The organism is Collinsella aerofaciens, assembly GCF_028206795.1.
GTDB classification, from domain to species: Bacteria; Actinomycetota; Coriobacteriia; order Coriobacteriales; family Coriobacteriaceae; genus Collinsella; species Collinsella aerofaciens_AX.
Genome location: NZ_JAQLFJ010000013.1, coordinates 449 through 48,673 on the forward strand (window position 1 = coordinate 449; position 48,225 = coordinate 48,673).

Sequence of the window (48,225 nt, forward strand, 5' to 3'; positions counted from 1 at the left end):
AAATGGAGCGGACAACGGGGCTCGAACCCGCGACCCCAACCTTGGCAAGGTTGTGCTCTACCAACTGAGCCATGTCCGCTTACGAGGATTAATCTTACGTGATACCCGCATCCTATGCAAGAACTTTTTTTGAAAAGTTTTGCGACGCCCTCTCGAACCTCGCGAAGACATCAGCCACCATGGAAAGCGCGGGCAAACGCAAACTCGCCGCAAGAGGCCCCCTACAACTCAGCGAGCATGATCCAGGCAGAGCTGTCCTGCGCAAGCCTGCCGTCTGCAAGCGGTGATGAGGTGAGCAGGACCTTGCCCGCCGGCAGCTCCACGGGTGCTGCACCGAAGTTCGTCACACACGCCCAGCCGTTGTCGCGGCGATAGGCGATGACGCCGCCCTCAGCGCCCTCGGCACCATCCGCAAGGCCGGTGCGCCCGTCAAGATCGAGCCACGCAAGATCGTTAGCGCACCCGCGCAGCTTGCGCCGCAGCCAGAGGGCGTCACGATAGAGCGCAAGCATCGATGTCGGGTCCGCCTCTTCCCTATCGGCAGCGTAATCGGAAAACCATGCAGGCTGCGGCAGATGGGGCGCCGCATCGGCGTCCATCGGCGAAAATCCAAACGATCCGCCCTGCGCGGGATCGTCCGTCGCCACCCACGGCAGGGGCACACGACAGCCGTCGCGCCCCTTCTCGCGCTTCGATCCGTGCGTATTGGTCGCAGTGGGATCTTCGAGTGCAGCCCACGGGATATCGGCCACCTCAAAAAGGCCGAGCTCCTCACCCTGATACACGTATGCCGAGCCCGGAAGCGCCAGCTCAAGCAAAAGGGCCGCCCGCGCGCGGCGCTCGCCGAGTTCACGGTCCTCGTCATAAGACGACCCGTCGCGTAAGAGCCAGTCGAGCGCAATCTGGTGGTAGCGCGTCGCCTTGATCTGCGGCAGGGCGAAGCGCGTCGCCACACGAGGCACGTCGTGGTTGGAAAGTACCCAGGTCGAGGCGGAATCGGATTCGATGGCCGCCTTCAAGCCCTCCTCGATTGCAGCGTGCATGTCATCATAGGTCCAAGTGGCCTTGGCGAACTCAAAGTTAAATGTCTGGCCAAGCTCGCTGGGGCGCGCGTAGAGATACTGGCGCTCGGGCAGCACCCACGCCTCGGCAACAGCGCTGCGCGGCGGATTATAGCGGTCGAACACGCGGCGCCACTCGCGATAGATCTCGTGAACCTCGTTGCGATCCCACAGCGGATGGGTGCCGTCGTCAACCATGTCATCGCCCTCGGCGAGATGCCACTGGTCGAGATCATCGCGGTCGAGATCCTTGGCGAGACCGTGTGCCACATCAATGCGAAAGCCATCAACGCCTCGATCGCTCCAATACGCCAGGACGTCGCAAAAGAACGCGCGAACCTCGGGGCATGACCAGTCAAAGTCCGGCTGCTCGGGCGTAAACATGTGCAGATACCACTGACCGTCCGCAACACGCGTCCAGGCACGGCCGCCAAAGTTGGCATTCCAATTGGTGGGAGGCAGCTCGCCATGCTCGCCGCGACCATCGCGGAAGATATAGCGGGCGCGCTCGGGCGATCCGGGGCCGGCAGCAAGAGCGGCTTTGAACCAGGGGTGCTGGTTGGACGAATGGTTGGGTACGATGTCGACGATGACCTTGATGCCGCGCGCGTGAGCCGCGGCGATCATGTCATCGAAGTCGTCAAGCGAGCCGAGACGTTGGTCGACATCGCAGTAGTCCGCCACATCATAGCCGCCATCGACAAGAGGCGATGGGTAAAACGGACTCAGCCAGATGGCCTCGATACCCAGCCGCTCAAGATAGTCCATCTGCTGGGTAATGCCCGCGATATCGCCCAAACCCGAACCAGTCGAGTCCTTAAACGAGCGCGGGTAAATCTGATAGATCGCGGCATCGGACATCCATGAGCGCGAGGAGGACTTTTCTGTAGCCATGGGGTGTGTCTCCCTTGCAACGAGGTTTTGTGAGATGCCCACGATGATACGCCCAAAGCTGACATTCACGGCAATCAACGCCGCAGCCACGCCCCAAACGCTCGCCCCCTCTCGGGCTCGAGCCTCCTGGGACAAATCGATCGATTAGTGAAAAGAACGGAAGACTTACTCCCCCGGCCACGACAGCGAGCGGGCTCCGGGTGCCCCAGGTTGCCGCGAAAGAGGAGGGAAGCGTACTTTATGTACGCGACCGACGATTGAGGGGCAAGATGGGGTGCCCGGGGCCCGCGCAGCGTCAACAAAAAACGCGGTTCGTTAGAACCGCGTAAGATAGTTGGAGCGGACAACGGGGCTCGAACCCGCGACCCCAACCTTGGCAAGGTTGTGCTCTACCAACTGAGCCATGTCCGCATATGTAAAACAAAACGGGCGCCGGAGCGCCCGGATGTTGCCTGGAGGCGAAGCCCGGATTCGAACCGGGGGTAAAGGCTTTGCAGGCCTCTGCCTTACCACTTGGCCACTTCGCCGAAAAAGGACCGCTTGAGACGGTCCGGAAATGCAATGGAGCGGACAACGGGGCTCGAACCCGCGACCCCAACCTTGGCAAGGTTGTGCTCTACCAACTGAGCCATGTCCGCTTGTGGGTTATTAATTTACGCGAGTTACCCAAAAGACGCAAGTACTTTTTTCAAAAAAGTTGTTGACCACATGCTCTTGGCAGATAAACATGCCAAAACGATTTACTAGGCGCATGATTCCAACATTCCGCTAAACAGCTTTACCATCCGAACGCGCGTACCGGCACCATCAGTACGACGGGCAACCTCCACGTTGTCGACCAACATGCGCATGAGCTTGATTCCACGCCCGCGTTCCTCAGTCGTAACCGGTTCACTCGACCCGTCGATCGAATAGCCCGCCCCACGGTCGACAACCTCAATCACGACACGATCGCCATAGGCCTGAACCGTCAGGATGCATCCGATACCACCCGCATGGTCATACGCGTTGCCCAGCGCCTCGCCCGATGCCAATGCGACGTCATAGCGCTCATCACGCCTCAGGGGAAGCGATTCGAGTAGCTCGGCAATACGATGACGATAGTATGGAAGGTTCTCGATACCCTGGCGCACCTCGACACTCTTGCTCCAGCGAGGCAATTCCCCCACCGGAATGGCAGGAATCGACTCCCGAGCGAAGCCCGCAACATGGAGGATGTCGACAAGTCGGGCAATCTCCAAAAAGCGAATGACCTCATCGGAGGCGTTAACGAGCGAAAGCAGGCCCTCTCGCCTCATGAGCTCTCTGGCGCGTGTAAGCAAAAACGCCAAACCCGTCGAGTCGATAAAGCCCACGGCCTGGCAATTGATGACAACGCGGCGCACGCCCCGGTCGATCAAATTATCCAACCGTCGGCGCAGCGCGGGCACCGAGGCGATGTCGACATCACCCGGTGGCGTCAAAACCGCTATGTCATTCCACTCATTCATACGACCATGGTTCCCCAAAAGAGCTCGCTCGATGCACACATATCTACAACCGCGTAGGTTTCGCCCCTCAAGCGTCGCAGCCTACGATCGGCCCCGTAAAAACTCAAGGGACACCAACGCGATATCATCGTCCAGCGCCGACTCGGTAAAGCGGTCAAGCTCGCTCAAGACCTTACCGCAGATTCCCGATACGCCCTCACCCGAAACAGAGAGCAAAAGATCGCGAAGGCGTTGCTCGCCAAAGAAAGCACCAGAGCGATCGCGCGCTTCGATCGTTCCGTCGGTATACATAAAGAGCATGTCACCAGGAGCGAACGTAAAGACGCCCGTCTCGTACACCATGCTCTCAAAGGCACCGATTACCCCCGATTGGCATCCAAGCAGCTCGACCTCTCCCCCACGAGCCTCGTCGCCACCCAGCGGCATCGACTCTGGCCTGATGACCATGGTCGGAGGATGGCCCGCCGAACAATACGTTGCGCGTCCGGCTTTAAGGTCAATCTTGGCGATAAAGGCCGTCACGAACGTCTCGACCCTCGAAAAGCCCATGAGCATGCTGTTAAGGGAGCGTGCCATGCGGGCCGGTCCAGCGCCCTCCCAGGCATATGCCGTCAGGGCCGTCTTGACGAGCGCGGACATCGATGCAGCCTCAATGCCTTTGCCAGACACATCGCCCAGAATCATGACGGCGCAATCGTCGGGAAGACGGATGAGCGTATAGAAATCGCCGCCGACCAACGCCGAGTTCGTGGCCGACAGGTACACCGAATCGGCGGCGATTCCCGGAACATCCCCCAGTGAATTTCTCATGCCAATCTGGAGGGTCTGAGCGATATGGCGCTCCTCACGCTTTTGAGATTCGCCTTCATAGATCAGTTCAAAGTCATGAGCCAAGTGCACCAAGTAATCATATTCAAGGTCATCAATCGGCTCTTGGCTACCATCACGAAGCAGCAGCGCGCGCGTCGTCGGGCCCTTCGCAACAGAAGCAGGAACGATCGCGTCGTTACTGTGCTTGCCATCGCCCTCAGAGCGCGGGCGCCCCGCCTCGATGCCGGCGTCGACGTAGAGACCCTGGCAAGGCAGGCCATGCGCTCTAAGCCAGCCTCCCATAGGCATCGATTCGTCAACGCGAGTTATACGGACGTGTTTAAGGTCCTCGGCACTCGTGCCGCCCAAAACAGATGCCTCAAAGCCATCAGGGGCAGCCCCCAAACGTGCCGTTGGCGCCGTCGTGGAAAAGAAAAGCTTCTCGGGATCGTCCGGCAAAGCAACGCGACTGCCGCCTTCAAAATCTATGACGTAGGAATCCAGACTGGCGTCATACTCAATAGGGCAAAAATGGCAGTTGAGCATATTGCAGATCTCGGACGATACCGCCTGGGTAGCCGCGGCGGAATCGTCTAGAAAGGTAAACAACTCATCCCGCAAGACATTGAGCGAGCGGCCAAGCTCGGCCGTGCGACGGGAGCGAAGGCTCGATGCCATGCCGACCAGCTGGATAGACAGGTAATCGCAAATGACCTCGAGCACATTAACGTCATAGGCGAGCGGTGCCTGGGGGCGTTTCCAACCAACTTCCAGCACGCCAAGGATCTGCGTACCGTAAAAAACGGGAAGACAGATTTCACTGCGGTACGGAGGCATATCCTGCATGCGCAACAGGTGCTTAGAACGATTATCCAGGTCCATGAACATACCGGAGGCGGCCTTATCGCCCTCAAGGTCCTGTTGAATCGACAAGCGACAAGCACGCGACTCGCGAAGAACATACGTCGGAATGCCAGCGCCATACGGCAAAAACTCGGGCAGGTAGCTGTCGAGCAGCTCCTTGGAAACACCGCGAAGCTTAAAGCCGCCGCTCTCAGAAAAATAGATAGCGGCACCCGAAGCATCGAGCGTTCCTACAAGCTGGTTCAAAACGGTATCAAGCAGGCTGGGTAACTCATCGGAGCCCACAGTGCTCATAATGACCGAGAGCGTGCCAGAGAGACGCTTGTTCGCCACTCTAAGCTCCGATAACGCACGCTTGAGTTGCCGGTCGTGAGAATACTGTTCCTCGATACTGTGAAGCGCCACCAGGACACGTGGTGCGCGGCGCCCAAAGATGCGTGGAGGCGTTACGGAGCCCGCACGAACCAAGACGGGAATAAAAGAGCCGTCACTCAGTTTGAGCATCAGTTCGTTCTCGGAGCCATCAGTTTCAAATGGCAGACGATGTTCCGTCGCACGTTCAAAAGAGGACGAGTACAGGACGTCTTTAACATCTCCACCGATGACGTCGGCGCGTTCCTCGCACATCAAACCAAGTAAGCGATTATTCACATGCAGAATGGTTCCGTCGAGCTCGCAGATGATGACAGCATCGCTCGTGATCTCGACTAGTTGGGCAACGTCTGCCCACTCGTTGCGTTCAAGCGTTTCCATCGTGGACCCCACCGTCTATCGGTAACAAAAAAGCCTCCGAAGAGGCTTCTCAAATGCGATGGTGTCGGAGGCGGGACTTGAACCCGCATGACCAAAAAGCGGTCACTAGCACCTCAAGCTAGCGCGTCTGCCAATTCCGCCACTCCGACATGCTATGTTGTTGATTCGCGCTTCGTTTTGTTGGACCCGCGCGTTCAACGAGGAAGATAATAACCTATGATTCGAGAACTGTGCAAGCACTTTTTTCAAAAAAGTTTACGAATTTGTAATTGCGCAGGTAGATCCGCATGTCCGGCCCCGAATCGGTGCTGCCTCCCGGCGCGTCCTCGGGCATGAGCGATATTTTGCTGCGCACTTCGTGCTGCAAAATATCGCTCCCCCTGCGGAATGCGCCGGGAGGCAGCAACGATTCGGGGCCTACCAACACATACTCCAAGCACAGTTCTCAAACATGTTCTGGGGCTGATGCAAATTTGGTGGCTCGGCAAAGCCGAGCCCTTATATGGGGAGGCCGGAGCTAAAGCTCCGGCCTCGCTCAATTTCCTATTAGATTAAGTGAGCGATCAAGGAATCTCACCCCTCTACAGTGGTAACACAGGGCCCGTGCTGGACTTAGTTTTCAGAACATTCCGCAGACCAGGAAACCCCCTTATCCGCAGCTCCGAAGGAGCAGGATAAGGGGGTTTCCATGGTCGAGGACGTTCTAAAAACTAAGTCCAGCACGGGCCCGGACGATAACAACCGGCTACAGGTCGATGTGCGATTCCTTGATCGGGAACGGCTCCGCGAAGTGACAGGCGCAGCAGTGGCCCGGGGCAACTTCCTTAAACTCAGGAAGCTTCTCGGAGCAGATGCCCTGCGCGATCGGGCAGCGCGTGTGGAAACGGCAGCCGGTCGGCGGATCCAGCGGCGACGGCGGGTCGCCAGCGAGGATGATGCGTTTGCGGGTCTTCTGGATATCCGGATCGGGCACCGGCACGGCAGACAGCAGCGACTGCGTGTACGGATGGTGAGGCTCGCTATAGAGCGTCTTCCAATCCGAAACCTCGACCATCTTACCCAGATACATAACGGCAACGCGATCGGAGATGTGCTGCACGACGGACAGGTCGTGGGCGATAAAGAGATACGCCGTACCAAACTTGTCCTGCAGTTCCTTAAGCAGGTTCAGAACCTGGGCCTGAATGGAAACATCCAGAGCGGATACCGGCTCGTCACAGATAATCAGCTTGGGCTTCAGCGCAAAAGCGCGGGCGATGCCGACACGCTGACGCTGGCCGCCCGAGAACTCATGCGGATAGCGGTTGATGTGCTCGGGGTTCAGACCGACGACATCCAGCAGCTCACGGACGCGCTCGATACGCTCTTCCTTGGTGCCCACACCATGAATGGTCATGGGCTCGGAGACGATCTCACCAATCGTCATACGAGGGTTGAGCGAAGCATAAGGATCCTGGAAGATAAACTGCATCTCACGACGCATGTCCTTGATCTCATGCTTGCTCATCTCGGCAACATCTTTGCCCTGGAAGAACACCTTACCTGCCGTCGGCTTGGTCAGACGCATGATGGTGCGGCCCGTGGTGGACTTACCGCAACCAGACTCGCCGACCAGGCCAAAGGTCTCGCCCGGATAAATCTCGAACGAAATGTCATTCACAGCAGAGACGACACGCTTAGAGAAGCGCTTGGCGAACATGCCGGACTCTGCGGGGAACTCCTTAGAAAGGTGCTCGACCTTCAGCAGCGGAGTGCGCTCGTTATTGTCTGCCATTTACGCCTCGCCTCCCTTCTTGGAATCTTTGCGCGTGCGGGACGTCTCGGGGGCGTTCTTGAGGAACTCGGGGTCACCGGAATAATGGCACGCAGAATAGTGACCGGACTCGGTGACAACGCGCTCGGGGCGCTGCTTGCGGCACTTGTCCGTCGCATAGGGGCAACGAGGAGAGAATACGCAGCCCTCAGGCAAGTTCATGAGCGAAGGCGGGTTGCCGTGAATCGGCGTTAGCGGCTTCTTCTCCTCGATGGCCTGCTCCGGGATGGAGCGGATAAGGCCCCAGGTGTAGGGGTGGCGGCTCTCGTAGAAGATTTCCTCGGCAGTACCGAACTCGACGGGACGGCCGGCGTACATAACCATGATTTTGTCGGCCATATCGGCGACAACGCCCAGGTCATGGGTAATCATGATAATGGCGTTGCCGTTCTTCTGCTGCATCTCCTGCATGAGCTCGATAATCTGAGCCTGAATGGTAACGTCCAGAGCCGTCGTGGGCTCGTCGGCAATCAGGATATCGGGATCGCAGGCAAGGGCCATAGCAATCATGACGCGCTGACGCATACCGCCGGAGAACTGGTGCGGATACTCATTGACGCGCTTCTCGGGCTCGGGGATACCCACGAGGTCCAAAAGCTCGGTGGCGCGCTTGAGCGCCTCCTGCTTGGAGTAGCCACGGTGCAGACGAAGGCCCTCGCCCACCTGCTTGCCGATCTTATAGACCGGGTTCAAGGAGGTCATAGGATCCTGGAAGATCATCGCGATATCGTTACCGCGAATGTGCTGCATCTCTTCCTCGGTCATCTCGAGGATAGAACGACCGCGATAGCGAACGTCGCCGCCCTCAATCTTTCCCGGAGGCATCGAGATAAGACCCATGATGGTCATGGCGGTCACGGACTTACCGGAGCCGGACTCACCGACGACACCCAGGGTCTCGCCGCGATCGAGCGTGTAGGAAACACCGTCGACAGCGCGAACGACGCCATCCTCGGTGTGGAAATACATCTTAAGGTCATCGACCTCGAGCAGATGCTGGCCCTCAGGAACCGGCTGATCCTTCAGGTCCACATAGTTCTTGTTCTTCTTCATCCTTATGCGTCCTTCATCTTGACGTCGAGGGCGTCGCGCAGACCGTCACCCAGCAGGGTGAAGGCGAGCACCGTCGAGAGAATTGCCAGACCGGGCATGATCATCATCCAGGGAGCGGTCAGAAGATACTGCTGACCGTCCTGAATCATGGAGCCCCACGAAGGCGTAGGCGGAATAACGCCCATGCCGAGGAAGGACAGAGCGGACTCGGTCAGAATGGCGCCACCAATGTTCATGGTCGCGTAGACCACGATGGAGGCGACGGAGTTCGGGAAGATGTGACGCACGACGATACGAGCATCAGATGCACCCATCGCGCGCGCTGCATCAACATAGTCGTTTTCCTTGACCGTCAAGATTGCAGAGCGGAAGACGCGCGCAATCGAAGGCCAGCCAAGAATGCCGATGGCGATAAAGACGTTCTGAAGACCACGGCCGATAACGGCGATCATGGCGACAACGAACAGCACGTACGGGAACGCCAGGAAGATGTCCGCACAGCGCATGATGATCGTATCCCAAATGCCGCCGTAGAAACCGGCCAGGGCGCCCATGACCAGGCCGATCAATGTGGAGATGGCGGTGGCCATGATACCGACAGAAAGCGAAACGCGTGCACCGTAGATAACGCGGACGAGAATGTCGCGACCGAGGGCATCGGTGCCAAACGGGTGCTCGGCACACGGAGCCAGTAGCGATGTCTCGGCCATGGTGGTCGAATCGGAAGCCGTCGGCGAACCGAGCCAGGGCTTAGCCCACAGATCTGCGGTCAGGGCAACCACAACGACGATGATGATCCAGCAGACACCGATAACGGCGAGCTTGTTCTTACGAAGACGCTTAAAAGCGTCGCCCCACAGCGTGCGGGACTTGGCGGGAGCAGATGCGACCTTGGTGGCGGTAGCCTGCTCCTGAGACTGAGAATCAGTTTCCTGCATGAGACGTACCTCCCTTAGGCCTTATCCGACGGACCGCCAAGGCGGATGCGCGGGTCGAGGAATGCATAGCTAATGTCGACGAGCAGGTTGATCACCATGACGACGACAACGATGAGCGTAACGCCGCCCATAACGATGGGCCAGTCACGCATGCTAATGGCGCGATAGACCTCATAGCCGATACCGGGCCAGTTGAAGACCGTCTCGGTCAGGATGGCGCCCGAAAGCATGCCGCCAAAGTCGACACCAATATAGGTAACGACGGGGATGAGTGCATTCTTAAGCGCATGCTTGACGATGATCGCACGATTGGAGAGACCCTTGGCCTTTGCCGTACGGATGTAATCCTGGTTCATGACGTCAAGCAGCTGCGAGCGCATAATGCGCGCAGCATAAGCGGTCGAAACCGAAGCCAGCGTAATGGTCGGAAGCACATAGTGCATCCAATCCTGATACTGAGAGCTGGAACCGCCGGCACCCGAGATCGGCATGGAGATTGCACCGCCCGTGGCGTCCTTGAGGATGACGCCAAAGAACAGCTGCAGCAACATACCGAGCCAGAAGGCCGGGACCGCAACGAGGATCGACGTGGTGAGCGTTACCAAAATATCCCAGAAGGAATAACGCTTTACCGCCGAAATGATACCCGCACCGATACCCATAATTGCCTCGAGCACGATGGCGCACGCGGCAAGTTTGACCGTATACGGATACTTCTGGGCAAAGATTTCCGTAACCGGCAGCTTGCGCTGATACGAATTGCCCAGATCGCCATGAAGCAGGCCGTTCATGTAATACAAGTAACGGTCCACGAGCGACGTTTGAACGGGGTCGCCGTTCTCGTCAAGGATCGCGTTGCCGTCATCGTTCGTCTGGACCAGGTGATAGCGAACGCGAAGCTGAAGCTCCACCTCGGGGGACAGAGCCTTGTCTCCACCGATCAGCTTGATCGGATCTCCCGGCACGATATTCTGGAGGGCGAACAGAATCAGCGTAACGCCCAAAAACACCGGGATGAACTGAAGCACACGTTTAACGATGTACTTACCCATACCACTCCCCTATCTAGGGATTAACCTAAATGGGATGCCGATCGCCAGACCGGCATCCCAAAATTACCATCAGCCAGTTTACCCCAGGTTAGGGAGAACTGTATGTTTCCCATGAGGTCTACGTAAATACTTGACCCTCACGGAAGCTGCAAACTCTTAGGCGAGCTCAGCGGTACCCAGATCGGCGTGCTTCTGCGGATCGACATAGAGGTGCTTAATGCGATCGGAGCCGGCGATGGTGTGCGTGTAGAACATAATCGGGATGACCGGGCAGTCGGCAGCGACCATTGCGTCGGCCTCCTGCATCTTAGCGACGCGCTCCTCGTCGTCAACAATAGTACGAGCCTCGTCGACCTTGGCGTCGAACTCGGGGTTGTTGTAACCGGAGCGGTTGTCGCCACCGAGGGAGTCGGAGTGGAACAGCGGATACAGGAAGTTGTCCATGATCGGGTAGTCGGCAATCCAACCCAGACGACCGAACTGATAGTTAAAGTTCTGATACTGCTCGAGCAGGGCAGACCACTCAGGGGTATCGGAGACAGCGGTAACGCCAACCTTGGCGAGGTCACCGATGATGGACTCCATGATCTCCTTGTGACCGCCGTCCTGGTTGTAGGACAGGGTCACGCTAATGCCACGATCCCCGTTAGCGCCAGCGGGAGCAACCTTGTCGAGGTACTCGTTAGCCTTGTCGACATCGTAGGCGCAGAACTCCCATGCGCCCTCCTTGTAGCCATCGATGCCCGGAGGAACAATGCCGTCGGCAGGAGTACGGGTACCCTTGTAGATGGTCTTGCAGATGGCCTCACGGTTGATGGCCAGGGAGATACCCCTGCGCAGGTCGGCGTTGCTGAACGGCTCGGCCGTGGTGTTGCAGGTCAGATAGTACGTGGAAGGCTCGGCGCCGAGCAGCATGCGCTCGCCGTCACCCATGGTGTAGCCGTCCTTGGACACGCCGCGATCCTTCTTGGCGGCGTCGATCTGAGCGACGGGAACGTCGCAGACATCGAGGTTACCGGCCTGGAACTCCTTGTAGGCGGTCTCCATGTCCTTGATGACCTGGAAGTGGATGCCATCGATCTTGGCCTTGTCGCCATAGTAATCGTCGAACTTCTTGACGTTGATCTCCTGGCCATCCTCCCACTTGCCGTCCATCATGAACGGGCCGTTACCGACCGGGGCGAGGTAGAAGCTCTTGACATCGGACTCGGCGCACTCGGGAACCGGGGCCAGAGCCGGGTGAGAGGCGACGAAGGGGAAGTCGGCGTAAGCGGAAGCCAGCTTGACGACGAGGGTCTCATCGTCGGGGCAGGTAACACCGCTGAGCTCGGTAGCGTTACCGGCAAGCAGATCGTCATAGCCCTCGACCATGGAAAGGTGATAGGAGACCTCGGAAGGGCCGTACTCGGTAGCGACAGCCGACTTGGTGTTGACCAGACGCTCCCAACCGAGCTTGAAGGACTTGGAGGTAACGTCGTCACCGTTGTGGAACTTGGCCTTCTTGATCTTGAAGGTGAACTCGGTGGCGTCGTCGTTGGCCTCGAAGGACTCGCAAGCCAGCGGAACGATCTCGCCCTTCTCGGCGTCATAAGAGGTCAGAGCATCAAAGAGCTGGTACTCGACCTGAGTGCCCTGGTCCTCCTGGACATTGTAGGGGTCGATGCAGACCGGGTTGTTGATGTAGAAGTTCAGCTTCGAACCGGACTCAGAACCGGAAGCGTCGCCGCCCTTCTTGCCGCATGCGGCAAGAAAAGCCATGGAGCTCGCAGCAAGGGTACCGCCGACAAAGGCGCGACGACCCATAACGGGCTGGTGGAACATAGAATCAGCCATGCCATCCTCCTTATGAGATAGGACAAAGAAATGTTCAGTCGGACACATGTCGAGACAATCCGATCCGAACCATCAAAACGCCGCCCGTTGCTATGGCTGGTTATGCACAACGAACCAACGTTTCTCAATACAGTAGCGCATTTTATGCACGATTTGGGGCTAATTCCGGTCAACGGTCGAGAATTTCTTTAGTTGGGCGAAGTATGTGGGGATATTTTGGCTCTGTTACAAATATGTAAACAAAAAGGGTCCCGCACTTGCGGAACCCTTTTCAAGTATTTATGTGGCTCGTGCTTAGTAGCCGACGATACCCTGCGGGAAGAAGAACATGCACAGGACGACACACACGGCAAAAACGACGGCCATAATTACCGTCAGGCGATCGAGGTTCTGCTCCATGACGCCCGTGGCAGAGCTGGAGTTATACAGCGAGCTAGCGATCATATCCGAAACGCCGGTGCCCTTACCAGAGTGCATCAGGACGAGAATCGTCAGCGCCACGGCAGAGACAGCCCAAACGACAAACAGAAGAATCTGAAACGGACCCATAGATAAGCTCCTTAATAGAACAATTCAAACTCCAGTACTGTACCACAACCCCCAGCACTCCCCCATCAGCCATTTGGTGACGAGGTAGAAATAGCGCAAAAAAAGAGGGTTGTCCGGTTGTGGACAACCCCCTTACTAGAAAACGGTATTTGTTTTCTATTAGGCCTCGGTGGCGAGTACGCGACCCGTCATCTCGGCGGAAGGCTCAATACCAGCCATGGTGAGCATGGTCGGAGCGATATCGGAAAGACGGCCGTCCTCGATACCGGTGAGCTGTGCCTTCTCATCAACGATGATGAACGGCACGCGGTTGGTGGTGTGAGCCGTGAACGGATGCTTGGAACCGTCGGAAGCAACGTCAAACATGTGATCGGCGTTGCCGTGATCGGCGGTAATCAGCGCAAAGCCGCCCTTAGCGAGAATCGCCGGGACAACCTTGGACAGGGCATCGTCAACAGCCTCGACGGCCTTAACGGCAGCGTCGAAGACACCGGTGTGACCAACCATGTCGCAGTTTGCGAAGTTCACGATGTAGAAATCAGCGCGATCCTCGTTGATGGCGGCGACAAGCTTCTCGGTAACCTCGGGAGCGCTCATCTCAGGTTGCAGGTCGTAGGTAGCGACCTTGGGAGAAGCGACGAGCACGCGCTCCTCGCCCTCCTTGGGCTCCTCGATGCCGCCGTTGAGGAAGAACGTCACGTGGGCGTACTTCTCGGTCTCGGCGGTGTGCAGCTGCTTCAGGCCATTGGCGGCGATAACGTCGGCCAGAACGTTCTCGGGGAACGTCTTGGGGAAGGCGACCTCGACGTCAAACGTCGGGTCGTACTCGGTCATCGTCACAAAGTGCGAAAGCTTGATCTGCTCGCGCTCAAAGCCGTCGAACTCCTTGTCCGTGAACACGCGAGTCATCTGACGAGCGCGGTCGGGACGGAAGTTGAAGAAGATGGCCGCGTCGCCCTCGTGGATGCCCTCGTTGTGGGCAGCGAAGGGCTCGACGAACTCGTCGCCGCGCGGATCCTTCTCGTAGTAGGCCTTGATACCGGCAACAGGGTCGGTATCGGCATCGGATGCGTTGACCATGACATCGTAGGCGCGCTGGATGCGCTCCCAACGGTTGTCACGGTCCATGGCCCAATAACGGCCCGAGACGGTGGCAACGCGAGCGTCGCAACCGGTCTCCTCGGAGATCTTAGCCAGGAAGGCGCAGAACTCACTCATGTAACCGGCACCGGACTGCGGGTCAACGTCGCGACCATCCATGAAGGCGTGGACGCGAACGGTCTTGACACCGTGCTCGGCAGCCATCTTGACCAGAGCCTCGACGTGGCTCATATGAGAATGAACACCGCCAGGGCTCATAAGGCCCATGAGGTGGAGAGTCTTGCCGTCAGCCTTGACGTCGTCCATAGCCTTGACGAAGACCTCGTTCTTGGCGATGGAGCCGTCCTTGATGGCATTGTTGATGCGCGAAAGCTCCTGGAACACGATGCGGCCGGCACCGATGTTGAGGTGACCCACCTCGGAGTTGCCCATCTGGCCATCGGGAAGACCCACGTCCTCGCCCGAAGCGCCGAGCGTGGTGTGGGGGTACTTCTCGTACAGGCTATCGAGGAAGGGCGTCTTGGCAGCGGCGACGGCGTTCTCGCCATCGGCCGGAGCCAGGCCGCAACCATCCATGATGATCAGGAGTGCAGGAAGATGACGCTGTGCCATATGTCCTACTCGCCTGCCTTGACGACCATAGAGGCGAAGTCGGCAGCCTTGAGCGAAGCGCCGCCCACGAGGGCGCCGTCGACGTCGGGCTTGGCGACGAGCTCGGCGATGTTGCCGGGCTTGGCAGAGCCACCATAGAGAACGCGGATGCCGTCGGCGAGCTCCTCACCGAACATCTCCTTGAGGGTCTCACGGATAGCGCCGCAGACCTCCTGAGCGTCCTCGGCGGTAGCGGTCTTGCCGGTGCCGATGGCCCAGATGGGCTCGTAGGCGACGACGACCTGCTTGGGGCAAGTGATCTCGAGACCCTCGAGACCAGCCTTGACCTGGTTCACGACGTGCTCGACATAGGTGCCGGCCTCGCGGACCTCAAGGGACTCGCCGCAGCAGAAGACAGGAACAAGACCGGCGGCAACGAGGGCCTTGGCCTTCTTGTTCTGATCCTCGTCGGTCTCGTGGAAGTAATCACGACGCTCGGAGTGACCGATGATGCAGTAGGTGCAGCCAGCGGACTTGAGCATGTCGCAAGAAGACTCACCGGTGAAGGCACCCTTGGCCTCCCAGTACACGTTCTGTGCACCGAGGGCGATGGGGGCAGCCTGAATACGGTCATGAACCGTGGTGATGTCGATGGTCGGAGGGCAGACGAGCACCTCGACGCCAGCCGGAACCTCGGGCAGAGCCTGAGCCAGCTCGTCGGCGAGCTTGGCGGCCTCGGCGACGTCGTTGTTCATCTTCCAGTTACCAGCGATAAGAAGGGTGCGATTAGGCATCGAGAAGCGCCTCCACTCCGGGCAGGGCCTTACCCTCGACGAGCTCCATGGAAGCGCCACCACCGGTAGAGATCCAGCTCATCTTGTCGGCCAGGTTGAACTTGTTGACGGCTGCGACAGAGTCGCCACCACCGATGATCGAGGTGCAATCAGCCTCGGCGACAGCCTCGGCGATAGCCTGGGTGCCGTGAGCGAAGTTATCGAACTCGAAGACGCCCATGGGGCCATTCCAGAACACAGTCTTGGCACCCTTGACAGCCTCGGCGTAGAGCTCCTCGGTCTTGGGGCCGATGTCCATACCCTCACGGTCGTCGGGGATAGCGTCGGAAGCGACAACCTCGGGGACAGCATCCTCGCCAAAGTGATCAGCAACGCGGTTGTCGATGGGGAGCAGGATCTTGACGCCCTTCTCCTCGGCCTTCTTGAGCATCTCACCGGCGCGCTCGACCCAGTCCTCTTCCTTGAGGGACTGACCGACGGACAGGCCCTGAGCCAGGAAGAAGGTGTAGGCCATGCCGCCACCGATGATCAGGGTATCAGCGGAGTCGATGAGGTGATCGAGAACGCCGATCTTGGAGGAAACCTTGGAACCGCCGACGATGGCGACGAAGGGGCGCTCGGGCTCGGCGAAGATGCCGGTCAGCGTGTCGACCTCCTTCTCGAGCAGGAAGCCGGCGACAGCAGGCAGGTAAGCGGCGGGGCCCACGACGGAACCCTGGGCGCGGTGTGCGGTGCCGAAGGCATCGAGAACGAAGACGTCACCATAGGAAGCGAGCTTCTTGGCGATCTCGGGATCGTTCTTCTTCTCACGCTTGTCAAAACGGACGTTCTCGAGAACGAGGACCTTGCCCGGCTCGACGGCGGCGACAGCCTCGGCGGCCTTCTCGCCATACGTGTCGGCAACAAAAGCAACGTCAAGGCCAGAGAGCTCAGCGAGCTTCTTGGCGACAGGCTCGAGGGAAAGCTCGGGCTGGAAGCCAGTGCCCTCAGGACGGCCGAGGTGGCTCATGAGGATGACGCGAGCGTTGTGCTCAACGAGGTAGTTGATGGTGGGCAGGGCAGCCTTGATACGGGTGGTGTCGCCAACGACGCCATCCTTGATAGGCACGTTGAAGTCAACGCGGACGAGAACGCGCTTGCCGTCGACATCGATGTCGCGGACGGTCTTCTTGGTAAAGGCCATGTTTGCTTCTACCTTTCGTACGTGTCTGCCTCCCATTACGGCAGACGATTTCCTATAAAAAGGGCGCGACCCTAGGGTGTAAGCCCTATGAGGCCGCGCCCTTCTTTAGACGCTCAACGAGCTATTCGCTAAAAGCTAAATTAAGCAACGAACTTCTCGAAGTACTTGATGGTGCGGACCATCTGAGAGGTGTAGGAGTTCTCGTTGTCGTACCAAGAGGTGACCTGAACGAGGGTCTGGCCGTTGCCGAGATCAGAGCACATGGTCTGAGTGGCGTCGAAGATGGAGCCGTGGGTCTCGCCGACGATGTCGCGGGAGACGATCTGGTCCTCGTTGTAGGCGAAGGTATCGGGGATGGTCTCGGCGTAGGCCTTCATGGCAGCGTTGACCTCGTCGACGGTGACCTTCTTGTCAACGACGGCGTAGAGGTTGGTCAGCGAGCCGGTCGGCGTCGGGACGCGCTGGGCGGCACCGATGAGCTTGCCGTTGAGCTCGGGGAGAACCAGGCCGATGGCCTTGGCAGCGCCCGTGGTGTTCGGGACGATGTTCTCGGAGCAGGCGCGGGAGCGACGGAAGTTGCCCTTGCGCTGCGGGCCGTCGAGCGGCATCTGGTCGCCGGTGAAGGCGTGGATGGTGGTCATGATGCCGGAGACGATGGGAGCGAAGTCGTTCAGGCCCTTGGCCATCGGGGCGAGGCAGTTGGTGGTGCAGGAAGCAGCGGAGATGATGTTGTCCTCAGCGGTCAGCGTCTCATGGTTGACGTTGTACACGATGGTGGGCAGATCGCTGCCGGCCGGAGCGGAGATGACGACCTTCTTGGCGCCAGCGTTGATGTGGGCCTGAGCCTTAGCCTTGCTGGTGTAGAAGCCGGTGCACTCGAGAACGACGTCGACGTCGAGGTCGCCCCAAGGCAGGTTGTTGGCGTCGGCCTCCTTGTAGATCTTGATCTCCTTGCCGTCAACGGTGATGGAATCCTCGCCAGCGACGACCTCGTGATCGCGAGCATAGTTGCCCTGCGTGGAGTCGTACTTCAGCAGGTAAGCGAGCATATCGGGAGAGGTGAGGTCGTTGATAGCGACGATCTCGGAGCCCTCATGACCGAACATCTGGCGGAAGGCCAGACGACCGATGCGACCGAAGCCGTTAATAGCAACCTTTACTGCCATTGTGTCTCCTTTCGTAAGGCCCCCGCAAGCTACAGCGCCTGCCGTTGAGGCCCACAAACTAACCACTCGCCTAATATACCTTTTTTTTGGCTTGAATTTCACGAGAATGCTCGAAATTGAAAATCAAATTTGCGTTAAAACGCTTTAACGTATAAAACAGCAGTTAAACCACCATAAAAGCTATTGCGTTAAACTACCCGCTTGCTTCAATGAGCTTTTCAAGGCGCAAAACACGGTGATACAAGGCCGACTTCGACAAAGGAGGGTCGGCCATTTCCCCCAAATCTCGCAGTGAGAGATCGGGGTAACGCTCGCGTAAGTCACAAAAAACTGCCAGAGCGTCCGGCAGCGTTTCGCGCAAACCGCGCCGATCAAGCTCATCGATGAGCGCAAGCTGATGTTGGGCGGCACCGGCACTTCTGGTCTGGTTGGCAAGCTCTGCGTTCACGCGACGATTCACGTCGTTCTTCACCAGCTTAACCGCGCGGGCCTCTTCAATCTCGGCAACGCTGCGCTTGGCGCCAATCAGCTGTAACAGACGTTTAATCTCCTCGGCACTCTTGATGTACACGGCATACGAGCCGCGACGCGCATTGACGCGGGCGTGAACTCCAATCTGCTCCAGAAGGTCGCAAAGTCCCTTTGCATACTCCTCGCCCTGAACCGCGATCTCCAAATGAAAATCGCCACGCGGGTCGGCAACAAAGCCTCCGGCAATCAGCGCACCGCGAATATAGGCGAGCCTGCAGCAAGGACGGGCGACGATGTGGCGCGGCACACCCGCGACGAGCCCTCCCCTACGGTCGAGAATGCCCAGCAGCACCAGAGCCTTATCCAAATCGGGCTGATCGGGCAAGGTGATGAGATAGTTTCGTACCTTGTGCAGGACCGACTTACGAACCGTGAATTCGGTCTTGAGCTTAAGGATACGATGCGTCAGCGCAATCATCGTGCGCGCCACAGCACCCGTCTCGGTCGCGACCGTCAAGCGGTACCGTCCCGAGCCCGCCAGCGAAAGCGTGCCGCTCACACGCGTTAGCGCAGCAAGCGTCGACAAATCGCAGTATTCGCATTCTGGTTCGCAGCGCGCAAGCTCGTCACGCACCTCAGCGGTAAACGACATGTAAACCTATGCCTTCGTGTTGGCACGCGACAGGTCACGGTGGGAGATGCTCACATGATACTGAGCACCCTCCAGGTAGCGGGCCGTGGCCTCGGCAATGGCGACGCTACGGTGCTGTCCGCCTGTGCAGCCGATAGCAATGGAAAGCTGCGGCTTGCCCTCTGCGATATAACCCGGCATGACCGTATCGAGCAGCTGAGTCCAGGCCTTCCAGAACTCCTGGGTCTTGGGGTGGTCCAAGACAAAATCGGAGACCTTCTTATCGAGACCGGTCATGGTGCGCATCTCGGGATCGTAGAAAGGATTGGGCAAGAAGCGAACATCGATCATGATATCCGCCTCGATGGGCATGCCATGCTTAAAGCCAAACGAGAACACGTGGACATCCATAAGCTGCTGGTCGGACAGCTCGGAAAAAGCCATGCGCAGCTTGTTGCGCAAGGCAGAAGTGCGCAAGCGGCTCGTGTCGATAATCATATCGGCTCGATCGCGAACGCCCTGCAGCTGCAGACGTTCACGCTGAATAGCGTCGGCCGTGGTCTCCCCCGGCTTTGCAATGGGATGGCGACGACGGTTTTCGCTATACCGGCGAATCAGCACCTCGTCAGACGCCTCGAGAAACACAATGTCGCAGCTCATCTCGCGCTCTTCCAGTGCGGCAACAGCATCGAGCAGTTCATCGAACAAGCCCTGGCTACGCAGGTCGCAGGTAACGGCAAGGTGCCTGCCCACGCCCGTATTGATGCCAACGAGCTCAGCAAGCTGGGCAATCAGGCGTGGGGGCAGGTTGTCGATACAAAAATAGCCCATGTCCTCAAACACATGCATGGCTTGCGTTCGGCCCGAGCCGGACATTCCGGTGATGATAACGATATCGGGGATACGCTCCGAGCGCTCCGCCGCATCCATGGCATCTCCCTTTTGCATGTGTGCCTCCTAAAATAAGCGCGGGACCCGGCCAGCGGATCCCGCGCGATCAATTGCCTTTATTGAGTATACCGCCCCAAGCGGATACAAGGCCCGTCTTACGCCTCAAGCGCAGCCTTGAACCAACTTGTAATACTCGTGGGGTGCGTGATAGCGGTGCCGACGACAACGGCCCACGCGCCGGCGTCGATTGCAGCGCGAGCCTTCTCGGGCGTATGCACGCGACCCTCGCAAATGATGGGAAGGCCGGGAAATTCCTCGGTCGCCTGACGCAGGAGCGGCAGGTCGGGGCCATCGGCCATGGTGCAGTCGATGGCGGCGACACCGTGAGAGAGTGTGGTGGATACCAGGTCGAAGCCCATATCAACCGCACGGCGAATGTCCTCGATGGTGGCACAATCCGCCATCAGGAGCACACCCTCCTCGTGCAGCGGGCGGAAGGTATCCTCGACCGACTTGCCATCGGGACGCGGACGATCGGTGGCGTCGATCGCCACGATATCGGCACCCGCAGCAACGCAGGCACGAGCGTGACGCAGCGTCGGCGTGATGTAAACGCCCTCGTGCCCGTCCTTCCACAGACCGATGACGGGAACCTCACAGCGACCCTTAATGGCGGCAATGTCGGCAAGGCCCTGGCAGCGAATGGCGGCGGCGCCGCCAAGCTCGCAAGCGCGAGACATTTGAGCCATGGTCTCGGGCGTACGAAGCGGCTCGCCCATATACGCCTGAACGCTCACGACGAGTTTGCCCTTCAGGGACTGGATCAAAGGATCAACGGTCATGTTCGACTCAACCTTTCTCAAAACAGCCTTCTGAGACACCGCACCTTGACGTTCAAACCGTCGCTCGCGTACCGAAGTACGCTTCGCTCCTCTTTCACGTCAATCTGCGGCACCTCAGAAGGCGCACTTGGTAGTTATGTTTACTTCAACGATGCAAGAAGGTGTTCGGCGGCACCGATGAGCGGCGCGTCGCCCTCCAGAGAGCCGATGAGAATCGGCGTGTCCTGAAGCGGGTCGAGCGCCTGGCTGGCATAGCCCTCGTGCACCGAGTCCTTCCACGTCTGTGAACGCCAATCGGGACCTTGGTGAATCACGCCGCCCGAAAGCACGATGACCTCAGGGTCCAGGATGTTAGCGAGCGAGCCCAGGCTGGCGCCCAGCGCAAAGCCGGCGTCATGAATGACCTCGGTCGCCTTTGCGTCGCCTGCGCGGCACAGGTCGTTCACGTCACGGCCGACCGAAGGACGGCTGGGGTCGACGCGGCCAAAACGCTCATCGTACATGCGCCCGATTGATGTTCCGGAAGCAACCGACTCCAGATGGCCGGAACGCCCGCAGGCGCAGGGAATGCCGGCGGCAGCCGAGCACTCGATGTGGCCCATATGGCCGGCAGCACCATGGAAGCCCTGCATCACGCGGCCGTTCTCGACATATGCGCCGCCGATGCCCGTACCGATGCCCAAACACAAGACGGAGAACTTGCCCTTGCCGACGCCCCAGTGGGCCTCGCCCAGAGCATGAGCCTGCACGTCGCCTACAACGGCAACGGGAAGGCCGAGGTCCTCGCGCAGACGCGGCCCCAACTGAACGCCGGACCAGCCGGGCATAATCTCATTGGCATACGCGATGGCGCCCGTCTTGGGGTCGACGACACCGGCAGCGCCGATGCCAACTCCGAGGACCTCGACATCGGGATTTGCCTCAAGAGCTGCCTTGATAGACGCCTCGATGCGCTGGAAGACCGCTTCACCACCCTCCTGGGCCTCGGTGGGAACCTCAGCCTCAAAAACGGGATGGGGCACACCGCCGTCAGCCGGGTACTCCATGATGGCAGTCGCGATCTTAGTTCCGCCGATATCGACAGAGCAGACGTACTTGTTCTCCATGTCGTTCTCCTTCGGAGACAAAACAACTACAGGAAATGCGCCGTCAGGCTAGCCATCACAGCGCGGTAAAGGTTTTCCAGGTGCCCGAGATCGCCGAGAAACCGTGCGGCCATTGGCCTAATGGGTCATGGCCGCACGGTTGAACGGCGAGGTCGGGTGCCTGGGAAAGCTTTAAAGGAGACCGTTGTCCTGGAGGACCTTGCGAATCGCCTCGACGTTCTCACCGGTCATGGCCTTCACCGGGCGCGGCATGGTCGGGCTGTCGAAGATGCCCATGAGGTTCATAGCGGTCTTGAAGGCGCCGACGCCACCGGCATAGCCCTGGACGCCCGAGGTGACATCCCAGATGTGCGAAATCTCATTGAGGCGATCCTGCTCGGCCTTGACGGTAGCCCAGTCACCAGCCTGAGCGGCCTTCCACTGACGAACGTAGCCCTCGGGCTCAACGTTGGCGAGGCCCGGAACGGAACCGTCGGCGCCACCGAGATAGGCACCGTCGACGACGACCTCATGGCCGGTAAGGATGCTCATCGGATGGCCGTTCTTCTCGTTCTCCTGAATGAGGTAGCGGAACGAGATGTCATCGCCCGAGGAATCCTTGACGCCAGCCAGGACGCCCTCGGCGCCGAGCTTAGCAAGGAGCTTCCAGGGGAGCTTGGTGTGGACGCACACGGGGATGTCGTAGGCGAAGATGGGCAGGTCGAGTTCCTCGTGAAGGATGCGGAAGTGCTCCTCGACCTCGGTCATGCCCTGCAGGGCATAGAACGGGCAGGTGGCGACGAGCGCATCGGCGCCCAGCTCCTGAGCGACCTTGCCGTGCTCGATCATGCGCTCGGTCTCGGTGTCGATGATGCCGACCAGAACGGGAACGCGGTGGTCGACGATACGGACGGCCTCTGCGACAATCTGGCGACGGCGCTCGTCGGTGGAGAAGACGACCTCGCCCGAGGAGCCCAGGAAGAACAGGCCATCGACGCCGGCATCGATCATGCGGTTGATGCTGCGCTCAAAGGAGGCAACGTCGAGCTGGTGGTCTTCGGTATCGGGAACAACGACGGGAGGGATAACGCCGGTGAATTTCTGAGTTGCCACAAGAATCTCCTTAGTTGTCTGGCGGGCAGCCCTATGCCGCCCACTCTTGTTGGCGGTGTCCAGGCCGTCTAGGCCAAAGAACACGAATAGAACGTTTGGTTAAAGAAGTCGACGACTTCGTTTTCGAACGCATTGATGCGCTCGTGAGCGTATTTGGCATAGATGATATGCCTCCGGTCACACTCAAGACCGTTGAATACGGCAAACTGGCCCTTGGGATCACTCACGGTATCCATGAGCGATGTGCCCATGAGCACCGAGCCACGAACCCGAGGCGACAGCGTCTCGAGACCGCTGGGAAGCGGATTGGCAAGCGCCGTGCAGGCAAGGCCCCGCTCGTCCAGAGCAGAAACCGCCAGCGCGACACCGCCGCCAAGGCCCTCGCCCCATGCAAAGATGCGGTCGGGATCCATGCCATCAAGGTTGCGCGCCACCTTCGCCAACGCGCAGCCCCAACGGACACGCTCGACAAAAGCAGGCGAGGTAATCCCCTGCTGCAGATCGCTGGATCCAATAGTCTCATCGTCCAGCGCAAGCACGGCATATCCCATGGCGGCAAACCGCGTCATGTGATGCCATCCCCGCACGGGTCGGTCGATGTCATGGAACATCAGACACAGCGGAACAAGCTCGGATCTTCGGGCGCAACCAGAGGGCTCAATCAAACGGCCGTGCACGACATACCCGCCGAGCTCAAAGGAAACCTCGGAGTAGCGCGCGCACGGATTGGCGAAATCAATCGCCGTAACGGTCAGCCCGCAAACCTCAAGGTCCGAAGCGGCTGTCTCCAACTCGGAAACATCCGCAGAAGCATCGCCGCGCCAATCCCGGAAATCAGAGAGCCTTGACGAAACCGTCCCAGCAATTCCCGCAAGCTCGGGGACAATCAGCTCATCGATATTGCTCTCGCACTTAGACATGAGCCTCCCCTCCCTTGCAGAAAAATGGAATGATCAGATCGTCAAAATCCTGAATCTCCTCGTGACCGAAGCCTTCAAAGAACTCATGACGCTTTTCACAGGTCAGGTTGTTGTAGACTGCAAACTGCGTCGCCGGAGGACAGACGATATCGGCTGTGCCCGTGCCAAACAGCACGGGGCATTTGACTATGGGGGCAAAGTTCTTGGAATCGAAGTACGCCAGCTTGGCATAGGCCTCGTCAATACGAGTCGAGTCCTCGTCAAACCAGCGAGACCAATAGCGCAGACCCTCGTAGGCAATGTCGTCGGCATCCAAATCCCAGACCAGGCGGAAATCCGACAGGAAGGGATAGAGGATGGCGGCGCGATTGATAAGCTCGCTGTTAAGCGCACAGGTCGCAATGCCCAAACCGCCGCCCTGCGATGCGCCGTTCACAAATACACGGGCAAGATCGATGCCCTCGAGCTCACGAACAATACGGCAAAGAATGCGGATATCTTGGTGCAAGCGGACATAGTAGAGGTTGGCCGGGTCGCCGTCGATACCGGCGACGATATGGCCCGCGACCGTCGTTCCCTCAAATCCACCAATGTCCTCGGAGGGACCTCCTTGGCCGGGGCAGTCGAGGGCGATGAGTGCCATGCCCATGCCCGCAAACGACGCCTGCTCAAACCAGCTGCGGCTTGCACCCGGATACCCATGGAACTGAAGTACCAATGGCACGGGCTCGTCCGAGACAGGTTTAAGGTACTTGGCGTGCAGGCGAGCGCCGCACATGCCGGTATACCAGAGATCGAAAAGCTGGCAGGTCACGGCATCGGTGACCGATGCCGCCTCGATCGCATAGTCAAGCCCGACGGCGTCAGCCTCGGCCATGCGATCCTTCCAAAAGAGATCGAAATCTGATGGACGGGACATAGCGCCTCGATATTCACCAAATTGATGTTGTAGCTCCTGAGCACTTGGCATGGCTCGTGAACCCAACCTTTCGAAATCGCAACGGAGGTGCGCCCGGCAAGGGAACCGGGCGCACGGGAGGGAAAGCGAAGTTACTCGCCGAGCTTGGGATGCAGCAGCGACGGCGCAGCGCCGAGCAGCATCTTAGTGTAGGGGTCTCGAGGATGCTGGAAAACCTGCTTGGCCTCGCCCTGCTCGACGATCTTGCCGCCATTCATGACGATGATGTCGTCGGAAATATAGCGGACCGTCTGGATGTCATGGCTGATGAACACCATAGCCAGGCCGAGTTCCTTCTTAAGGTCGGTCAGCAGGTTGAGAATCTGCGCGCGGACCGAAACGTCCAGAGCCGAGGTAGGCTCGTCGGCGATGATGGCATCGGGGTTCAGCGACAGGGCACGGGCAATTGCGACGCGCTGGCGCTGGCCGCCCGAAAGCTGGCCGGGAAGAACCTCGGCGGCGGAGGAGGGCAGACCGGTGAGCTCCAAGAGCTCCTTGACGCGCTTCTCCTGCTCGGCCTCGGTAGCCAGGTTGTGGACGCGCATGGGGTCGAGCAGTTGCTCGCGAACGACCATGCGGGGGTTGAGCGCCGTGGCCGGGTTCTGGAACACGACCGAGATGACGCGACCCATGTGGCGACGGTCCTCGGCGGTACGCTTGGTGACGTCCTTGCCCTTAAAGTAGACCTTGCCGCTCGTGGGGGCCTGCAGGCCGCACATGACGTTAGCCGTGGTGGACTTTCCGCAACCGGACTCGCCGACGATGCCGATGGTCTGTCCGGGCATGAGCTTAATCGTTACACCCTGGACGGCGTGAACCAGGTTGGGGTGCAGAATCGAGCCGGTACGGGTCCTAAAGGTGACGTGGACGTCATCAAGGAAGATGATCGGCTCGACGCCGTTGACTGCGGTCTCGCTCATCTACATCACCTCCGCGTGAGGGGTCAAACCATTTGCCTTGAGCACCTCGTCGGGGAGCTCGGAATAGAAGTGCTCGGTGCCGGGCACGCGCTTGAAGACCGGACGGGTGTCCAGGCCAATGCGCGGATGGCTCGAGCGGGGCGCGAAGCGATCGCCCTTGGGGAAATCGCGCGGGCTCGGAACGGCGCCGGGCACCTGGTGCAGGCGGCCCGAACCGCTCTCGATGGACAGGACGGAACCCAGAAGGCCGCGGGTGTACTCGTGAATCGGGTTGGTGAGCAGCTCCTTGGTGGGCGCCTGCTCAATAACCTGGCCGGCGTACATAACCGTGATGTTGTGGGCGACCTCGGCGACCAGCGCCAGGTCGTGCGAAACGAAGATCATGGCAAAGCCGAGCTTGGCCTGAAGGTCGTTGAGCAGCTTGATGACCTGCTTCTGGACCGTAACGTCCAGAGCGGTCGTGGGCTCGTCGCAGATAACCAGCTTGGGGTCGCGGGTAAGGGCCATAGCGATCAGAACGCGCTGACGCTGACCACCGGAAAGCTCGTGCGGATAGCTCTCGAGCGTACGCTTGGGGTCGAGGCCCACGAGCTCCAGGAGTTCCTCGGCGCTACGGGTGCCGCCGCGCTTGGTGAGCTGCTTCATCTGGGCAGAGATGAGCATGGAGGGGTTGAGCGAGGACAGGGCGTCCTGATAGACCATGGCGATATCGGTACCGCGCAGGCCGAACCACTCCTTCTTGCTCATCTTGAGCAGGTCGCGGCCCTCCCAGAGAACCTCGCCGGAAAGATGCTCGTCATCGTCGGTCAGGCCCATGATGGCCAGCGTGGTGATGGACTTACCGCAGCCGGACTCGCCTACCAGGCCCATGGTCTGGCCGGGACGGACGTCAAAGTTAACGTGGTCGACGACGTTGATATCACCGTGGTGCTCAAACTGGATGCAGAAATCGCGGACCGAAAGGATCGGCTCAACGGACTCATCGGGCACATGGCGGTCGTTACGCTTGAGCTCGACATCGCGCAGTGCGCCAAGACGGGCGGACAGGGACTGAGCCTGCTCCTTGTAGGCACGAACGGGGTCGGAAACCAGCAGGTCGGCCTCGCGGCGCTTGGAGGAATCGGTCGGATCCAGGGCGGCGGAGGGAGCAGCGGCCATGGCGTCGGTAATGCCCTCGGAGAGGATGTTGAGCGCCAGGCAGGTGATCATGATGGCCAGGCCCGGGAACAGTGCCTGCCACCAACGGCCAGCGAGCACGCCACCGCGTGCGTCGGCGAGAATGTTGCCCCAGGTAGCGGTGGGCTCCTGGATGCCGGCGCCGATGAAGGTCAGCGAGGCCTCGAAGATAATGGCGTCGGCGACCAGGGTAACGGTGAAGACCATAATCGGAGCGATGCAGTTACGCAGAACATGCTTGATCAGAATCCACGGAGCCTTGGCGCCGGACACGATGACCGCGCGGACATAGTCCTCACCGTACTCGGACACGATGTTGGCGCGCACGATACGGGCGATCTGCGGGGTGTACATAAAGCCGATCGCAAAGATGATCGACGGCACGGAATTGCCCAGGATGGAAACGAAAACGGCTGCGAGGGCGATACCCGGGATGGACATGATGATGTCCAGGATACGCATGATCGCCTCAGAGATAGACTTGCGCGAAACCGCTGCAAGAGCGCCGACAACGGAACCACAGACCAAAGCCATGGCGGTAGCACCAAAGCCGATAATCAGCGAGTAACGTCCGCCGTAGAGCATGCGCGACAGAATGTCGCGACCCTTATCGTCGGTACCGAAGATAAATCCGTTGCCGGGAGCCTGGCGAGCCGTAAAGATCTCGACCGGGCTATAGGGGGCAAGAAGGGGCGCCAAAATCGCAGTCAGGGCGACCAGCACCAGCACGACGGCGGCAATCTTAGAAGACAGCGTCATCTTCTTCCAGCCACCGAGCTTGAGCCCCTTGGAGGCAGCCTTCTCGAGCTGCTCGGTTTGCTTCTCTCGAATCCTTACCATAATCTACACCGTCCTGATGCGCGGGTTGATGAGCAGGTAGAGCATGTCAACCACGATGTTGATGATGATGAAGGCAAGAGCAACGACGATAACGACGCCCTGAACCAGGTTCGCCTCGTTGCCCTGAACGCCCTGCAGAATCGCAGTGCCCATGCCGGGGAGGTTGAAGATAACCTCGATGACGACGGCGCCGCCCATGAGGTAGCCGATCTTAAGACCGAGGGTGGTGACCGGGGTGATCAGCGCATTGCGAAGAACGTTGATGCCGACGACGACCTTCTCGGGAACGCCGGCGCCACGAGCCATACGGACATAGTCCTTGTCGAGCTCCTCGACCATGGCGGTACGCACGATACGAGTCATCTGGCCCGTCAGCGGAAATGCCAAGGCGATAGCGGGCATGATCATACGTCCCAGATAGCCAACCGGATTCGTGGTGAAGTGAGGCAGAGCACCCGATGCCGGGAGCACCTTAAGGTAGGAAGAGAACAGCAGGATCAACAGAACGGCAAGCCAGAACGACGGGGTTGCCAAGCCGGCGATGGAAAAGACGCGGATCACTTGGTCCGGCCATTTGTCGCGATACAGTGCCGCGATGACGCCGAGCAAAAACGAAACGACCGCACCGATGGCAAGACCGATGAAGGTCAGCTGCATCGTGACGGGCAGGGCCGTGGAGATGCGCTTGGCAACGGAGTTGCGGGCAGCGCCGTAGGTACCCATGTCGCCATGAATCAAATCGCCCATATAGCGCACGTAGCGCACAGGCCAGGGGTCGTCCAGACCATACTTCTCATGGTACTCGGCAACCGCCTCGGGCGAGGCACCGTCACCCAACGCCGTGTAGGCGGGGTCGGTCTTGGAGAACGACATAAGGAAGAACACCAGGACGGTGACGCCCAATGCCATGATCGGCAGCGCCACAAGACGCCTTCCAATCAAACGTAGCAAGTTGTTCACGTTCTCTCCCCTTTCTTTTGTCGGTAGGACCAACTGGTATATGAGTACGGATACTCATTACAAGACCCGAGCGACATCGTTGCCGCCCGGGTCTTTGTTTCAACTATGAGGATACGGTCCCAACGGCCGACATCCTGCATACAGACTCAAGCGAGTCTTATGCCTTGACGGTCGCAACGCCCCTGAAGGACATGCTCGTCGTGCCGATGCCCTTGAAGCCGTCGAGAGCCTCGCCGTTGGGCGCGGTGGACGGATCGTCCCAGGAAGCGGAGACGGTCTTGACGTGGACAACGGGGTACAGAACGGCGTTGTCGGCGATGATGTCGAAGCACTCGTTCCACTTCTTCTGCTGCTCGTCGCCCTCGGCGGCAAGAGCCTCGTCCATGAGACCGTGAAGCTTCTGCCACTCAGCGGACTCCTTCCACGGGCAACGGGTCTGCATCCAGACGTTGTCGCCATACCACCAGTTGAGCAGCAGGTCGGGGTCAGCGCCGAAGCAGGAAGGATCGCCAGGGGCAAGGAGGATATCGTAGGCCTCGCCGCCGTCGATGGCAGCGTAGGTGGCCGGCGAGGTATCGGTCTGGATGGTCACCTCAAAGCCGAGAGCGTCGAGGTCGTTCTTGACCTGGGCGGCCATGCCCTTGATCTGCTCGTTGTCGGTGGTGCGCAGGGTGATGGCACCCGGGGTGATGCCGGACTCCTCGATGAGCTTCTTAGCCTTCTTGGCGTCGGTCTTGTACACCGTGGAAGCCTCATGATAATTGGTGAAGCTCTTGGGCAGGTAGCAGCTGGCAGCGGTGGCAAGGCCGGCAAAGGTGTTGCTGACCATCTTCTCGGTGTCGAGCGCATACATGACAGCCTGACGGACCTTGACGTTGTTCCAAGGCTCCTTGGCGACGTTGAACATGATGAAGCGGGTGCCGAAACCCTGAACGTTATCGATCTTGCAGCCGGCGCTCTCGAGCTGGTCGACGGCGTCAGCGGTAACGAGCTCCATAACGAGCGTGGAGCCCTCCTGCTGAGCGGTAACGCGAGCGGTGGGGTCGGTCAGGATGCTGTACTGGATCTTCTTATCCTCGGCAGCATACTCACCGTTGTACTCGGGGTTGGGAACCAGAGTGATCTCGGTATCGGAGATAGAGTCGTACATCCAGGGGCCGGAGCCGATCGGCTGCTTGGCGCGATCCTCCTCGGTCTGGGTGGCCGGGGTAACGCGGATGATGGCAAGACGATCCTTGAGCAGAGAGAAGTTGGGGACCTTGGTCTTGACCGTCACGGTGCTGGCGTCCTTAGCCTCGATGGACTCGAAGGGCTGGAAGAACGGAGCATAGGTAGCGGAAGCGGCGCAAGCGGTGTAGGAGGCAACGACATCGTCAGCGGTGACCTCGGTGCCATCGGAGAACTTGGCGCCCTTGCGGATGGTGACCTCGAAAGTGGTGTCGTCCACAGACTTGGGATCGTCGGTGGCGAGCTCGTTGAAGGTACTGTAGTCGTGGTAATCGATGCCGTAGAGGCCCTCGACGACGTGCCAGTTAGCACCCAGGCCCACAGCGGAGCCGGTGCTGGCGGGATCGAAGCTGGACGGAGCGTAAGCGGAACCAGCGGTGATCACGCCGCCGCCACGGTTGGCGGAATCGGTGGAACCGGAAGCGGAACCCTCGTCGCTAGAGCTGCCACCGCAGCCGGTGAGACCAAGCCCTGCGACAGCAGCGACGCTGCCGGTGAGGCCGAGGAACGAACGCCTGGACATACCCTTGTTGATGATGGCCATGTCTTCTCCTATCAATAGAGAATCTTACCCGGGAGCACCTAGACGCGCCCCCGCGCAACTTGCGGACGATATATACCTTACCTACCGACGAACCCAACTGAGGTGCCGCGCTCGGCGACCGATACATACATACGCTTGAACGGTATTTACTACCGTTCACCGAATTCATTGACAAACGATTCGCCAGACAGTATGTATCGACGAGGTGAGATATCAGTCTTCGTCAACCCGCAGGATAGCAGGGTTGTTCACCATGGCTAGTCAAACGTTTTAGCGTTAATTAAACCCGAAATCGGCTGGTAATCGCCGTGAAATACATGATTGAAAATCACGCAATCATGTATATCAGTTGTTTAGAGGCGTGTTTAGTTTTCGGATTGCTTTGCCGCCATCTCGGAGCGCTCGGCATTCCACGCAACAAGTGCCTCGTGGACCGCTTTGGCGACATCGGCCGGAACGCCTCGAACTTCTGCAATCTCCTGCTCGCTCGCCGCGCGCAAACGCTTCATCGAGCCAAAATGGCGCATAAGGGCACGTTTTCTGGTGGGCCCCACGCCAGGAACGTCATCGAGTACCGAAACTGTCATGGCCTTGTCGCGCAATTCACGATGGAACGTGATAGCAAATCGGTGGGACTCATCGCGCACCTGTTTAATTAGATAGAGCGAGGCAGACCCGGTCGGCAGCACGACGGGAGTCTCGTCCCAAGGCACAAAAACTTCCTCATCGGCCTTCGCCAAGCCACAAACTGGTATATCGAGCCCAAGAGCCTCAAGTTGCTTGATCGCAGCGGTCAATTGCGGCTTACCGCCATCGACAACGAGCAGATCGGGGCACGAGCCAAAGCGCTCGTCGGCCATGCGCTCGGGAGCATAGCGTCGTCCCAAAACCTCGGACATCGACACGAAGTCGTTTGCCTCATCCAATTCGGCCTGGATTTTAAAACGACGATACTGGCTCTTGTCGGCGCGCCCGTTGGTAAACACCACCATCGAGGCGACCGTAAAGGTGCCATGCAGTGTAGAGATATCGAAGCACTCGATACGCAACGGCGGCGATGGCAGCGCCAACGCACTTTCGAGCTCCAGGAGCGCTTGATTGGTGCGGTCGTCAGCGTACCCCGTTCGCATCATGTAGCGCATGAGGGCATGGCGCGCATTTTTGGATGCCATATCGAGCAAACGGTGCTTTTCGCCACGCTGCGGCCTATGGAGATGGCAGGAACGCTCGCGCTTGCCTGCAAGCCACTCCCCCAGCGCCTCCGCATCCTCAAGCTCGACGGAAAGGTTGACCTCAGCTGGAATATCAGCCGTCTCGTCGTAATAGCGCTTAAGAAAGCCCGACTGGAGCTCTTCCTCGTCAACATCAAGGCCCTTGTCGAGAATGAACTCGCAGGTGCGAACTGTTCGGCCCTCGCGAACGACGAAGACGCAAGCGGCAGAGATGGTCTCCTCGCGATAGAAGCCGATGACATCGATATCGACGCTCGATGGAAAAACAACCTGTTGGCGATCGTCCAGACCCCTGATGACCTCCAAACGACGTTTGACGCGTGCCGCGCGCTCAAAGTCGAGCGCCTCGGCGGCATCCGTCATCTCGGAGGTCAGCTCATCGACGACATCCTTGCGATGGCCCGACAAAAAGCGTTCGACACGCTTGACGTTCTTGGCATAGTCCGTAGGAGAAATCGCGCCGACGCATGCACCCGGGCCACGACCGACATGGTAGTCAAAGCAGGGACGCCCGTTTTGCGCGCAAATCATATTGACGATGTCTTCCTCGCCCTTGTGGGACTCGACGATACGGCGACAACGACGCCACTCCGCACAAGAAGCCGAGCAGATCGGAATCACCTTGCGCAGCGTGTCAATGGTCTCACGCGCCGCGCGGCTGTCAGTATAGGGACCAAAATAACGCGTTCCCGGCTTATGGCGCTCACGCGTATATTTGATAGCGGGATATAGGTCGCCCTTTGTAATGGCGATAAAGGGGTAGCTCTTGTCATCCTTGAGGTCGACATTAAAGTACGGATGGTACTGACCAATCAAATTGCGCTCGAGCACCAACGCCTCGTGCTCGGTCTCCACCACGATATAGTCAAAGCTCGCCACCAGCTGCATCATCAGCGGGATCTTCTGGCGCTCGTCCTGCAGCGTCACGTACTGACGCATACGGGCGCGCAGGTTTTTCGCCTTGCCCACGTAGATGACATCGCCCTTGGCGTCTTTCCAAAGGTAGCAGCCGGGCTGCGTGGGAACGCGCGAAACCTGCTCGGCAAGCGTTGGAATGTTGTCGTGACCGGCCACGCGCACCTACTTGCGACGAATCAGCGCCGAGACCTCGGGCATCTTAAGGACGACGGCAAGGCCAAAGGTAACAGCAAGCGAGACGACACCCGCAACGCAAACGTAGCCAAGAGTAATCAGAATCGAGCCGCCAAGTGCCCCGACAAAGTGCTCAAGCGCCCACATGACGCCGGCGCCTGCGGCAGCACCCAGGCCACCGAGCAAAAGGCCAGAGAACCCGCCATGCAGGATAGATTTAACCTGAAGACCACGCAGGCGACGACGCAGCCACCACAGCGAGCAACCGACCAAGATCACGTAGTCGACGACATACGAAAGCGCGATTGCCGGCATACCGAAGCCCAGCACAACGCCAAACAGCAAAACCGAGCCCGCCTGGCCGATGGCGGAATACAGACAATAGCGGCTATAGGGCTTCATGTCGAGCAAGGCAGAGAAGCTCTTCTGCATCAGCACGACCACGCCGTAGAGCGGCAGGGAAAGTGCCAGGTAGATAAGGAACTCCGACACCAGCGCCACACCGGACTCATCGAACTTGCCAGCGCAGTAAATCATGTTGAGCGGACGCGCGAAGACAATCAGGTACAGCGCGAATGGAATCAGGAAGAACAGCATCTGGGCGACGCCACGCGAAATGCCCGTGCGGACGCTGTCGTAATCCTTCTCCTGTGCGTCGTGAGAGAGCTCGGTATAGAGCGCCGTCGAAAGCGAGGCGGCAATCAGCGCGTAGGGCAGCGTGTACCACAGGCGCGCATAGGCGATGACGGAAGGACCAGTCTCGGGCTGGACCACCAGCGCAGCAGCGTTGGTGATAGAAGTCGAGACAAACATGCACACCGTGGCGAGCAGCGTCGGGATACCGAGCGCAATCGTCTGGCGCAGTGCGGGGTCCTTAAAGTCGATATGGATATGGGGATGCACGCCGTGCTTGCCAAGCGCGGGGATCTGACATGCCATCTGAACAAAGACACCGAGGGTCGTACCGGCCGCAATCAAGATGATGCCGGCACGTTCGCCAAACTGTGCGGACACGGGCGCAAAGCCCATAAAGCTCGCAATGACGATCACATTGTTGAGGACCGGGGCAAACGTCGACCAGAAGTAGTCGCGGTGTGCGTTGAGGACGCCCGAAAACACCGAGCCCAAACCATAAAACAGAATCTGGATGGCAAAGAAACGGAACATGAACGCAGCGGTATCCATGCTGCCGCCGTCACCCGAAAGAAACGATTGCGTCCAGATAAAGCCCGGGGCGAACACGGTCCCCAGCAACGAAATGCCACCCAGCACCAAAAGCAGAATGCCGAGCAGGTTGCCCACGTACTCGTTCGAGGCCTCGCGACCCCGCTCACGTCTCACGCCCATGTACACGGGCAAAAACGCCGTCACGAGCATGCCGCCCATCACGAGTTCGTAGAGCATATTGGGCAGGTTGTTGGCGACCTGATAGGAAGACGAGAGTAGCGACATGCCGATAGCGGCCGCCATTGCCCACGTGCGGATAAAACCGGTGACGCGAGACACGATGGTCAGGATGGTCATAAGCCCGGCGGAACGACCAACCGTGGAGTAGTCCGACGAGCCCATGTCGTCAGTGTCGTCTCGCGACGAAGAAGCTTCGGATGAGGGTGTCTGAGGCGCAGATTCTTTTGCAAAATGAGCTCCGCACTTCAATTCTTCCTGCGGCATCGCTCAGTCCTCTCTCGTAATCGCGGCAACCGTCGCCCCGCAAAATGCAATTAAATCATCGGGTGCAAGCTCGAGCTGATAACCACGCTTGCCTCCCGAAATAAAAATGGTATCCCAAAGGACACATGTCTCATCAATGAGCGTCCGGTAGCGTTTTTTCATACCGACCGGACTGCAGCCGCCGCGAACGTAGCCAGTCGTCGCAAGCAAGTCCTTCACATGCATCATGGCCAAGGACTTCTCCCCCGCGGCACGCGCGGCGGACTTTAGATCGAGCTCGTCGGCAACAGGGATGCAGCACACGACGTGGTCGTTGGACGGCGTCACGCAGACCAAGGTCTTAAATCCTTGACCGGGCTCCTCGCCAAGCTGCTCCGAAATCGCGACCCCCAGGCCCGCCGACTCATCACCATCGTCTTCGTACGTATGTAGAACATAGGAAATGCCAGCGCTTTCCAGCTCGCGCATCGCATTGGTTTTTGGCGTCTTTACAGCCTTTGCCATGGCATATCCTTTCCCTCGCATTCGGACGCAAGGATTAAGTATATGTCCAATTCGGCTGCATACGTCACTTCGACACAGCAAGCGCCATCGAATCACAAGGAGTCGATGACGCCCATAAACTGAATCGCCTATTTATTGAGCATCAAGTTGAGCCTGACGCTCCCGGTCACGCCTGAGCAACGGCGCCAAAAACTTGCCCGTATAACTCTGCGGACAGTCCGCAACCTGCTCCGGTGTGCCCGAAACCACGACGGTTCCGCCGCCGTTACCGCCCTCGGGGCCCATATCGATCAGGCGGTCGGCAACCTTGATGACATCAAGGTTGTGTTCAATCACCAGCACCGTGTTGCCCGCATCGACCAAGCGCTGCAGCACATCGAGCAGTTGGCGGACGTCCTCAAAATGAAGGCCGGTCGTCGGCTCGTCCAAAATATAGAACGTCTTGCCCGTCTGGCGTCGATGAAGCTCCTTGGCGAGCTTCACACGCTGCGCCTCGCCGCCCGAGAGCGTCGTGGCGGGCTGGCCCAGGCTCACGTAGCCCAAGCCTACATCGTACAGCGTCTGGAGCTTGCGCTTAATCTGCGGGATATTCCCAAAGAAGGCCAGCGCCTCGGTGACGCTCATGTCGAGCACGTCCGAGATGGTCTTGCCACGGTAGGTGACCTCGAGTGTCTCGCGGTTGTAGCGTTTACCGCCGCAAACTTCGCAGGGAACGTAGATATCGGGAAGGAAGTGCATCTCGATCTTGATCTGTCCGTCGCCCTTGCACGCCTCACAGCGCCCGCCACTCACGTTGAAGGAGAAACGTCCCGGCGAGTAGCCGCGTGCCTTCGACTCCGGTGTGCTCGCAAACAGCGCGCGCAGATCATCCCACAGGCCAATGTACGTAGCGGGATTGGAACGCGGTGTACGGCCGATCGGCGACTGGTCAATGTCGATCACCTTATTGATGCACTCGATACCCTCGAGCTTTTTGTACGGGCCCACAGGGCGCGTCGAACGGTGAATGGCATTCGTAAGGGCAGGCGCAATGGTGTCGGTAACCAGGGAGCTCTTGCCCGATCCCGACACGCCGGTAACAACCGTAAGCGTACCAAACTCGATCTTGGCGGTAACGTTTTTGAGGTTGTTGGCGCGGGCGCCCGTGATCTTAAGGCAGCCGCGACCGGGCTTGCGGCGTTCATCGGGAACCCGAATCATTCGCTTGCCGGTCAGGTAGGCACCCGTCATCGAATCGGGGCACGCCATGATATCGGCAGGCGTTCCCGCGGCGACCACGTGTCCGCCGTTCACGCCCGCACCGGGGCCCATGTCGATCACATAGTCGGCAGCACGAATCGTATCCTCATCATGCTCGACGACGATGACGGTATTGCCGATATCGCGTAGGCGCTCAAGCGTCTTGATCAGGCGCTCGTTATCGCGCTGATGGAGGCCGATCGATGGCTCGTCCAAAATGTACAGGACACCCATGAGGCCGGCGCCGATCTGCGTTGCCAGGCGAATGCGCTGGGCCTCGCCTCCGGAAAGCGTCGCCGAGGCACGGTCGAGGGTCAGATAGTCGAGTCCAACATCGACCAGAAAGCGCAGGCGCTCCAGAATTTCCTTAACGATGCGCCCGCCGATAAATTGTTGGCGCTCGGTAAGCTCCAAGCCCTCAAAAAACTCGAGCGACTCGCGGCACGATAGGCAGCAGACCTCGTAAATGGACTTACCGCCTACGGTAACGGCGAGCATCTCGGGGCGCAGACGAGCACCATGGCAACTCGAGCACGGCTCCTCGCGGATGTACTTCTCCAAGCGCGCCTTGGTGTTCTCATTCGTCGTCTCGGTATAGCGCTCGTACAGGATATTGCGCACGCCCGAGAACTTGGTGTCCCACTGGCTACGGCGCCCATCGAGCTTTTGATAGTCGACCGAAATCTTCTGGTCGCCCATGCCGTCTAAAAACGCGCGACGCACCCGCGGAGGCAGATCCTCCCACGGCGTATCGACGCTCACCTTAAAGTGTTTGCAGACCGCAGCGAAAATCTGCGGATAGTAGTTAGAGTTGCCAAACAGGCTGCCAAAAACCCCGTCGGCGATCGACTTCGAGGGGTCTTCGATTAGGGCCTCGGCATCGACCGTCTTCTTAAAGCCCAGGCCATCGCACTCGGGGCACGCGCCATAGGGCGCGTTGAACGAGAAATCACGCGGCTGCAGGTCATCGATGGAGTGCCCATGCTTCGGGCACGCTAACGCCAGCGAATACTCCAGCAACTCGCCTTCGGTCCCCTCGGGAGCGTCGCGGTCGGGCAGCAAGTATACGTTCACATTGCCGTGCGCCAACGCAGTCGCCTGTTCAACGGACTCGGCAATACGGCCCAGAGAGTTCTCACGGATCACGATGCGGTCGACCACGACCTCGATATCGTGTTTGAATTTCTTATCCAAATCGATAGAGTCATCAAGCGAGCGAACCTCGCCGTCGACACGCACGCGGCTAAAGCCCTCGGCGCGAAGGTCCTCAAACAGTTTGGTGTACTCGCCTTTTCGCCCGCGCACCACCGGTGCCAGCACAAACGCGCGGCGGCCCTCTCCCGCCGCCAAGACCTTGTCGGCAACCTGATCGGTCGTCTGACGCTCGATGACCCGACCGCACTCGGGGCAGTGCGGCGTACCGACGCGAGCAAACAGCAGTCGCAGGTAGTCATAAATCTCGGTTACGGTGCCCACCGTCGAGCGCGGGTTCTTGGATGTCGTCTTTTGATCAATTGAGACAGCCGGCGAAAGGCCGTCGATTGAATCCAAGTCGGGTTTGTCCATCTGGCCCAAGAACTGGCGCGCATAACTCGAAAGGCTCTCGACGTATCGACGCTGGCCCTCGGCATAGATAGTGTCGAATGCCAGCGAACTCTTGCCCGAGCCAGAAAGACCGGTAATGACCACGAGTTGGTCACGCGGAATGGAAACATCGATATCACGGAGGTTGTGCTCACGAGCGCCGCGAATAACGATAGAAGAATCAGACATGGAAGCTCCTTGCCTCCTATTGCATCGAATCATACTGCCGATGAGTTTAGCGCACTCGACGCGCACAGATGTTCGTAATACAAGATTCGCAGACCTTTAGCTTTGCGTATCGGGCGCTTTGTTTCTCGAAATGCCGTGGAAAGGTTACAGTAATCTAATGCTGAACTTAATTTGCTGTACCAGAGGAACGTCCATGACCGAAGATATCCCCCTTGAAATCACTTCGAGCGACATGGCCAATCTGCCCATATTCATCGCCGTCCTTATCGTGGCCGCCGTCGTCGTGCGCGTGTATTTTTCAATCAAACGCAACGAAAAGCCACCCATTGCCCGCGTCTTTTGGTGCGCGACGCTCCTCATCCCGCTCGGCGTGGTAGCTGCATGGGTTACGAATCAATTGCTCGTAAATGAGGGCAGCTCCCTATGGGTCCTTTCTTATTCGGCGCTCGGTGCTGCCGCCGTCATGCTTCTTGTCGAGCCCTTGGTTTCGGGACTTATCGACCAAACCGACCTTGCGACGGGAACGGTTGCCTGTATTTGCCGTGACATCCTTGTCATCGCCGCTGTTTCAGCGCTCTCGTTCGTTTCACTCGAAATTGCCTGCAACGAAACGTTCTATCGCATTCCCGCCAACTCATTCGGGTTTTCCGTCGGGCTGCTCGCGACGGTTCTGCTCTCCCTTTATTTGGTGGGGCAGCGTCATGGAGGCGTCATGGCCCTCGTGCCCGTCGTCTGTTGCATCCTTGGCATTGCCGAGCACTTCGTCATAACGTTTAAAGGCGAAGCCATCCTGCCAAGCGATATCTTGGCCCTTGGCACCGCAATGGAAGTGAGCGAGGGATACGAGTTTACCTTTACCGCCGGAATCGTAACCTCTCTCGCCCTGCTGGAGATTTCCCTGGGGCTTCTTTCGCTCATCCGACCGCGAAAGCTCCGTACGCCCACCCATGTCTTCCCCGCTATCGCCGCTAACCTCTGTGCCTTTCTGCTCGTGACCGTTGTGGGGCTCTCAGGCTTTTCCAACATCGACTTGGAGCAGGCGCTGGATTTTGGATTTGACCGTTGGCAGCCCATCACCACGTATGCGTCTCAGGGTTTTATCACTTCGTTCACCGAAATGGTCAACGAGTTGCCCATTGAGAAGCCCGAAGACTATACGCCCGATGAGGCGCAGAGCATCGAGCAGGAGCTCGCCACCGTCTACGACAGCACATATGGCTCGAGCGAACAGCGCGCGGCGGCCGTTGCCCAGTTCAATGAAATCAAGCCGACGATTGTTGCCGTCATGAACGAGAGTTTTAGCGACCTTTCGTGCTTTGAGCAGCTCCAGGCGGCCGGGTACACCGGTCCCGCATTCTACAACTCGCTTCCCGACACACTTGTTCGCGGCACCATGCTCGCTTCGGTCGCCGGTGGCGGAACGGCGAACTCCGAATTCGAATTTTTGACCGGAGCGACAACGGCCTTTGTCGGATTAGGCAAAATTCCCTATCAACTGTATCAGATGAATGGCGTCAACAGCCTGGCAAAGGACCTTAAAGAGCTTGGGTATACCGCTACCGCTATGCACCCGCAAAACCCCGTCAACTACCATCGAGATAAAATCTATCAGCAGCTGGGCTTTGGAGACTTTCTTTCAATCGGCGATTTCGAAGGTGCGCCCTATTACCATGCCGGCGTATGCGACTACGCCACCTACGACAAGATACTCGACCTGCTTAGAACCGACGAAGCGCCGCAGTTCATCTTTGACGTCACGATGCAAAATCACGGCGGCTACGACTATGGCACCGTTCCCGCCGAAGAGCTGACAAACTATTGGGTCGAGGGAGCCAGCGAGGGCGCCAACAGCGCGCTCAACACCTATCTCACCTGCATCAACGCATCCGACCGGGACCTCGAGTACTTTATCAACGAGCTCCGCAATATCGGCAGACCGGTTGTTCTTGTCTTTTTTGGCGACCATCAGCCGAGCGCCGCAACGACTCTCAACGACGAGCTGTACCCTCAGGAAGATACGGCAAGCCACGCTTTCCGTATCTATCAGTCGACATATCTCGTCTGGGCTAACTATGAGATCGCCGGCAATACCGAGCTCAACGTCTACGACACCGTCGGGGCAAACGAGATTGCAGCCATTACCCTTAATAAGATCGGCGCCCCGCTCACCAATTACCAAAAGGCCCTGCTTGCGACAAGGTCAGATGTGCCCACCATCAATGTCGCCGGCTATCTCGGTGCCGACGGGCTGCGCTACGACTTGGAATCGGAAGACAGCCCCTACGCCTCGACGATCGACAAGCTGCAGCGCATGCAATACCTCGAGTTCGCCAGCAAAGTTCAGTAAGCCCGCCCATTCGCTTGGGCCCATCGTATTGCAAGCACGCTCGGCCCAAACGCATCGCAAATGACTCCCGCTCGCAAACGAGGGTACAATGACGCTCGTGTCACATCGCGGGGCCCCGGCCCCAGCATATACAAAGGAGTCATACATGGGTTGCGAACACGCACAGGCCGCCGGCGGACAAACGTCGCCGTCGCAATTTGAGGAGAACACGCTGTCCGAGGTCAAGCGCGTCATCGCCGTGCTTTCCGGCAAGGGCGGTGTCGGCAAGTCATTTGTCACCGGTGCCATCGCCACCGAGCTTGCCCGTCACGGCCACAAGGTCGGCGTCCTCGATGCCGACATCACCGGTCCCTCTATCCCCAAGATGTTCGGTATGAGTGGACGCCACGTCCATGCCCTTGGCAACCTTATGCTGCCCGAAATCTCCGAGCACGGCGTCAAGGTCATGAGCTCCAACCTGCTGCTCCAAAACGAGACCGACCCCGTCCTTTGGCGCGGTCCGGTCATCGCAGGCGCCATTAGGCAGTTCTGGAGCGAGACCTCGTGGGGCCCCATCGACTACCTGCTGGTCGACATGCCTCCGGGAACAGGCGACGTCGCGCTCACCGTCTTCCAGTCGCTGCCGGTCGACGGCATCGTCATCGTCACGAGCCCGCAGGATCTGGTCTCGATGATCGTCGCCAAGGCGGTCAACATGGCCGAGAAGATGAACGTCCCCATTCTGGGCATTGTCGAGAACATGAGCTATATTGAGTGCCCCGACTGCGGCAAGAAGATCGAGGTCTTTGGCAAGAGCAAGCTCCCCGAGGTCGCAGAGCGCTATAACCTCGACATCTTGGGCCAGCTTCCCATTAATCCGGCACTCGCCGAGGCCTGCGATAAGGGCGAGGTCGAGACCGCGCTGCCCGATGGCATGTTGCCCAAGGCAGTCTCTGCCGTCGAGGCTATTACCCCGCACGAGACCGACGAGGCCTAAGTGAACGCGAGCGCCCTCTATGACGTCTTGGTAATCGGCGGCGGGGCTTCAGGCCTCGCCGCCGCCATTACGGCCGCACGCGCCGGCAAAAGCGTCTGCATCGTTGAGCGCGATGTCGCCTGCGGCCTCAAGCTCCTTGCGACCGGTAACGGCCGTTGCAACCTCTCCAACGAATCGATTGATCCTCAGCGGTATAACCACCCCGCATTCGTCGAATCCGTCATGGTCCCCCAGCCCGAACAAGAGCTTATGGGTTTCTTCTCCTCGCTGGGCATCATGACAACCTCCGAGGAAGGCCGGCTGTACCCGCGCTCCCTTCGCGCCGAATCGGTGCGCGACGCACTTCTCAACGCTTGCGACCGCCTAGGTATCACCTTAATCTGCGGAGCCAACGTTGCCTCGGCGCGCAAAGCTTCCGAAGGCTGGGCACTCCAAATAGACCGTCCAGCGCGGGCGCTCAAGGCAAAAAAGCACGACGACCGAAAATCGGAGCTCCGCTCGCTTCGGAAGGCGCTCGCCGATGTCCCTCGCAAGAACGAGGCCCTGCAGGCACATGCCGTAATTATCGCCACGGGCGGCAACCCCACCGGTATCGCCGATATGTTTCGCTTCCCCCTCACTTCGCTACGCCCCGTCCTCTGCCCCGTATCGGCAACGGTCGTTGGCGATCGGGCAGCGCTCAAGACGTTGGATGGCCTGCGCGTCCGCGCCCGCTTGACGCTCGCCCGCAATCATAATGAGCTCTGGCACGAAGACGGTGAAGTGCTGTTTCGAACCTTCGGTATCTCGGGCGTCGCTGTCTTCAACCTCTCTCGTCGTATCCAGCACGGCGATACGATCCTGCTCGACGTTTTCCCCGACCTCTCCAAAGACGAGTTGCTCGATATGCTCAACCGGCGTGTTGAGCTGCTCGGCGGCTTTTCGCCCCGTGATCCCCGTTGGCTTGACGGCATGCTCGCCCCGCAGCTCTCACACGTCGTCTGTACGGCATTCGAGCGGTGCCATCCCGGCTCGCGCGATGTCATCCACCTGGTCTCAATCCTCAAGCACTTTAAACTGTCCGTCGAAGGGACGGCAGAGGAGCGCTCAGCACAGGTCACGCGTGGCGGCATATCTATCGAGTGCGTCTCGACACCCAATCTTTACGTGAACAGCACCACAGGCGCCCCGCTTTACGTCTGCGGAGAAGCGCTCGACATCGACGCCGATTGCGGAGGCTTTAACCTTGCGTGGGCCTGGATCTCGGGTATTCGCGCTGCAAGCAGCCTGTAGCCGCGCAGTCTATAATCAAAAACGCATTCGGGCCGTCTGGGATACCGGACGGCCTCTTTCTTGCCTCTAAGGAGACCTCGATGATCGAAATCACCCAAGTCAACGCGACGCTCGATGAGGCCGGCGACGAAAACGCCTGCCTTGCTATTGGCAGACGCGCCGTCAAACGAGCCCTGCGATGCGAGGATTCCCAGATTAAAGCCATTGAGCTCCATCGCAAGTCAATCGACGCCCGTAAAAAGCGAGATGTTCATTTTATTTTGAGCTTTCGAGTTGAGCTGACAAGCTCCCGACTCGAACAGGAAGTGGTCGACCGCGTCGCCGAGCGCAACCGCTCGCGCATCCGCATGGTTGACGGCGAGGCTCCTTCATTCCCCAACCCCGTCCCGAATGCACCCAAGGGGCGTCCCGTCGTTGTCGGCGCCGGTTGCGCCGGTCTCTTCGCCGCCCTGACCCTTGCCGAAGCGGGCCTTAAACCCCTGCTCATCGAGCGCGGCGACCCGGCATTTCGCCGCTCACATGCGATCGACCTCTTTCTAAAGGAGCGCATCCTCGACCCCGAGAGCAATATCCAGTTTGGTCTGGGCGGCGCGGGGACCTTCTCGGACGGCAAGCTCAATACGGGAACCAAAAATCCCGCCCATCGCCTTATCCTCGAGACCTTCGTCGAAGCGGGCGCTCCCCGCGATATTCTATGGGATGCAAAACCGCATATTGGCTCCGACATCCTCCCCGCCGTCGTTACCAGCATCTCCCAGCGCATTGAACAGCTCGGAGGAACCGTTCGCTATCGAACGAAACTCGTTGACATTCACACTGACACATCTGGCGCCATTGTCGGTATCGACATCCAGTCGTCCCACGACGCGACAAGCGAGTCAATCAACACAAAGCATCTCATCCTTGCTTGCGGTCATTCTGCCCGCGACGTATTCGAGGTTCTCAAAACCCATGATGTCGCCCTCGCTCAAAAGACGTTTGCCATGGGCGTTCGCATCGAACACCCGCAGTGTGATATCGATCGGGCGCAATATGGCCCCGCGGCGGGTCATCCCGCGCTCGGAGCAGCCCCCTATAAGCTCGTTACCCATCTTCCCAACGGCCGCAGCGTATTCTCATTCTGCATGTGTCCTGGCGGACAGGTTGTCGCAGCCTCTTCAGAGCCCGGCCATCTGTGCGTCAACGGCGCCAGTCTCAACGCCCGCGCCGGCCGCAACGCAAACGCCGCTCTCCTCGTTAACGTCACGCCCGACGATCTCCCCAGCGACGATCCTCTTGCAGGCGTAGAACTCCAGCGCATTTGCGAGCGGGCTGCCTATCGCCTTGGCGGCTCCAACTGGAACGCACCGGCACAGCTCGTCGGCGATTTCCTTGCAGAACGCGCCAGCACGACATGCGGCAAGGTAAAGCCCACCTATCCGCTCGGCGTGACTTGGACAGCAATCGATGAGTCATTGCCGCAACATATCATCGAGTCGCTTCGTCTGGGAATTCCCTTACTCGGCAAAAAACTGCGTGGCTACGACCATCCCGATGCCGTCCTCACCGGTGTTGAGACACGCTCGAGCTCTCCGGTCACCGTTACTCGAGACCGTCAATGCCACGCTGTATCGACCCCGGGGCTCTACCCTTGCGGCGAGGGGGCCGGATATGCCGGAGGAATCATGAGCGCAGCTACCGATGGCATCCGTTGCGCCGAAGCCCTGATCGCAGACCTCTAGCGCACGAATTCCAGCACGCAAAAGACACAGGCCCCGAGCTCCACAGGGAACTCGGGGCCTGTTCGCTATTTCTTAAACCGTGCACCCTGGCGTTTTCTGCCCGATGCGAACGTGGAACCCTTGCGGGCCTGCGAACGTAAGCGCTCGATCGTCTCGTCCTCAGACGCACCCTCGAGCATCGCCCGAATCTGAACGACAGCATCGCGCAGGCGCGCCGCCTCCTCAAAGTCCATGGCGGCAGAAGCGTTGCGCATATCCTCTTCCATGGTTTCGACGATCCGCACAAGCTCGTCATGCGGCAGTTCTTCCAACTGCTCCGCAAGTGTCTGCTCGGGTGCCACCGTTTCCGGCACGCCGCCCTCGCCCGACTCATCGGGCGTATAGAATGCGCCATGGCCAAGGGAGTCGCCCTTCGAGCGCCCCTTGGAACCCACAGTCTTTTCGGCCTCGGCAATAAAGCTCGAAATGTCGTTAATGGCCTTGCGGACCGTCTTGGGCACAATGCCATGCTCTTCGTTATATGCCATCTGAATCTCGCGACGGCGCTGCGTCTCCTCGATGGCTTCTTTCATCGAATCGGTCACAACGTCTGCATACATGATGACCTCGCCGTCGGCATTACGGGCCGCACGGCCAATCGTCTGAATCAACGAACGGCGATTGCGCAAGAAGCCTTCCTTGTCAGCGTCGAGAATTGCCACCAGCGAGACCTCGGGGAGATCCAGACCCTCGCGGAGCAGGTTGATGCCAACGAGAACATCAATCTTTCCCTCGCGCAGCGTTCGCAGGATCTCGACACGGTCCATCGTCGCTGTATCGGAGTGCATGTAGTTGACCTTAATGCCGGCATCGAGCAGGTGATCGGTCAGATCCTCGGCCATGCGCTTGGTCAGCGTGGTCACCAGCACGCGCTCCTTACGGGCCACGCGCTCGCGAATCTCGTCCTCAAGATCGTCAATCTGGCCTCGGACCGGACGAACGTCGATTTTGGGATCGAGCAGGCCGGTCGGTCGAATGATCTGTTCAACATCGTTTTGACTCACACGCAACTCATAGTCGCCTGGCGTGGCCGAGACGTAAATGAACTGCGGAATCCTCGCCTCAAACTCATCGAAACGAAGCGGGCGGTTATCGAGCGCCGACGGAAGACGAAAACCATGCTCAACAAGCGTAACTTTGCGCGAACGGTCGCCTTCGTGCATACCGCGAATCTGCGGCACCGTCACATGGCTCTCGTCGATGATGCAAAGCATATCCTTGGGGAAGTAGTCAATCAAGGTAAACGGCGGTTCACCCGGCTTACGTCCATCCAGATGGCGCGAGTAGTTTTCGATGCCGTTGCAAAAGCCCATCGTCTCGAGCATCTCGAGGTCATAATCGGTCCGCTGCTGCAGACGTTGCGCCTCGAGCAACTTGTCGGTCGCCTTGAGCTCCGCCACGCGCTTCTCGCACTCTTCGCTGATTGATTTCAGGGCCGCCTTGACCTTTGGCTTCTCGGTCACGTAGTGCGAAGCCGGCCACACGGGAATCGCTTCGTACTCACGTAGCATTTCGCCGGTGACCTCATCGATCTCGGCAATCAGCTCGACCTCGTCGCCAAAGAACTCAAAGCGCAACGGATGCTCGGCATAGGGCGGATATACGTCGACAACATCGCCGCGCACGCGGAAGGTGCCACGTGCCAGGTCATAGTCATTGCGGTCGTATTGAATGTCAATGAGCGCATGGATGAAGTCGTCGCGCTCGAGCGGCACCTTCTTATCGACGTTCGGCGCCAGGCCCGCATAGTCCTCGGGAGAACCGATGCCATAGATGCACGAGACCGATGCGACGACAATCACATCCCGTCGAGAAAGCAGCGATGCCGTCGCCTGATGGCGCAGCATCTCGACCTCCTCGTTAATCGAGGAGTCTTTCTCGATATACGTATCACTCTGCGGTACATATGCCTCGGGCTGATAGTAGTCGTAGTACGAGACGAAGTAGACCACGGCGTTGTTGGGAAAGAATTCTTTGAGCTCGCTCGCGAGCTGGGCGGCGAGGGTTTTGTTGGGGGCCATGACCAGCGTTGGCTTACCGAGAGCTTCGATGGTCTTGGCCATGGTAAAGGTCTTGCCCGAGCCGGTTACGCCCAGCAAAACCTGATAGCGGTCTCCGTCCCTCACACCCTGCACAAGCGACTCAATGGCCTTTGGCTGGGAACCTGCAGGCTCATAGGGAGACACGACCTCAAACGGCACCTCAGAGCCCTCAACGCCAAAGCGTTTGAGCTCTCCGCCAACACGCTCAACTTCAAAATCCGCCATGGATACTCCTAACTCATATATCTGCAGTATACGCAGGCGGCAGACATAGTCCTATACGAACCGATCGGGGTAGAGGGTCTTGTAGCGAACCCAGGCATTATTGACGCGAATCAGATACGCCTGCGTCTCGGGAAAGGTGATTGCATTGTGCAGCGACGTACTTTGCTGCGCCCATCCGTCGACATTGCCCATGCCGGCGTTATAGGCGGCAATAGCGCTATCCGTCGACCCGTTGAAATACGTTAAGAGATACGAGAGGTACGCACAGCCAAACTCGATATTCGTAGCCGGATCGTTAAGGTTGTCGGCCGAATACTCCCCACCGTCGACAAGACCCTTGGCGATCATATCCTGGGCAGTCTCGGGCATCAGCTGCATCAATCCCTGAGCACCCTGATTCGACTCAGCCTCGGGATCCCAATTCGATTCCGACTTAATGACAGCGCACACCAGATACGGATCCAGATTATGCGAAATACTCGATTGCTTTACATACGCCTCGTAGTCAATTGGATACAAAGGCTTAAAGAAGGCGGCAGGAGCATACGAGTAGACGAGCGAAATAAGGCCGAAGGCAAAAACGGCAGCCAGCGGTATAAGGCGATACCACGCAAAGAAACGTGTCTTAGGCATCGGCATCCTCCTTATTCGCAGTGTCTATAAACCCATGGCATGCAAGCCATGAGTCAAGCTGCTCAAAGAGCGAATTATCACCTGCGGTATTATCAATCACCGTTGTAGCGAGATTGCACAGCTCAGACTCATCGGGCTGGCAAGCAGAACGGGCATCGAAATCAGATAGCTCCATGCCACGCTGAATAGCACGCTTGCGACGAACTGACAAAGGGGCGCTGATGACCAGAATTTCATCAGCCAAGCCAAATGCATCCTCAAAACCAGTCGGGGCAGAAACCTCGACCACCGCAAAGGGGTAACGGGGAGACGAAACCGTACAACAAACCGGATCGAGAATCCTAAGCGAAAGCTGTTCAATGAGAACGGGATGCACAAGGCCATTGAGCCGTGCGACCGAATCAGGAGAAGCGAAAGCTCGAGAAGCGAGGATGCTGCGGCGAATGCCGCCTTCCTCATCCAAAATGTCCCAACCGAATTCATCCGCGAGAGCATTGACGATATCAGAGCCCGGTACATACAGCGATTTTGCAAGCTCATCCAGATCGATAAGCATAGCGCCACGAGATTCGAAATAGCGGCAGGCAGTCGACTTACCCGAAGCAATATTGCCCAAGACAAATACGGTAAACATCAAGTCCTCCCTAACGCCAATGGGAGTTATTATCGCGCAAATACAAAAGAAGGACTCAAAATACAGCCAAACAGTAAGACAAGCTAAAAGAAGGCGAGTTCTTGTATTACAGCTCTTTATAAAACGCAAAAAAGGGGGAGGCCGCGAGGCCTCCCCCTTCTTCAAGTCATCCGACGGCTCGGTGCCGTCCACCGGTCAGCGGCGCCCTGGCCTCCCACGGGCTGGCCCCGCAGTACTCTCGGCGCGATGGGGCTTAGCTTCCGGGTTCGGAACGGGACCGGGCGTGCCCCCCATGCTCTGGC

The 48,225-nt window shown here is 58.7% G+C and carries 35 protein-coding genes, 5 tRNA genes and 1 rRNA gene; 4 read left to right on the forward strand and 37 right to left on the reverse strand.

Features of this window, described 5'->3' with window-relative positions; translation table 11 throughout:
• Positions 1-3: 3 nt before the first annotated feature.
• The 33 genes from PMX70_RS08580 to uvrA all read right to left on the reverse strand — a co-directional run bounded on the left by PMX70_RS08580 (position 4) and on the right by uvrA (position 38,034).
• Positions 4-79 (reverse strand) — tRNA-Gly (locus PMX70_RS08580).
• Positions 80-221: 142 nt separating this feature from the next.
• A complete protein-coding gene (locus tag PMX70_RS08585) occupies positions 222-1,955 on the reverse strand; it encodes a glycoside hydrolase family 13 protein (RefSeq protein ID WP_271743376.1) in 1,734 nt (577 codons plus the stop codon).
• Between the two features lie 335 nt (positions 1,956-2,290).
• A tRNA-Gly gene (locus PMX70_RS08590) sits at positions 2,291-2,366 on the reverse strand.
• Between the two features lie 42 nt (positions 2,367-2,408).
• Positions 2,409-2,482 (reverse strand) — tRNA-Cys (locus PMX70_RS08595).
• Positions 2,483-2,517: 35 nt separating this feature from the next.
• Positions 2,518-2,593: transfer RNA gene (locus PMX70_RS08600), tRNA-Gly, on the reverse strand.
• 105 nt (positions 2,594-2,698) lie between these two features.
• Positions 2,699-3,445, reverse strand: coding sequence for an anti-sigma factor antagonist (locus PMX70_RS08605; protein ID WP_271743377.1), 747 nt, complete (start codon positions 3,443-3,445; stop codon positions 2,699-2,701).
• Positions 3,446-3,526: 81 nt separating this feature from the next.
• Complete coding sequence (locus tag PMX70_RS08610; RefSeq protein ID WP_271743378.1) at positions 3,527-5,872, reverse strand: GAF domain-containing SpoIIE family protein phosphatase; 2,346 nt, start codon at positions 5,870-5,872, stop codon at positions 3,527-3,529.
• A 59-nt stretch (positions 5,873-5,931) separates the two neighbouring features.
• Positions 5,932-6,021, reverse strand: a tRNA-Leu gene (locus PMX70_RS08615).
• Between the two features lie 596 nt (positions 6,022-6,617).
• Complete coding sequence (locus PMX70_RS08620; RefSeq protein ID WP_006236139.1) at positions 6,618-7,646, reverse strand: ABC transporter ATP-binding protein; 1,029 nt, start codon at positions 7,644-7,646, stop codon at positions 6,618-6,620.
• Entirely contained in the window at positions 7,647-8,738 is a 1,092-nt protein-coding gene (locus PMX70_RS08625) for an ABC transporter ATP-binding protein (protein WP_117766059.1), read from the reverse strand.
• 2 nt (positions 8,739-8,740) lie between these two features.
• The gene (locus PMX70_RS08630; RefSeq protein ID WP_006236141.1) at positions 8,741-9,676 is read right to left on the reverse strand and encodes an ABC transporter permease; all 936 of its coding nucleotides are present in this window, start codon (positions 9,674-9,676) and stop codon (positions 8,741-8,743) included.
• Between the two features lie 14 nt (positions 9,677-9,690).
• Complete coding sequence (locus PMX70_RS08635; protein WP_271743379.1) at positions 9,691-10,728, reverse strand: ABC transporter permease; 1,038 nt, start codon at positions 10,726-10,728, stop codon at positions 9,691-9,693.
• Between the two features lie 156 nt (positions 10,729-10,884).
• On the reverse strand, positions 10,885-12,561 hold the full coding sequence (locus PMX70_RS08640; protein WP_229107837.1) for a peptide ABC transporter substrate-binding protein: 1,677 nt from the start codon (positions 12,559-12,561) through the stop codon (positions 10,885-10,887).
• Between the two features lie 294 nt (positions 12,562-12,855).
• Positions 12,856-13,110 (reverse strand): preprotein translocase subunit SecG, encoded by a 255-nt coding sequence (secG, locus tag PMX70_RS08645; protein ID WP_006236144.1) that lies wholly within the window; start codon positions 13,108-13,110, stop codon positions 12,856-12,858.
• Positions 13,111-13,269: 159 nt separating this feature from the next.
• A complete protein-coding gene (gpmI, locus tag PMX70_RS08650; RefSeq protein ID WP_055251837.1) occupies positions 13,270-14,823 on the reverse strand; it encodes a 2,3-bisphosphoglycerate-independent phosphoglycerate mutase in 1,554 nt (517 codons plus the stop codon).
• A gap of 5 nt (positions 14,824-14,828) precedes the next feature.
• The gene (gene tpiA / locus PMX70_RS08655; protein WP_271743380.1) at positions 14,829-15,596 is read right to left on the reverse strand and encodes a triose-phosphate isomerase; all 768 of its coding nucleotides are present in this window, start codon (positions 15,594-15,596) and stop codon (positions 14,829-14,831) included.
• On the reverse strand, positions 15,589-16,779 hold the full coding sequence (locus PMX70_RS08660) for a phosphoglycerate kinase (RefSeq protein ID WP_006236149.1): 1,191 nt from the start codon (positions 16,777-16,779) through the stop codon (positions 15,589-15,591). Before PMX70_RS08660 ends, tpiA begins: the two co-directional genes overlap by 8 nt.
• A 140-nt stretch (positions 16,780-16,919) precedes the next feature.
• The gene (gene gap / locus PMX70_RS08665) at positions 16,920-17,945 is read right to left on the reverse strand and encodes a type I glyceraldehyde-3-phosphate dehydrogenase (RefSeq protein ID WP_006236151.1); all 1,026 of its coding nucleotides are present in this window, start codon (positions 17,943-17,945) and stop codon (positions 16,920-16,922) included.
• Between the two features lie 193 nt (positions 17,946-18,138).
• Positions 18,139-19,068, reverse strand: a complete 930-nt coding sequence (gene whiA / locus PMX70_RS08670) for a DNA-binding protein WhiA (RefSeq protein WP_006236152.1) — start codon at positions 19,066-19,068, stop codon at positions 18,139-18,141.
• A 6-nt stretch (positions 19,069-19,074) separates the two neighbouring features.
• Positions 19,075-19,995, reverse strand: coding sequence for an RNase adapter RapZ (gene rapZ, locus PMX70_RS08675; RefSeq protein WP_006236153.1), 921 nt, complete (start codon positions 19,993-19,995; stop codon positions 19,075-19,077).
• Between the two features lie 98 nt (positions 19,996-20,093).
• On the reverse strand, positions 20,094-20,780 hold the full coding sequence (locus tag PMX70_RS08680; RefSeq protein ID WP_271743381.1) for an N-acetylmannosamine-6-phosphate 2-epimerase: 687 nt from the start codon (positions 20,778-20,780) through the stop codon (positions 20,094-20,096).
• A 140-nt stretch (positions 20,781-20,920) separates the two neighbouring features.
• Positions 20,921-21,886, reverse strand: a complete 966-nt coding sequence (locus PMX70_RS08685; RefSeq protein WP_006236155.1) for an ROK family protein — start codon at positions 21,884-21,886, stop codon at positions 20,921-20,923.
• Positions 21,887-22,057: 171 nt separating this feature from the next.
• Entirely contained in the window at positions 22,058-22,978 is a 921-nt protein-coding gene (locus tag PMX70_RS08690; protein WP_196025586.1) for a dihydrodipicolinate synthase family protein, read from the reverse strand.
• A 68-nt stretch (positions 22,979-23,046) separates the two neighbouring features.
• Positions 23,047-23,898 carry an acetylxylan esterase gene (locus PMX70_RS08695; protein ID WP_118081942.1) on the reverse strand — a complete coding sequence of 284 codons (852 nt, stop codon included), beginning with the start codon at positions 23,896-23,898 and terminating at the stop codon, positions 23,047-23,049.
• Positions 23,891-24,868 carry an acetylxylan esterase gene (locus tag PMX70_RS08700; protein WP_225093364.1) on the reverse strand — a complete coding sequence of 326 codons (978 nt, stop codon included), beginning with the start codon at positions 24,866-24,868 and terminating at the stop codon, positions 23,891-23,893. Before PMX70_RS08700 ends, PMX70_RS08695 begins: the two co-directional genes overlap by 8 nt.
• An 80-nt stretch (positions 24,869-24,948) precedes the next feature.
• Positions 24,949-25,776 (reverse strand): ABC transporter ATP-binding protein, encoded by an 828-nt coding sequence (locus PMX70_RS08705; RefSeq protein WP_271743382.1) that lies wholly within the window; start codon positions 25,774-25,776, stop codon positions 24,949-24,951.
• Positions 25,777-27,792 (reverse strand): dipeptide/oligopeptide/nickel ABC transporter permease/ATP-binding protein, encoded by a 2,016-nt coding sequence (locus tag PMX70_RS08710; protein ID WP_271743383.1) that lies wholly within the window; start codon positions 27,790-27,792, stop codon positions 25,777-25,779. It abuts the gene before it with no gap.
• Between the two features lie 3 nt (positions 27,793-27,795).
• Entirely contained in the window at positions 27,796-28,752 is a 957-nt protein-coding gene (locus PMX70_RS08715) for an ABC transporter permease (protein WP_035138896.1), read from the reverse strand.
• A gap of 157 nt (positions 28,753-28,909) precedes the next feature.
• The gene (locus PMX70_RS08720; protein WP_006236162.1) at positions 28,910-30,523 is read right to left on the reverse strand and encodes an ABC transporter substrate-binding protein; all 1,614 of its coding nucleotides are present in this window, start codon (positions 30,521-30,523) and stop codon (positions 28,910-28,912) included.
• Between the two features lie 365 nt (positions 30,524-30,888).
• On the reverse strand, positions 30,889-32,829 hold the full coding sequence (uvrC, locus tag PMX70_RS08725; RefSeq protein ID WP_271743384.1) for an excinuclease ABC subunit UvrC: 1,941 nt from the start codon (positions 32,827-32,829) through the stop codon (positions 30,889-30,891).
• A gap of 6 nt (positions 32,830-32,835) precedes the next feature.
• Positions 32,836-34,416 carry a murein biosynthesis integral membrane protein MurJ gene (murJ, locus tag PMX70_RS08730; RefSeq protein ID WP_271743385.1) on the reverse strand — a complete coding sequence of 527 codons (1,581 nt, stop codon included), beginning with the start codon at positions 34,414-34,416 and terminating at the stop codon, positions 32,836-32,838.
• Positions 34,417-34,521: 105 nt separating this feature from the next.
• Positions 34,522-35,022 (reverse strand): Cys-tRNA(Pro) deacylase, encoded by a 501-nt coding sequence (gene ybaK, locus PMX70_RS08735; protein ID WP_195645325.1) that lies wholly within the window; start codon positions 35,020-35,022, stop codon positions 34,522-34,524.
• A 132-nt stretch (positions 35,023-35,154) separates the two neighbouring features.
• A complete protein-coding gene (gene uvrA, locus PMX70_RS08740; RefSeq protein WP_271743386.1) occupies positions 35,155-38,034 on the reverse strand; it encodes an excinuclease ABC subunit UvrA in 2,880 nt (959 codons plus the stop codon).
• Between the two features lie 193 nt (positions 38,035-38,227).
• Between uvrA and PMX70_RS08745 the strand changes: the two genes are divergently transcribed.
• From PMX70_RS08745 to PMX70_RS08760, 4 genes are all read left to right on the forward strand, one after another.
• On the forward strand, positions 38,228-40,381 hold the full coding sequence (locus PMX70_RS08745; protein ID WP_158571974.1) for an LTA synthase family protein: 2,154 nt from the start codon (positions 38,228-38,230) through the stop codon (positions 40,379-40,381).
• A 145-nt stretch (positions 40,382-40,526) separates the two neighbouring features.
• Positions 40,527-41,357 carry an Mrp/NBP35 family ATP-binding protein gene (locus tag PMX70_RS08750; protein ID WP_022094864.1) on the forward strand — a complete coding sequence of 277 codons (831 nt, stop codon included), beginning with the start codon at positions 40,527-40,529 and terminating at the stop codon, positions 41,355-41,357.
• Positions 41,358-42,629 carry an NAD(P)/FAD-dependent oxidoreductase gene (locus PMX70_RS08755; RefSeq protein ID WP_271743387.1) on the forward strand — a complete coding sequence of 424 codons (1,272 nt, stop codon included), beginning with the start codon at positions 41,358-41,360 and terminating at the stop codon, positions 42,627-42,629.
• Positions 42,630-42,709: 80 nt separating this feature from the next.
• Positions 42,710-44,350 carry an NAD(P)/FAD-dependent oxidoreductase gene (locus tag PMX70_RS08760; protein WP_118081921.1) on the forward strand — a complete coding sequence of 547 codons (1,641 nt, stop codon included), beginning with the start codon at positions 42,710-42,712 and terminating at the stop codon, positions 44,348-44,350.
• Positions 44,351-44,415: 65 nt separating this feature from the next.
• On the opposite strand, the gene uvrB is transcribed toward PMX70_RS08760, so the two are convergent.
• The 4 genes from uvrB to rrf all read right to left on the reverse strand — a co-directional run.
• Positions 44,416-46,656: an excinuclease ABC subunit UvrB gene (gene uvrB, locus PMX70_RS08765; RefSeq protein ID WP_118081919.1), complete on the reverse strand. Its 2,241-nt coding sequence runs from the start codon at positions 46,654-46,656 to the stop codon at positions 44,416-44,418.
• Positions 46,657-46,707: 51 nt separating this feature from the next.
• Positions 46,708-47,289: a lytic transglycosylase domain-containing protein gene (locus tag PMX70_RS08770; protein WP_117759573.1), complete on the reverse strand. Its 582-nt coding sequence runs from the start codon at positions 47,287-47,289 to the stop codon at positions 46,708-46,710.
• Positions 47,282-47,923 (reverse strand): dephospho-CoA kinase, encoded by a 642-nt coding sequence (gene coaE, locus PMX70_RS08775; protein WP_117842826.1) that lies wholly within the window; start codon positions 47,921-47,923, stop codon positions 47,282-47,284. The genes PMX70_RS08770 and coaE overlap by 8 nt, the downstream gene beginning before the upstream one ends.
• A 193-nt stretch (positions 47,924-48,116) precedes the next feature.
• Positions 48,117-48,225 (reverse strand): 5S ribosomal RNA (gene rrf / locus PMX70_RS08780); the annotation flags it as partial.

Bases quoted from the DNA above. Each gene is read 5' to 3' on its own strand.
- PMX70_RS08585 (WP_271743376.1), bottom strand. From the start codon at position 1,955: ATGGCTACAGAAAAGTCCTCCTCGCGCTCATGGATGTCCGATGCCGCG.
- PMX70_RS08720 (WP_006236162.1), bottom strand. From the start codon at position 30,523: ATGGCCATCATCAACAAGGGTATGTCCAGGCGTTCGTTCCTCGGCCTC.
- PMX70_RS08680 (WP_271743381.1), bottom strand. From the start codon at position 20,780: ATGACCGTTGATCCTTTGATCCAGTCCCTGAAGGGCAAACTCGTCGTG.
- murJ (WP_271743385.1), bottom strand. From the start codon at position 34,416: ATGGGCTCGTCGGACTACTCCACGGTTGGTCGTTCCGCCGGGCTTATG.
- PMX70_RS08695 (WP_118081942.1), bottom strand. From the start codon at position 23,898: ATGTCTAAGTGCGAGAGCAATATCGATGAGCTGATTGTCCCCGAGCTT.
- PMX70_RS08685 (WP_006236155.1), bottom strand. From the start codon at position 21,886: ATGGAGAACAAGTACGTCTGCTCTGTCGATATCGGCGGAACTAAGATC.
- PMX70_RS08705 (WP_271743382.1), bottom strand. From the start codon at position 25,776: ATGAGCGAGACCGCAGTCAACGGCGTCGAGCCGATCATCTTCCTTGAT.
- PMX70_RS08630 (WP_006236141.1), bottom strand. From the start codon at position 9,676: ATGCAGGAAACTGATTCTCAGTCTCAGGAGCAGGCTACCGCCACCAAG.
- secG (WP_006236144.1), bottom strand. From the start codon at position 13,110: ATGGGTCCGTTTCAGATTCTTCTGTTTGTCGTTTGGGCTGTCTCTGCC.
- PMX70_RS08700 (WP_225093364.1), bottom strand. From the start codon at position 24,868: ATGCCAAGTGCTCAGGAGCTACAACATCAATTTGGTGAATATCGAGGC.
- PMX70_RS08660 (WP_006236149.1), bottom strand. From the start codon at position 16,779: ATGGCCTTTACCAAGAAGACCGTCCGCGACATCGATGTCGACGGCAAG.
- PMX70_RS08635 (WP_271743379.1), bottom strand. From the start codon at position 10,728: ATGGGTAAGTACATCGTTAAACGTGTGCTTCAGTTCATCCCGGTGTTT.
- PMX70_RS08750 (WP_022094864.1), top strand. From the start codon at position 40,527: ATGGGTTGCGAACACGCACAGGCCGCCGGCGGACAAACGTCGCCGTCG.
- rapZ (WP_006236153.1), bottom strand. From the start codon at position 19,995: ATGCAAAAGGGAGATGCCATGGATGCGGCGGAGCGCTCGGAGCGTATC.
- PMX70_RS08710 (WP_271743383.1), bottom strand. From the start codon at position 27,792: ATGGTAAGGATTCGAGAGAAGCAAACCGAGCAGCTCGAGAAGGCTGCC.
- gap (WP_006236151.1), bottom strand. From the start codon at position 17,945: ATGGCAGTAAAGGTTGCTATTAACGGCTTCGGTCGCATCGGTCGTCTG.
- PMX70_RS08745 (WP_158571974.1), top strand. From the start codon at position 38,228: ATGACCGAAGATATCCCCCTTGAAATCACTTCGAGCGACATGGCCAAT.
- uvrA (WP_271743386.1), bottom strand. From the start codon at position 38,034: ATGTCTGATTCTTCTATCGTTATTCGCGGCGCTCGTGAGCACAACCTC.
- PMX70_RS08605 (WP_271743377.1), bottom strand. From the start codon at position 3,445: ATGAATGAGTGGAATGACATAGCGGTTTTGACGCCACCGGGTGATGTC.
- coaE (WP_117842826.1), bottom strand. From the start codon at position 47,923: ATGTTTACCGTATTTGTCTTGGGCAATATTGCTTCGGGTAAGTCGACT.
- PMX70_RS08770 (WP_117759573.1), bottom strand. From the start codon at position 47,289: ATGCCTAAGACACGTTTCTTTGCGTGGTATCGCCTTATACCGCTGGCT.
- uvrB (WP_118081919.1), bottom strand. From the start codon at position 46,656: ATGGCGGATTTTGAAGTTGAGCGTGTTGGCGGAGAGCTCAAACGCTTT.
- PMX70_RS08640 (WP_229107837.1), bottom strand. From the start codon at position 12,561: ATGGCTGATTCTATGTTCCACCAGCCCGTTATGGGTCGTCGCGCCTTT.
- gpmI (WP_055251837.1), bottom strand. From the start codon at position 14,823: ATGGCACAGCGTCATCTTCCTGCACTCCTGATCATCATGGATGGTTGC.
- whiA (WP_006236152.1), bottom strand. From the start codon at position 19,068: ATGTCGTTTACCGCTGAGGTGCGTGACGAGCTTGCGCGCTGCGAACCA.
- PMX70_RS08760 (WP_118081921.1), top strand. From the start codon at position 42,710: ATGATCGAAATCACCCAAGTCAACGCGACGCTCGATGAGGCCGGCGAC.
- PMX70_RS08625 (WP_117766059.1), bottom strand. From the start codon at position 8,738: ATGAAGAAGAACAAGAACTATGTGGACCTGAAGGATCAGCCGGTTCCT.
- ybaK (WP_195645325.1), bottom strand. From the start codon at position 35,022: ATGGCAAAGGCTGTAAAGACGCCAAAAACCAATGCGATGCGCGAGCTG.
- tpiA (WP_271743380.1), bottom strand. From the start codon at position 15,596: ATGCCTAATCGCACCCTTCTTATCGCTGGTAACTGGAAGATGAACAAC.
- PMX70_RS08610 (WP_271743378.1), bottom strand. From the start codon at position 5,872: ATGGAAACGCTTGAACGCAACGAGTGGGCAGACGTTGCCCAACTAGTC.
- PMX70_RS08620 (WP_006236139.1), bottom strand. From the start codon at position 7,646: ATGGCAGACAATAACGAGCGCACTCCGCTGCTGAAGGTCGAGCACCTT.